We start from the raw sequence: 55800 nt of genomic DNA on the forward strand, positions 1-55800 counted from the left end.
CGCCAGTGCGCGGACACACCCCAGAAGATCAAGAACTTCCTGGCTCTCCTGGCGGCGAAGCTGCACCGGAAACTCGACAACGGTGCCAGGCGCCTGCGCGAGGCGGACCGACACCTCAAGCGCCCGGACTCGAAGTACTCCTCCAAGCACTCCTACCGGGTCAGCACCCATGACCGGCAGCCGACACGACGCGTCGCGCCCAAGGTCATCACCCTGCGACCGGCAATAGTTCACTGACTCAAGCAACGGCATTGCGTGCCCGGCGGGAAGTGGCAGACCGTGATCTCCAGGCCGCTCTCCAGGGCGAAGGCGGCCAGGTGCTTCTTCCAGGTCCAGCGGCGGGGATCGTTGGAACCGCCGGCATCGGCGGTGATCAGCAGCCGGGTGGCGTTCGGATGGTGCATCCGTCCGCGGTTTTGCCACCAGCGGCGTATGGACTCGACCGCGAATTCGGCGGTGTCGTGGTCGGTCCCGACGTTGACCCAGCCGGTGTTGGTGGCGATGTCGTAGATCCCGTAGGGGATGGCGACCGGCTGGTCGCTGGTGGTGAAGGTGTGGCAGTCGACTTTGATCGGGGTTTTGCCCGGCCGCCACGTTCTGCCGGGCCGGTCGCGGCTGCCGAGCCACTCCTTGGCCTTGGTGTCGACGCTGATCACCGGCTGCCGGCCGTCGAGGAAGGCGGCGGCCGTGGCATTCAGGTGGGCGAACTGGGCGTCGCGGTCCGGGTGACCGGCGCCCTCGGTGGTCTTGGCGGTGCCCTGCAGGCTGTAGCCCAGGCCGTGCAGCAGGCGTCCGACGGTTGCGGCACTGACCGGATGGCCCTGCGACGTGAGGGTCGAGGCCAGAGCCCGCAGCGACAAGGTGGTCCATCGCAACGGGGAGACCGGGTCGCCCCGGGTGTGCGGCTCGATCAGCGCCTCGAGGGCCGGCAGCAGGTCGGGGTCGGTGACCGTCAACGGCTTACGTCCGGCTCCCGCAGCCCGGACCCTCCGTGTCGGGAGCGGGTTCCCGGCCAGCTCGGTCACCCCGCGCGCGATGGTGGCGGCACTGGTCCCGGAGGCGGCAGCCACCAGCGCGATCCCGCCGTGGCCGATCGCCGCAGCCTCGCTGGCCAGGTAGAGCCGACGGCGCCGCTCGTCGAGATGCGGCAGGATCCGATCGAACTTGGCCCGTAAGGCGGTGACGGGCGGAAGCACAGGCATGGTCCACCCTCCCACCAACTCCGCCAGAGCAAGCAGTAATTGAAATACAAGCCCCCGGCCGCACCGAGAACTGCCAGGTCGGAGTGTTCCTCGCCTACGCGGGCGAGCGGGGCCGGACGTTGACCGAGCGGGCGCTCTACCTGCCGAAGTCCTGAACGGACGACCGCGAGCGCCGCCGAGCCCCACCGTCTCGGCGAACACGCCCCGCCACATGCTCCGCCACCCCTTTCCCCTCGCCACCCCCGCCGCCGCGGTCGCCCAAGCAGAGTGCCCACGACTGGCGGCATCGCGCCGGCGCCCGGATCAACTGCCGGAAGGCAATGACCTGACGGTCGGTCAGGAGGGTCGACAAAGGGTCAGCATCAATCCGCTCAGACCCTGTCGCGCCAGCCTGATCACGAGAACCCGCACTGCGGAAGCTGCGCGTCGGTGAAGTGGTGGCCACGGCGCCGAGGGATCTTGGTTTCTCGGCGCCGTGGGGCCTCCGCCCTTGTCCGGCCGCCCTTGATCGAAGGTGTAATCGGTGGCTGTTTCCGCAGTTCAGCGCACCCGGCCGCGAGGCTTCAGCGGGGTCGCGGGCAGCTGCGGGGCGTGCAGCCGGGCACCGTCGTAGCCGTGCACCTCGCCGAAGCGGGTGCCGGTCTCCCAGTCGTTTCGGGCCTGTGCGATCTCCTCACCGGACCGGCCGATGAAGTTCCACCACATGACGAGCTCCTCCTCGAAGGGCTCACCACCGAGGAGCAGGACCGAGCCGTCCGTGACGGCGCGCAGCGGGAGTTCGCGGCGGTCGGTCCCCAGGTAGAGCATCGAGCCGGGCTCCAGCCGGACGCCGTCGACCTCGGTGAGGCCGCTCATGGTGAGCACCGCGTACTCGAAGTGGGGCTCGACCGGCAGGCGGACCTCGGTGCCCTCGCGGAGCGACAGGTCGGCGCCGACCAGCGGGGTGTGGATGGTGCCGGGGGAGCGGGCGCCGTCCAGTTCGCCGAGGATCACCGTCGCGTCGAGGCCGCCGCCGAGGTCGGTCACCCTGGGCAGGTCGGCATGGTGTTCGAAGGCGGGTTCGGTGTGGCGGTGGGCGTCGGGCAGGGCGACCCAGAGCTGGGCGCCGTGCAGCAGCCGGGCGTGCTCGCGCGGTGATTCCTCGGAGTGCGAGATCGCCCGGCCCGAGGTCATCAGGCCGAGTTCACGCGGCCGGACGGTCTGCAGGCTGCCGAGGCTGTCGCGGTGCAGCACCTCGCCCTCGTGCAGCCAGCTCACCGTCTGCAGACCGATGTGCGGGTGCGGGGGCACCTGCATGCCGGGCTCGTCGGCGATGTCGTCCGGACCGTAGTGGTCGACGAAGCACCAGGCACCGACCATCCGGCGGCCCATGCTCGGCAGCAGCCGCCGCACCACGGTGGATCCGCCGAGCGCCGTCTCGCGGGCGACCAGCAGGTCCCGCACCGGACCCTCGGCGCGGCTGCCGCCGCAGGTGGTGGGGGTGGGGCGCAGGTCGAGGTCACTCATGGCGGCCGGCCTCCTGCCCGTCGGCATCGGCACCCGCACCCGCACCCGCTGCGTGCTGCCAGCGCACCGCGCCGTGGTGCGCCTGTTCGACGATCGGGGTGCCGCCGCGGACCGCCCGGGTCACCGGGGTGCGATCGGCGATGTCGAGCAGCCGGGCCCGCTGCGCCTCGTCGAGGTCGCCGAGCAGCTCGATCCGCCGGGTGATCCGCACGCTCTTCTCCGGGCCCTTCTCGTAGCCGAGGTGCACCCGGACGGTCTCCAGCGGCCAGTCCTTGCGCTGGGCGTACATCCGCAGAGTGATCGCGGTGCACGAGCCGAGTGCGGAGAGCAGCAGGCCGACCGGGGTGGTGGCGGTGTCGGCGCCGCCGACGGACGGGGGTTCGTCGGCGGCCAGCTTGTGGTGGCCGGAGCGGATCTCGACGCGGTAGTCCTCGCCGGTGCTGGTGGCGACGGCCGCCGCGGAGCGGACGAAGGCGGGGGCCTCGGTGGTGGTGTCCATGGTGTCCTCGGGGGAGTGCCCGGTCCGGGGCGCGGTCACAGGCCGAAGCGGTCGCGCTGGGCGGCCGGCACCAGCTCGGCGTAGTCGGGGTGCTTGGTGATCCAGCCGCGGATGAACGGGCAGTACGGCAGCACGGCGGCGCCCTGCTCGCGGGCGGCGTCCAGCGCGCCCTGCGCGAGCTTGCCGCCCAGGCCGCGGCCGCCGAACTTCGGGTCGACCTCGGTGTGGATGAAGGCGAGCTCGGTGCCGTAGCGGTGGTACTCGGCGAAGCCCGCGAGCTCCTCGTCGTCGAAGATCTCGAATCGGGAGCTTTCCTGATTGTCCGTCACGCGAATCGCCATGGGTCCTGCCTCCTCGATCGGGCCGCGGTCTCGCGGCCTGTGTAGTTTACTATTAAACCAATTGGTGATCAACCGCATTCCCGGACCCCGGTCCCGCCGCACGGGTCGGCAGCCCCCAGCGACCCCTTCCGCGACTCCGGGTGGCCGACGGGCCGTCAGGAGCTACGCTGGCTCGACACGATTCGATCATGGGCCGAGGGGGCGCAGGGGTGCAACGGGTCGCGGTGGTGTCCGGCGGCGGTACGGGGATCGGCAAGGCCGTCGCCCGTGCGCTCGCCGCCGAGGGGTGCCGGGTGGCGGTCGTCGGCCGGCGCGTCGACGTACTGGAACGGGCCTGCGAGGAGATCGCCGAGGCCGTACCGGGAGCGGAGGCCGTCCCAATCGCCGCCGACCTCACCGTGCCCGCCCGGGTGGCCGCGGCAGCCGAGGCGATCGGCGAGCTCGGGCCGGTCGACGTCCTGGTGAACAACGCCGGCGCGATCATCACCCCGCCCGCCGACGACGGCCTCGACGCCCTCGCCGCGGCCTGGCGGCACGACCTGGACACCAACCTGCTCAGCGCCGTCCTGCTCACCACGGCCCTCACCGACCGGCTGCGCCGCCCCGGCGGGCGGCTGATCGTCATCAGTTCGGCGGCGGCCCAGCGCGGCGGCGCCGGCCCGCACTCGGCCGGCTCCTACGCGGCCGCCAAGGCCGCCCTGCACGGCTGGGCCTTCGGCCTGGCCCGACAGCTCGGCCCGGACGGGATCACCGTCAACGTCCTGGCCCCCGGCTACGTCGCCGAGACCGAGATCTTCGGCGCGGGGTGGTCGGAGGATTTCCACGCCCGCAAGATCGCCGACACCCTGGTCGGCCGGGCCGGCACCCCCGAGGACGTGGCGTCCGCCGTGGTGTACCTGGCCTCGCCGGCGGCCGGCTACGTCACGGGCCAGGTGATCGGCGTCAACGGCGGAGCCGTGCTGGGCCGGTAGCCCCCGTCCGTGGCTCGTGGCTGGTGGTTCGCGGCCCGTTGCTTGTGGCTCGTGGTCCGGTTCGTGGCCTGCGGGCCGGGACCGGCGGCCGGGACCGGGCGGCCGTGACCGGTCCTGGCCGGGCGGCGGGCGGCGCCTCCCCGTCACTTCCGGACGGGGCCCGGGGCGGCGGACGCGCGGGTTCGTCGGGGTCGCTACCGTCCCTTGCGGGCGGCCCGGCGGCGGGCGAGGAAGACGCCGATCAGCATGCCGACCAGGATGGTCACGGTCAGGACGACCCAGAGTGGCATGGTGACGTCGGAGACCCAGAGGGTGATGGTCACCGACGCGGTGTTGACCGCGATGAACCACACGGCGAGGACCGCGATGACGCCGACCGCGATGGTGCGCAGTCGCACCTCGCGGCCCTTGACCGTGAGACGCGACGGCTCGTGCTGGGTGTTCTGCGACATGGCTTCAGTATCGTGCGATTTGCCTGATTCGTCCCCGGAGGACGGCCCTGCGGGGCCTCCGGGCTCCGCGCGGGCGGGTGGGGCCCGGCGCGAGGTGCGGCCGCCGTCCGTCCGCGGGAAGCTCGAAGGATGACGGCGCTGGTGGTGATGCTGGAGATCGAGCAACCGGGCACGGTCCACGATCTCGGCGGTGGCGAGCGCGCCTCGGAGGGCCGCGCGGCCCTGGTCGTGCACGCGGCCCCGGTCGCCGCCGACGGCGGCCCCGAACGGCGGACCTTCTGCGGCTCGGACACCTCGGGCCTTGAACGCGACCCCTGGCAGCCCGCCGAGGACGCCGCCGTCTGGTACCCCTCCCGGTGGTCCCAGCGGGTCTGTGAGGAGTGCGCCGCCGCGGTGCGAGGCCGGTGAGCGCCGGCCGGTCGTCGTAGGCCGGCGAGCGAGCGGCTGCCCGGCCCGGTCGGACCGGGCCGGGCAGCCGGAGCGGCCGGGTGTTCAGCGCCAGCTGTCGTGCAGCACGAGGGTGCCGGTCGGCGGGGTGACGGTGGCGTGGTTCGGCCCGTCCTCCCAGGCGACGGTGCCGTCGGCGTTCTTCTTCAGCAGCTTGTAGCGGACGGCGGTGTTCGGGGGCAGTGAGGCGATGCCGGTCCACTCCGGGTAGACGGCGTGGCTGGTGCTGAGCGCGACGGCCTTGGCCGGGTCCCAGGCGCCGAGTTCGGCGAGGTCGCCGGAGACGTACAGGGTCTGCCCCCAGGTGGTGGAGGCGGTGGCGGTGAAGACGGCGGTGAGCGGGTGCTCGCCGGTGACGTTCCAGCGGTCGGAGAGGACGGTCTCGCCGCCGGTGCCGGACAGGAAGACGGAGCGGTTCGGGATCGACTCCCACTCCACCGCGCCCGCGGCGGTCCGCTTCAGGTACTTGTAGGTGAGCTGGCCGCCGGGCGGCAGCAGGAGGTCGACCGACCAGGTCGGATAGCTCTGCGCGTCGGTGGTGAGGGGGACGGCCGTGGCCGGATCCCAGGCGCCGAGTTCGGCGGTGCTGCCGGAGACCAGCACGGTCTCCCCGTACGCGGTGGCGGCCGTGACCTGCAGGTGTACGGGAGTGCCGAGGGTGCCGCCGGTGGCGGCCCGGGCGGCCGTGGCGGGCAGGAGCAGGCTCGCGATCAGGGCCGTGACCAGGGCTGGGAGCAGCAGGAGGGGTCGCAGCCGGGCTGCGGCGGGGTGCGGCTGGGGGAACGTCATGTCCGTTGTCCTCCAGGTCGAATGGCGGCGCGGGGCGCCGCGGAGGGGGACGGCCGGGGTTCGCGTGCGGCGTCGGAGGCGAGCGGCGGTCCGAAGTTCTGCAAAGTCTTGCAGCAACTTTCATGGCGATGGACGATTTCCGGCCAGGTCGGGGGCGCGCCTGCTCGACGGGTGGGCGGCAGGGACCCTGACCTCGCCTGACCTGCACACGACACCAAGGCGGCGGGCCGCCGGGGCACCCCGGCTCCGCCCTCCCGGAACGCGACGGCCACCCGACGGCCACCGGACGCACCTCGCCGAGGGCCCCGCCGTCACCGCGTGTGACACCAGGTCGCGCGACAACGGCGGGAACCCGGCCCCTCGCCGGACGGGCGGCTCAGCCCGTGCGGGCGAAGTCGCCCCAGACCGACGCCCGGCCGCCCGCCGTCGCGGCGTCGATCCGGTACCAGTCGCCGCCCGCGTCCCGGGCGCCGGCGTCGTGCCCGTACTGACCCGCGAAGACGTGCTGGCCGACCGGGACCGTACGGCCCGCCTTCAGCACCCAGCGGTAGACCAGCACGCCGCCCTCCTCCCGGACGGTCATCGTGAAGTCGCCCGCGGGCAGGGTCTGCCAGTGGCCGGTGTCCTTCACCCCGCCGGTCTGCGGCACGTGCAGCTCCACCGTCAGTGCGGTGAGCACCTCACGGGTCTTGAAGGTCACGTTGCTCTGCGCCCAGAAGTCCGTGCTGTGCGGATCGATCGAGCCGTCCGCCCACAGCGGGCCGTCCTCCGTCCGGCTCCCGGTGGGCCTCGCCGACGTCGTCGGCCGGGCGGAGGAGGGCGAGGCGGAGGGGGAGGCCGAGGTGCTCGGCCGGGGCGCGGCGGAGGGCGGCAGGGACCCGGAGGTGGGCGCCGGCAGCGGCTCGGGCGCGGCGGACGGCGGGGCGGTGCTCGCTGCGGAGCTCGGCGAGGGGGACGGCGCGGGCGGCGTCTGCGGCCGCTGGGCGATCGCTGCCACCGCGAGACCGCCGACCGCCAGGGCCGCGGTCGCGGCCAGCCCGGCCAGCGCCATCCGGGGCCAGGAGAGCAGGCCCCGGCGCACCCGGTGGCGGCCGGCCGCCGGGTCGGAGGCGTCGGTGTTCAGGGCATCGGAGGAGGCGATGCCCCGCTCGATGCGGGCGAGCATGCGCTCCCGGTCCGGCCGGTGGGCCTCGGCGGCCTCGCGCAGCTGTCGGCGCAACTCGTCCATCAGCTCCTCCTTCCCGTCAGTTCGCCGGCCCGGTCGCCGAGCAGCCGTTGCAGTTCCGCCATCCCCTTGGAGGTCTGGCTCTTCACCGTGCCCACCGAGATGCCGAGGGCCAGGGCCGTCTCCTTCTCGGAGAGGTCCATGGCATGCCGGAGCACCACGCAGGCCCGCTTGCGGAAGGGTAGCCGGGCCAGCGCCGCCCGGACGTCCAGCACGGAGGCCACGTCCGGCCCGTCCGTCCGCTCGGAGCGGTGCGACCAGAACAGCAGCACCCGGCGCCGCTCGCGGACGGCGGTGCGGACCCGGCCGCGGGCCAGGTTGGCGACCACGCCGCGGGCGTAGGCGACGGGGTGGTCCGCGCCGCGGACCCGGTCCCAGCGGTGCCAGAGGGCCACCATGGCGTCCGCAGCGAGGTCGTCGGCCGCGTCCGCCTCGCCCGTCAGGAGGTGGGCGAGCCGGGCGAGTTCGGCGTGGTGGCGTTCGAAGAAGTCGTGGAACTCCGCGGACGCATCGTCGGCGATCATGTCCGGGGCGTGACCTCTCGATCCGTTGTGAGCGTTCTCAATCAGCAGGGAGGGCGGCAGCCTACCAACCGCTCCCGCCGCCGGATCAGCGGGTACCCCAGTCGTCGCCGCAGGTCGCAGGGGTGCCGGCCGGGCCGTGCGGCCCCGCCGGCCGAGACCGAGCGGGTCGGCGGCGGGTGCCGTGCCCAGCGCCGTCACCCCTCCGTACCCGACCGGGCGGCGCGCACCCCGGCGCGGGCTGACGGCACGGACGGAGGGTACGGGTCGAACGGTCTCTCGGGGGCAGGGCAGGGCACGGGGAGCCTCCTTCGGGTCGGCGTCTTGCTGCCCGCGGGTTGCCGCCGACGCGCGAAAGGTTGCCGCCGGACGGGAAGTCGGTCCTGTCGGGTCGGCACATGCCGCCGTGGGCAGTGAACAGCGCTTGCGGCAGTCAGCGGGCCGACGAGTGGCGAAGGGCAGTCGGAGCGGCGAAGGGTCATCCGAGCCGCGAGGGGCCGTCTGAGCAGCGAGGTGCTGTCGGGGCAGCGAAGAGCCCTTGGAGCGGCGAGTCGCCGTCACATCAGCAAGTGGGCATCCAAAAGCGATTGACCATCACCCAAGAGATTGATCGACACCAAAGTGAATGGGTATCACGGCAACGAGAGACCATCGCGTACGCGAACGGCGATCATGTCAGCGGCAGGGCGATCGCCAGCGCGATGCCCGCGCCGAGCAGCGCGCAGAGCAGCGCCGCCGCGCAGACCGTACGGACGGCGTCACGACGCAACGCGGTGCGCAGCGCACCCGGCAGCGGATCCTGGTCCAACTGCCGGCGGACGCGGCGGGTGGCGCGGCGCAGCAGCCACAGGCCCACCCGGCGGCGCAGCGGGAGACCGCCGGTGTCGGGCGGCTCCGGGGCGAGGGCGGCGCGGACCGGGACGTTGAGCCGGCGCTGCGCCCACCGGGTGGGGCCGGCGGCGTCGGCCTCCGGTTCGGCGAGCAGCAGGGCGCGGGCGGACCGGGCGGTCCGCTGCCGGACGTCCCGGCCGCCGGGGCCGCCGATGGTGCGGTCGAGCAGGGCGGAGTCCGCGCCGAGCAGTTCGTCGAGGTTCTGCTGCATCCGTTCCCGCCCGATCTCGGCGGCGAGCAGCGCGCTGTGCAACTCCCGCTCGGCGTCCTGCCGTTCGCCCGGCTCGGGGACGAGGACGCGGAGCAGGTGGCGGGCGGCGTCCAGGCGGCCCCAGGTGAAGTCGGAGCTGCGCCAGTCCTCGTCGAGGAAGGCGCCGAAGTGGCCGAGCCTGGTGCCGTACAGCTTGCGGTCGCCCATGTCGGCGTAGCGGTCCTGGCGGAAGAGCGGGCCGAGGTCGTCGGGGCCGAGGCGGAGGAAGGTGAAGGCGGGGGTGGGCTGTTCGACGGCGGCCGCGGCTGGGGCGTAGGCGTGGCTGAGGACCTCGACGGCGAGGCAGCAGGCGAGGGCGTCGCGGGTGGTGGCGAAGCGCTGGTCGCCGAGGGTGTGCAGGGCGGTGAGGTAGCTGCCGGCGGCCTGCCGGACGAGGCCGCCGAGGGTGCGGGCGGCGTCGAGGCGGGTGAAGACCTCGCTGACCCGGTCGGCGATCCCGGCGTCGGACGGGCCCGGCGGCGGCCCTTCGCGCAGGGCGGCGCGGACGGCGGCCGCCACCGCCCGGGTCTCGGCGAGCCGGCGGCAGACCAGTCCGGCCGCCGAGGCCAGCTGGCGGCGGACGGCGGGCTGGCAGTCGGGCAGGCGGCGCTGCAGGTCGCAGAGCATCATCCGCAGGACGCGTTCGGTGGGGACGAGCCCCCACCGCCAGTCGCCGGGGTCGGCGGCGTGCACGGGGTCGTCGTGCTCGGTGGCGGCCGGCGGCAGCCACGCGGGGTCGCGGCCGGGCAGCCAGTCGGCCGCGGTGCCGGGCGGGTCGAGCAGGGCGGTGACGCCGTCCGCGGAGGCCTGCCGGCGGACGTCCCAGACGACGGCCGCGGCCCGGCTGCGGCGGTAGTCGTCGAGGAGTTCGGCGGCCCGGTGCAGCAGGCGGGTGGCCCGGACGGGGTTCTCGTACAGCTCGCGGAAGAGGTGCTCCTGGACGCCGGAGACGCGGGTGCGCATCCGTTCGGCGAGGTCCTCGGTGGCGGAGCGGAAGTTGGCCTCGCGGGGGTGGTGCAGTGCGGTGGCGGCGGCCTCCGTCCAGGTAATGTCCTCGGGCCGTTTGCGGCCGACGGCCTCCTGCTGCAGGGTGCCGGCGGACGGCACCACGTACACCAGGACGCGTTCGGGCCGCCGGTCGGCGAGGCGTTCGCCGATCGCGTCGAGCACCGGGCGGAAGGGCTCGTTGTCGAGGACGCCGCCGTCCATGACGGAGCTGCTGGGGATGGCGGAGGGCGGGTCGCGGTGGTCGGCCATCGGTGCCTCCTGCACCGGGGCGAAGGCCACCGGGAACGCGGCCGTGGCGCGGGCGGCGCGCAGCAGGGCCGGCGCCGGGCGTCCGGCCGGGCCGTGGAAGTCGCGCAGCGGGTGCCGGCCGACCTGCCAGGCGCCGGCGCGGGTGCGTTCGTAGACCGGCGCCTCGTCGTCGTGGCGGAACCGGTAGACCCGGCGGTGGTCGGGCACGTCGAAGGCGCCGCCGTAGCCGTCGGCGCACCGGCGGGGGCGGCCGTCGAGGGCGGTGGCGGTGAGGAAGAGGGTGACCGGCTCGGCCAGTTGCGGTTCGCCGCCCATCGCGGCGACGGCCTCGGTGAGGGCCTCCTCGACGGCGGCGCCGCGCAGCAGGCTGCCGGAGCCGTCCTCGGAGAGCAGCCGGCCGAGGTCGGCGGTGCGGTTCCAGGTGGCGCGCAGGTCGGGCAGGGCGGCGCCGCGGGCGACGGCGGTGGCCAGCAGCACGCCGTTCAGCCCGCCGGCGGAGGTGCCGGCGACCACGTCCACCACGACCCGCTTGTGCCGCTCCCGGGTGAGGCGCTGCCAGATCCGGAAGGTGGGACGGTCGCGCTCGGCGACGCCCGACTCGTCGTCGCCCCGGGAGGCCCGGCGCAGCAGGTCGAGTTCGTGGGCCACGCCGCCCATCCAGACCGCGAGGCTGATGCCGCCGTTGAGGACGAGGGCGAGCCGGACCTCCTGCGGCGGGCCGCCGGCCGCGGTGTCCTGGTCGGTCATAGCGGCAGGCTAGGCGGCCGGCGGGCCGTCACCGTCCGGGCCGGGCGGCCGGTTCAGCCGCTCGGCGGAACGGATTGCACCGGGCGGCGCAGGGCCGCGGGCCCGGCCGGCGCGGGGCCGGCCGGTGGGCGAGGCCCGGCCGGCACGAGGCCGGCGGGCCCGCGGTGTCAGGGCGTGGCCCGGGTCAGCCGACGTCCCAGAAGAACCGGTGGGTGTGGATGCCGAAGTAGGGGAAGGACTGGATGTGCTTGACGCCCTGGATCGGCCGGACGGTGTCGTTGACGAAGTCCAGCAGCTCGCGCGGCCCGGGGCAGACCACCTCGGCGAACAGGTCGAAGCCGCCGGCGGTCAGCACCGAGTACACCACTTCGCCGTACCGGGCGAGTTCGTCGGCGACGCCGCGCGGGTCGCCGTCCACGGTGATGCCGAGCATGGCCATCGCCTGCCCGCCCATGGCCATCGGATCGGTCACGCCGACGACCTGGACGGCCTTGGCGTCGATCAGCCGCTGCAGCCGCTGCCGGGCGGCCGAGGCCGACAGGCCCACCTTGGGGCCCAGGTCGGCGTACGCGATCCTGCCGTCCGTCTGCAGCTCGCGCAGGATGGCCCGGTCGATCTCGTCCAAATTCGCAACTCCTCGGTCCGTCGACCTCCGCACCCTACCGTCAGGCCGCCGGCCCGAGGAGGGTGCCGGCGGTCTGCGGGCGGACGGGGGGTCAGCCGATGAGCTGGGCCAGGGCGACGGAGAAGACGTCGGTGTGCGCGTCCACGTCCGCCTCGGTGGTGGCGGGGCACATCAGGGCCATGTTGTGGAAGGGCGTCATCAGGATGCCGCGGTTGGCCAGGTACAGGTGGAGGAAGTCCTCCAGCTCCGGGTCGGCGACCTCGGAGGAGGCGGTGCCGGTGCGGGGGGCGGGGTTGGCGAAGCGGTACTCGGTGCGGGCGCCGAGCCGGCTGACCGACCAGGGCAGGCCGTGTGCGTCGATCGCCTGCTGGACGCCGGCCTCGAAGCGCTCGGCGCGCTTGCCCATCCGTTCGAAGGCGTCGTCGGTGAGCACGTGCTCCAGGGTGGCGCGCATCGCGGCGACGGAGAGCGCGTTGCCGGCCAGGGTGCCGCCGACGCCGCCCATGTCGACCAGGTCGAGGTCGGAGCGGCCGAGCAGCCGGTCCGCCAGCTCGGCGGAGAGCCCGTACGCGCCGGCCGGGATGCCGCCGCCGATGGCCTTGCCGATGGTCAGCATGTCGGGTTCGAGGTGCCAGGCGGCGGTGCAGCCGCCGGGGCCGGCGGAGAAGGTGTGCGTCTCGTCGTTGATCAGCAGCACGCCGTGCCGGCGGGTCAGGTCGCGGACACCGGCCAGGTAGCCGGGCTCCGGCAGCACGATGCCGATGTTGGTGAGGGCGGGCTCCATGAGGACGGCGGCGACGTCGCCGTGGGCGAGCTCGCGCTCCAGCTGGTCGAGGTCGTTGAACTCGGCGACCCGGCTGGTGAGGGTGACGTCGCAGGGCGCGCCGACGTTGCCGGGGCGGGAGGCGCCGCGGCCGTCCGGGCCGACGACGATCAGCGACTCGTCGACGCTGCCGTGGTAGCTGTAGCTGTTCACCAGGATCTTGCTGCGGCCGGTGACGGCGCGGGCGAGGCGGATCGCCCAGCGGTTGGCGTCGGTGGCGGTCAGCGAGAAGCTCCAGTGCGAGAGCCCGAACCGGCGGGTCAGCTCGGCGCCCACCCACTCGGCGTCCTCGGTGGGCAGCATCGCGGTCGCGCCGCCCTGCTCGGCGAAGCGGCGCTGCACGGCGACGGCGACCGCCTCGGGGGAGTGGCCGGCCATCGCGCCGGTGTCGCCGAGGCAGAAGTCGATGTACTCGTGGCCGTCGATGTCGGTGATCCGGGCGCCGTTCGCGGTGCCGAGGTAGCGGGGGAAGGCGCCGGCGGTCTTGTTCATCCAGGTCATCGGAACCCGGCCGAAGAGGTGGTCGGCGCGTGCGTAGGCGGCCTTCGACCGCGGATTGCGGCGCTCGGCCTCGGCGCTCTCGCGGGCGAGCAGGTGCTGCAGTCGGGTGCGGTCCATGGCGGTACCTCAGCGTCGGGGGTCCGGGGGAGATGCCCTGACTGTAGGCAGGTATGGAGCGCGCGAGCAAGGAATCACACTCGATTCAATTGTTTAAGCAATCGATTCGAGCGTCCATGGGGTCTTATGCGGCAGCGTGCACTCAGTGCCTTTACCGATTGGCACTCAGTGCCATACGCTCCCGGTGTCGTGTCGATCGGGCATCGGCGGCCGCTTGCGCGCGCCCTGGCCCGGACCGGGAGGAGCCGCCATGAATCCTGTCGCCACCGCGCCCTCCGGGGTACCCGCCGTCGAGCAGCCCGGCCCCGAGCTGGTCTTCCGCCGCTGCCGCTGGTGCCGTGCCGCCACCGCGCCCGTCCGCATGCTCTGCCCGGTGTGCGGCAGCGCCGACCTGGACGACGAGGTCAGCCGCGGCACCGGCACCGTCCGGCGGCTGCTGCCCGCGGCCCGCCGCGGCGCCGGCGAGCCGATGCCCTACGTGGTCGCCCTCGACGAAGGGTTCACCGTGCAGGCCGCGGTCACCGGCACCATGCCCGGCGCCGTGCCGGCCGGTGCCCGGGTGGAACTCGCCGTCTCCAGCGGCCCGTTGGTGGCCTTCCGGCTGGCACCCGGCCAGCTCGGCCCGGTCGAGCCGGAGAGCCTCTTCGCCACCCGCGCGGTCGGCTGCGTCCGCCCGGCCGTGCTCCCCGCCGCCCGCCGCGCGGGCTGACGACCCCCGGCCCCGTGCCGCGGGGCACCGGAGCGGCCTCCGGGGTGGCCCGGCCGTCACTGCCCCTCGGTACGGTCTGCGCATGATCGATCAGACGCCGCCCCTGCCGTCGCTGCACTCCTTCGCAACCTGGGAGCCCGTACTGCGGCTCCTGCTGGCCCACGACACCGAGCGCAGTGCCGACGGCTCCGCCCGCCCGGCGGGACGGATCAGTCGGTACGGGCAGAGCCTCGCACTGCCGTGGGGCATGTCCTCGGTGGCGCGGACGGCGGTGAAGGACATCCAGCGGGCACTCGCACGCGGCCGGGTCGAGGAGGTCGCCTTCCGGGCGGAGGTCCGGCCGGACGGCAGCACCACCCTCGGCCTGGTCCGGCCCGGCCCGGCCGTGGAATCCGGCCTCGGCTACCCCGACCTCGGTGTGCTCGTCCTGGACGGGGACGCCCTCCCCGAGCCCTGGCGCCGCCTCCCCGAGCCCGTCCCCGGCGCGCGGCCCGCCCCGACGGCGGACCCGGAACTGCTGGAGCGGACGCTCCGCGAGCGCCTGCCCGACGCCGTCGGCGCGACGGAGGAGGAGATCGCCGCCGCCGAGACGCGCCTCGGCGTCACGCTCTCCGACGAGCTGAAGGCGCTCTACCGGGTCACCCGGGCGCGGTGGGAGGACTGGGGCGACGACTGGGAGGCGGCGGTCGAGGTGAACAACGCGGTCTGCTGCGAGATCCACGACCCGGACAGCCTCTACGCGGTCGACGCGGCGGCCCGCCACTCCCGCTGGCGGTTCTCGGCGACGGACGCGCTCTCGACCCCGCCCGACGCCCCGGTGCAGGGCCTGGCCGGCTCGCCCGGCTGGATCGTCTTCGGGAGCAACGGCGGCGACGAGCTGGCAGTGGACCTGACGCCCGGCCCGGGCGGACACCTCGGGCAGGTGATCCTGGTCAGCCACGAGCTGAGCCTCGGTGCCGAACTTCTCGCAGACTCCCTCACCGACTTCGTGCTGGAGCGGACGAAGGACGGACGCGGCGGCAGTCCCGAGCGCGGCCTCCCGGTCGTGGCCGGTGTCAGGAAGGGGGGCCTCGACTCCGTCCGGGCCGCCGCCCACCCCGACCTGGAGGTCCTGTCGATCGACAGGTCGGACGGCTCGCCGTTCAGCCTCGCGCCCGTCATCGGACTGCCCCGGCTGCGCACCCTCACCGCCTGGCCCGGCGCGCTGGCCGATCCGCTGGAGATCGCCGGGCTCACCGGCCTGGAGTTCCTCGAACTCGGCCCCCGGGAGTGGCGCGTCCTGCTGGACGCCGGAGCCGTCCCCCGCAGCCTGTCGGCCGCGGCCGTCAAGGTGGGCGACGGCGACCACCTGCCCGTCGTGGACCTCGCCAACGAGATCCTGGCGCTGTGGGGCCGTCCCCCTATCGACCAGACCCTCCTGGAGGGCGACCTCGGGCCCGTGGCATGAGCGGCGCGAGTCGCCCGCGAGCTCAGGCGGAGGTGAACGGCGGCTGCGCCGGAGCGGGGCCGAGGGTGGTCGTGCCGGGCGCCGCGGCGTGCCCGAGGCCCGTCCGGTAGGTGTCCAGCGCGGCCTCGGTGCGGCCCAGCCGGCGCTGCAGGTCGCCGAGCAGACGGCACAGGTCGGCCAGGTCGCCGGCCGCGCCGGTGGGCTCCAGCAGCGCGAGGGCCCGGCCGTAGTGCTCCTCGGCCGCCGCGCTGTCGTCCCCGTCCTCCGCGAGCAGGCCCAGCAGTCGGTGGGCGGCGGCGCGGTGCACCGGCCCGCGGTCGGGCTGCAGCCGGTCGAGGAGCCGCACGAGCAGCTGCCCCGCCTCCTCGCGGCGGCCCAGTCGGCGCAGCACGTCGGCGAGCTCCACCTCCACCTGGGCGGTGTACAGCTCCGCCCGTCCGGCCGCCAGCATGTCGCGGGCGGTGGTGAGTTCGCGGGCGGCCGCGTCGAGGGCGCCGTCCTGGGCGTGCACGTAGCCGCGCATCCAGTGGCAGTGCGCCAGCTCGGTGCGGATCTGCAGCTGTTCGTACAGTGCCGCGGCCCTGGCCAGTGAGGCGTCGGCCTCCGCGGTGCGGCCCTCGGCGAGCAGGGTGCGGGCGACGGTGCGGTGCATGCCCGCGACCAGCGCCGGGTCGGTCACCTGCGGGGCCAGGCCGAGCGCGATCTCGGCGGCCTGCGCGGCCCGGGCGTGCGCGCCCATGTCCAGGTAGGGCGCGATCGCGGCGGTGTACAGCAGGACGAGGGCGTCCGGGTCCTGCAGCCCGGCGGCGTTCAGCCCGTCGATCGCGCTCTCCAGCAGGTAGCAGGAGTAGCGCAGTTCACCCGCGAGCAGGTGGGCGACGGCACGGCCGCGGACGGCCCGGGCGCGCTGCACCGGCGGCGCCCCGGCGAGCAGCGGCTCCGCGGCCTCGAAGTGCCCGCGGGCGGCGGCCAGGTCGCCGGCGAACAGCGCGCACTGGCCGAGGCCGAGCAGCGCCGCGGCCCGTTCGTCCTCCAGGCCGTGCCGCTCCGCCTCGGCGAGCAGCCGCCGGTACGCGGCGGCCGCCGGCTCGCCCTCGCCGAGGGCCAGCAGCCGCTGGGCGTCGACGAGTTCGGCCCGCAGGCCGGTCGCGATGTGCGGCGGCCGCCCGGTGGCGAGCTCCTCGTACGTCACGCCGAGCCGTTCGGCGAGGTGCCGCAGGGCGGCCTCCGAGGGCCGCACCCGGTCCGACTCCAGTATCGAGATGTAGGCGGCCGTGTAGGCGGGCTCGGCGAGTTGGCGCTGGGTGAGGCCGCGCTCGACCCGCAGCCGGTGCACCCGCCGGCCGACGGTGCCGGAGGCGTCCGGCTCCGCCGGGGTCGTCGTGTCCGTCACTGCTGTCCCACCTGTCCGCTCGGGCCCCGACGTGCGAGGGCCACCCTATGCGCTGCCCGGCCCGCGCGGCGCGGATGCCGCCCCGGCTCCGGCGGCCCGGGCGCGGGCCGCCGCGTCCGGGCGGCCGACGGGCCGTCGGACAACGGAGCGAAATGCCGCCGCCCGCACGGGAATCGGTGCGCCGCCCCTTGCAGGGCCGCGCCGGCGGGCCTATGTTCAGCGGCGAGTTAAACACACTTAACTCGCCTCTTAACAAGCCCTCAACCGAGAGGAGGGCATGTGCGCACCCGCATGCCCCGCTACGCCGCGCTCGCCGCCGGCCTCACCCTCGCCGCCGCGCTGACCGCCCCCGCCGCGGCCGCCCCCACCCCGCCCGCGGGCCCGGCCGCCGCAACTGCCGCACCGGACGGGCGGACGGTCACGGCCGAGGCCTTCACCGGCCCGGACGCGGAGGGCCGCAGAGTGCGCGTCCCGGTCGCGGCGCCGGGACACCGCAAGGGCGTATCCGGGCGCACCGCACCCGGCGACGTCACCGGGGACGGCGCCGTCGGCCGGCTCGCGGTCACCGGCCCCACCGCCGACCGCCTCGACGTGGTGATCGTCGGCGACGGCTACACCGCCGACCAGCAGGACGCCTTCCACACGGCCGCCGCCGCCAAGTGGGCCGCCATCAGCGCGATCGAGCCGTACCGCAGCTACCGCGGACTGTTCAACGTCTGGACGGTCGACGCCGTCTCGCACGACTCCGGCATCAGCGGCGACCCCGACACCGGCACCGTGCGGGACACCGCCCTCGGCAGCTACTTCTGGTGCGCCGACACCGAACGACTGGTCTGCACCGACCTCGACAAGGTCGCCGCCTACGCCGCCAAGGCACCCGCCGCCGACCTGGTCGTGGTCGTCGCCAACTCGGCCAAGTACGGCGGCGCCGGCTACTACGGGCTGGAGGCCGAGGGCTACCCCTTCGACGGCGTGTCCACCCTCTCCTCCGACAACGCCGCCTCCAGCCTGATCGCCGCCCACGAGATAGGCCACTCCGTCGGGCAGCTCCACGACGAGTACGCCTACGACTCCTACGGCACCTGGACGGGCGGCGAGACGGACGGCCCCAACTCCACCGTGCGCACCGCCGACCAACTGCTCGCCGACCGCGCCAAGTGGTACCGCTGGCTCGGCGCGGACGACCCCGCCGGCGGCACCGTCGGCACCTACGAGGGCAGCGACTACTACCCGCACGGCCTCTACCGGCCGACCGCCACCTCGATCATGCGCACGCTCTCCAGCACCGAGTTCAACCTGCCCGGCCGCGAGGCGATGATCGCCGGCTTCTACCGCAAGGCCAACGGGCTGAGCAGCGACCTGCCCACCGGCAGCACCGTCCGCCGGAGCACCCGGATCACCGTCGCCCCGGCCGCGCTCTCCGGCCTTGCCGCGCCCGAGCTGCGCTGGTACCTCGACGGCGGTGAAGTCCGCTCCGTCCGCGGCCGCACCTCGGTCGTGCCGGCTGCGCTCGGCGTCCGCCCGGACGGCAGGACGCACCGGCTCACCGCGGTCTCGGTGGACCGCACCGCCGCCGTCCGCGACCCGCAGATCCGGGACCTCGCCACCGACACCCTCACCTGGCGGGTCACCGGCACCCCCTGACCCGGAGGCCGGATCCCGCGGGCCCCGGGCGGCGGGATCCGGCCGACCTCGGCCGACCTCGGCCGACATGCGTGGCGGATCCACCCGGGGGCGCCCGGCGGCCGTACACTCCCCGCGACGACGCCCCGCGCCGCCGCCCCGCCCAGTGCCGTACCGCACCGCCGAACTGCCGTGCCGCAGCACCGCCGTACCCGCAGCACAGCAGCACCGCCGAACTGCAAGACGCCGCCAACGACCGCCGCCGAGGGAGCCGCGATGCGTGTCGCACTGTTCGCCACCTGCGTCAACGACGCCGTGCGCCCGCGCACCGCCCGGGCCGTGGTGGAGCTGCTGGAGCGGCTCGGGGTGACGGTCGACTTCCCGGCCGCGCAGACCTGTTGCGGGCAGCCGCAGTACAACACCGGCTACCGGCGCGAGGCCGAGCCGCTGGTGCGCCGCACCGCCGCCGCCTTCGCCGGCTACGACCACGTGGTCACCCCGTCCGGGTCGTGCGCGGCGATGGTCCGGGAGGCCTACCCGCGGATCGGCGCCCGGGCCCAGGCCGAGGGCCGCGGCACCGAACTCGCCGACGCCGCCGCCTCGCTGGCCCCCCGGATGCTGGAACTCACCGAGTTCCTGGTGGACGTGCTCGGCGTGGTGGACGTGGGCGCGTACTTCCCGCACACCGTCACCTACCACCCGTCCTGCCACGGGCTGCGGATGCTCGGCCTCGGCGACCGCCCGCGCCGGCTGCTGGCCGCGGTGAAGGGGCTGGACCTGGTCGAACTGCCCGGCGCGGAGGAGTGCTGCGGCTTCGGCGGCACCTTCGCGGTGAAGAACCCGGACGTGTCCGCCGCGATGGGCGCCGACAAGGTCCGCAACGCCCTCGGCACCGGCGCCGAGGTGCTGTGCGGCGCCGACAACTCCTGCCTGCTGCACCTCGACGGCACCCTCCGTCGCCGAGGCGCCCCGATGCAGGCCGTGCACCTCGCCGAGATCCTCGCCGCCACCGAGGCCGCCCCGTACCGACCGCCCGCACCCCGCCGGGCCCACACCGCACCCACGGCCGTCGCCTCCGCCACTGCCGCCACCGCCGGTGCGGGAGGGCGCGCCGAATGAGCTCCGCGTACCTGGGCATGCCCGCCTTCCCCGAAGCCGCGAAGGACTCCACCAAGGACGCCACCCTGCGGGCCAACCTCGGCCACGCCACCCGCACCATCCGCGAGAAGCGCGCCCGGGCGGTCGCCGAACTCGACGACTGGGCCGAACTGCGGGCCGCCGGCAAGGAGATCAAGGAGCGCACGCTGCGCCGGCTCGACCACTACCTGCTGCAGGCCGAGGCGGCCGTGACCGCCGCCGGGGGAGTGGTGCACTGGGCCGCGGACGCCGCCGAGGCGAACCGGATCGTCGCCGACCTGGTCAGGGCCACCGGCGAGAGCGAGGTGGTCAAGGTCAAGTCGATGGCGACGCAGGAGATCGGGCTGAACGAGGCGCTGGCCGCCGAGGGCATCACCGCCTACGAGACCGACCTCGCCGAGCTCATCGTGCAGCTCGGCGACGACCTGCCCTCGCACATCCTCGTCCCCGCGATCCACCGCAACCGCGGCGAGATCCGCGACATCTTCGCCGAGGCGATGGGCCGTTGGGGCCGCCCCGCGCCCGAGGGCCTCACCGACGCGCCGGGCGAACTCGCCGAGGCGGCACGGCTGCACCTGCGGGAGAAGTTCCTGCGGGCCGAGGTGGCCGTCTCCGGCGCCAACTTCCTGGTCGCCGAGACCGGCACCCTGGTCGTCGTCGAGTCCGAGGGCAACGGCCGGATGTGCCTCACCCTGCCGGAGACGCTGATCTCCGTCGTCGGCATCGAGAAGGTCATCCCCAGCTGGCAGGACCTGGAGGTCTTCCTCCAACTGCTGCCCCGCTCCTCCACCGCCGAGCGGATGAACCCCTACACCTCCACCTGGACCGGTACCACGGACGGCGACGGCCCCAAGGCCTTCCACCTCGTCCTGCTCGACAACGGCCGCACCGCCACCCTCGCCGACCGGGTCGGCCGCCAGGCGCTGCGCTGCATCCGCTGCTCCGCGTGCCTCAACGTCTGTCCGGTGTACGAGCGGGCCGGCGGCCACGCCTACGGCTCCCCGTACCCCGGCCCGATCGGTGCCATCCTCACCCCGCAGCTGCGCGGGCTCGGCACCGAACTCGACGCCTCGCTGCCGTTCGCCTCCACGCTGTGCGGGGCCTGCTACGAGGTCTGCCCGGTCGCCATCGACATCCCCGAGGTCCTCGTCCACCTGCGCGAACAGGCCGTCGAGCAGGGCCCCGGCCACCGCGTCGAGAAGGCCGCGATGAAGGCCGCCACCTGGCTGCTCGACCATCCGGCCGCGCTGGCCGCCGCCGAACGCGCCGCCTCCGCCACCCGCGCCCTGCACCCCCGCAAGCTCCCGCTGCCCGGCCCCGCCAAGGCCTGGACCGATACCCGCGACCTCCCCGACCTGCCCGCCGAATCCTTCCGCGCCTGGTGGGCCGAGCACCGCGACCGCAAGGACGGCCCTGCATGAGCACCTCCCGCGACACCGTCCTCGCCCGCATCCGAAGCGCCCTCACCGACGTCCCCGCCGGTGAGGAGGCCACCCGCCCGCCCGTCCACCGCGACTACCGCTTCGCGCACGTCCTCGACGACCCCGAGGCCGTCCTCGACCTGCTCGCCGAGAACCTGGCCGACTACCGCGCCCGGGTGCACCGCTGCACCGAGGAGACGCTGCCCGGCCTGCTCGCCCGGCTGCTCGCCGACCACGGATCCCGGTCCGTCGCCGTCCCCCCGGGCCTGCCCGCCGCCTGGCTCGCCGCGGCGGAGGCCGAACGGCGCCCCGACGACGGCACCCTGACGGCCCACCGGCTCGACACCACCGACAGCGTCGTCACGGGCTGCGCCCTCGCCGTCGCCGAGACGGGCACGATCATCCTCGACGGCGGCCCCGGCCAGGGCCGCCGGGTGCTCACCCTCGTCCCCGACCACCACGTCTGCGTGGTCCGCGCCGACCAGGTGGTCGCCTCCGTCCCGCAGGCCCTGCCCCGCCTGGACCCGGCCCGCCCGCACACCTGGATCTCCGGCCCGTCCGCCACCAGCGACATCGAACTGACCCGGGTCGAGGGCGTGCACGGCCCCCGCACCCTGGACGTCGTCCTGGTCGAGGACCACGACCCCCGGAACTGACCCACGGCCCTGCCCGGCAGGGACGGCCCCTGCCGGGCTTGACCCCGCCGACCCCGTCCCCGCCGACCCCGCCCCCACCGGGCCCGACCCCGCCGGTGCCGGGATGTCCGGTGCTCAGCCGCGGGCCCGCAGGTACGCCTCCAGCGCGGCCGCACCGGCCAGCATCGCCCGTCCGCGGGCGGCCAGCCGGGCGTGCCAGTCCTGCAGCGTCGCCTCCAGCGGCTCCAGCCCGCCGGCCGCCCGCACCTGGGCGATCAGCGGGGCGATCCGCTCCAGCAGGTGGCCGCCGCGCCGGAGCTGGTGGACGAGGCGGACGTCCCGCACGTCCGCCTCGTCGTACACCCGGTACCCGGTCAGCGGGTCGCGGCGCGGACGCACCAGCCCGGCCCGCTCCCAGGCGCGCAGCGTCGCGGGCCGGAGGCCGAGCTCCTCCGCGAGCGGCCCGATGAACCTGCCGCGCGCGCGGGCATCCCCGCCCGGTCCGTCCGACGGCCCGGCACGCCCCTCCGCGGCCGCCGGAGCCAGGCCGCGGAGCGCGTCCTCCACCGCGCGGAGGGTCTGCCGGTCGCCGAGGAGCTGGGCGTGGCTCTCGTCGATCAGCCGGAAGGCCTCCTCGTCCGCGCCCGCGTTCACGGCCTGCATGACCGCCGTCGCCGTCCGGTGGCCGTGCCCGGGCAGCAGGGCGAGGAAGGCGCGCAGCGCCGCCGCGTGCAGCGGGGTGTAGCTGCGGTAGCCGTGCTCGCTGCGCTCGGCGGCCGGCAGGATCCCGGCCTCCTCGTAGTTCCGGACCGCCTGCGTGGACAGCCCGTGCCCGCGCGCCAGGTCGACCGGTCGGAGCCGCTCACCGCTTTGAAGGTTTCGTGCCATGACCCTGGTGGTGTCGGGGAAAAGTTTCAACCGAAGCTTCAACGATACCGTTGAATGCATGGCGACTGACATCAAGGAATCCGTCCGCCCGGTCGACGCTGCCGCGCTGCTGGCGCTGCTGCCGTCCCGGCCGCGGATGCTCGCCCTGGGCGAGCCGACGCACGGCGAGGACGACCTGCTCGACCTGCGCAACCGGCTCTTCCGGCAGCTCGTGGAACAGGAGGGCTACCGGACGATCGCGATCGAGAGCGACTGCCTCGCCGGCCTGCGCGTCGACGCGTACGTCACCACCGGCGCCGGCACCCTCGACGAGGCCGTGGCGCACGGCTTCAGCCACGGGTTCGGGGCCTCCGCGGCCAACCGAGAGCTCGTCCGCTGGATGCGCGCCCACAACGAGGGCCGGCCCGCCGCCGAGCAGGTGCGCTTCGCCGGCTTCGACGGCCCGCTGGAGATCACCGGCGCCGAGAGCCCCCGCGCGGCCCTCACCGCGCTCCACCGCCACCTCGCGGACCACGCGGACCCGGACCTGCTCCCGTGCACCGCGGCGACGCTCGACCGGCTGCTCGGCGCCGACGACCGGTGGACGGAGCCCGCCGCGATGACGGACCCGACCCGCTCGGCGGGTCAGTCCGCCGAGGCGGCGCAGCTACGGCTGATCGCCGACGACCTGGTGGCACTGCTCGACACCCTCACCCCGCAGCTGACCGCCGCCGACCCGAGCGCGCAGCCGGACCCGGGCGACGAGCGGGACCCGAGCGAGGAGTGGGACCGCGCCCGCCTGTACGCGCGCACCGCCGTCGGCCTGCTGCGCTACCACCACTGGACGGCCGACACCTCGCCCGGCCGGATGGCCCGCCTGATCGGCCTGCGCGGCGCGATGATGGCCGACAACCTGCTCGCCCTCGCCGAACGCGGCCCGGTGCTGGTCTTCGCCCACAACAGCCATCTGCAGCGGGAGAGGAGCAGCATGCGGATGGGCGGCGTACGGCTGGAGTGGTGGAGCGCCGGAGCGCTGGTCGCCGCCCGCCCCGGCGCCGACTACGCCTTCGTCCACACCGCCCTCGGCACGATCCGGCACCGCGGCGTGGACACCCCACCGCCGGACACCGTCGAAGGACTCCTGCACGCACTCCCGGACGACCACGTCCTCGTCGATGCCCGCAGGCTGGCCGCCGCCCTCACCGGGACGCCGCCCGCACCCCGGGAATCCCCCTGGTTCGGCTACGCCCCGCTCGACCCGGCCCACCTGGCCGCCGTGGACGGGCTGCTGTACGTCAGGGACGTCGGCCCGCAGGGCTGAGACCGCCGGAGCGGACGGCGGCGGGCCGGACGTCGGCGGACCGCGTGGCGGCGGGCCGGGCGGCGGCTGACCGGGCCCGTGGCGGACCGGACGGTGCCGCGGCGGGCCCGGTGCCAGACTGGGGAGGCGGGGGGCTGCCCGAGACGGGAGTGGCCATGGACACGGTGACCGGCACAGGCACGACCGACCGCGCGGCGCCGCGACCCGACCCGGAGACCGACGGCCTCGCCGCCGCCCTCCGCGGCGACCTGGTGACGCCGGCGGACCCCGGCTACGACCTGGCCCGGCAGATCTGGAACGGCTCCGTCGACCGCAGACCCGCGGCGATCGCCTACTGCGCCGGGGTCGCCGACGTCATCGCCGCCGTCCGCCACGCCGCCGCCACCGGGGTGCCGTTCGCCGTCCGCAGCGGCGGCCACAGCTTCCCCGGCCAGTCGCTCTGCGACGGCGGGCTGGTCGCCGACCTGTCCCGGCTCAAGGGCATCCGGATCGACCCGCAGGCCCGCACCGCCCGCGTCCAGGCCGGCGTGCTGCTCGGCGAACTCGACCACGAGACCCAGCAGTTCGGCCAGGCCGTGCCCGCCGGGATCGTCACCCACACCGGGCTCGCCGGCCTCACCCTCGGCGGCGGCATCGGTTGGCTGATGCGCCGCCACGGCCTGACGATCGACCAACTGCTCTCGGTCGACCTGGTCACCGCCGAAGGCGGCTACGTCCGGGCGAGCGAGAACGAGAACCCCGACCTGTTCTGGGGGGTCCGCGGCGGCGGCGGGAACTTCGGCATCGTCACCTTGTTCGAGTTCCGGCTCAACCCGGTCGGCCCGGCCGTCCTCGCCGGCCCGATCATCTGGGACGCCGCGGACTCCGCCCGGCTGCTGCGTTTCTACCGCGAGTGGATCGCCGACGTGCCCGACGGGCTCACCACCGCGGTCGTGCACCGCAAGGCCCTGCCGCTGCCCGAGATCCCCTCCGAGTGGCACGGCCGGCCGATCGCCGTCGTCATCTGCTGCTGGACGGGCGACCTCGACGAGGGTGAGCGGGTGCTGCGCCCGCTGCGCCGCTTCGGCCCGCCGGTCGCCGACCTGTGCCGGGCGAAGCCCTTCACCGAGCACCAGGCGATGCTCGACCCGTCCTACCCGCGGCGCCGCTGGTACTACTTCAAGTCCTTCGACACCGCCGAACTCACCGACGAGATCATCGAGATCACCGCCGACCGGGTCCGCGGGATCCGCTCGCCGCTGACCAGCTTCCCGATCTTCCACCTCGGCGGTGCGATCTCCCGCACCGGCGAGGACGACACCGCCTTCAGCGGCCGTTCGGCCGGGCACACCTTCAACATCAACGGCAGCTGCGCGGGCCCCGAGGGCTTCGAGGAGGAACAGGAGTGGGTCCGCGGCTTCTGGTCGGCGCTGACCCGGCACCACACCGGTGTGTACGTCAACTTCCTGATGGACGAAGGTGATTCGCGGATCGAGCAGGCGTACGGCGCCGCCAAGTACCGACGGTTGCGCGCACTGAAGCGGCGATGGGACCCGGGCAACCTGTTCCGCCTCAACCAGAACATCCCGCCCGCGGAGGACTGAGGCCCGTACGCGGGCGAGCGGCCCGCCGTGCCGCGGCCGTGGAAGGCGGCGGCACGGCGGGCGGCGGGCTCAGCGCAGCGCGGGTGCGTGCACCGGGTCGACCCCGAACTCGTTGTGCCGGCCCGCCCAGTCCTGCAGCGCCGTGCGGCAGGCGTGGTCGAGGTGGCGCAGCGCGCTCAGGTCGAGTTCGATCGCGCGGTCGCGGGGCAGCGCCTCCAGGGTGTCCAGGATGCGCGGCAGCCGCAGGAAGGTGGCGTTGCCGAGGATCGCGACCCGGATCGGGCCGTCGGCGGTGTCCGTGACCTCCAGGTGCACCGAGGAGGTCTCCCACGCCGTCTTCAGCACCGCGAGGACGAGGCCGAGCAGCACGCCCTCGAACATGTTGGTGGCGACGATCGCGACGGCCGTGGCCACCAGCACCACGGCCTCGCCGCGGTGCGAGCGCCACAGCGGCCGGATCGCGGAGACGGGCAGCAGCTTGCACCCTGCGTGCACCAGGACGCCGGCCAGTGCGGAGAGCGGGATCACCCCGAGTGCGGTGGGCAGCAGTGCGGCGAACAGCAGCAGCCAGGCGCCGTGCATGACGCGGGAGGCCTTCGTCCGGGCGCCGGCCTGGACGTTGGCGGCGCTGCGGACGATGACGGCGGTCATCGGCAGGGCGCCGAGCAGACCGCACAGGGTGTTGCCGGCGCCCTGGGCGATCAGCTCCTTGTCGTAGTCGGTGCGCGGGCCGTCGTGCAGCCGGTCCACCGCGGCGGCGCTGAACAGGCTCTCCGCCGAGGCGATCAGGGTGAACGCCAGGACGGTGGCGATCGCCCCGGCGTCGGCGAGCACCGCGAGGCCGGAGGCGGACGGCGGCTCGATCACCCCGAGCAGGCCCTTCACCTCCACCTTGGCCACCGGCAGGCCGAGCACCGCGACGACCGCGGTGGCCAGGCCGACCGCGGCGAGCTGCGCCGGCAGCGCCCGGGCCTTGGCGGGCAGCTTCTTCCACAGCACCAGCACCGCCACGGTGCCGGCGCCGACGGCGAGCGAGGCGAGGCCGGTGGAGGAGCGGGCGGTGTCGGCGACCAGGCCCGGCAGTCCGGCGATGTTCGCCGGACCGCTGCCCCGGGCCTTGGCGCCGGCCAGTGCGTAGAGCTGTCCGGCGATCAGCACCAGGCCGATGCCGGCCAGCATGCCGTGCACCACGGACACCGAGATGGCGCGGAACAGGCGGCCCAGTCTCAGCACGCCCATCAGCAGCTGCAGCAGGCCGGCGGCCAGCACGATGACGCCGAGCGCGGCCACGCCGAACTCGGCGACCGCCTCGTACACGAGCACGGTCAGGCCGGCGGCCGGCCCGGACACCTGGAGGCTGCTGCCCGGCAGCAGACCGGTCAGCAGGCCGCCGACGATGCCGGTGACCAGGCCGAGTTCGGCGGGCACGCCGGAGGCGACGGCGACGCCGACGCAGAGCGGCAGGGCCACCAGGAAGACGACGAGGGAGGCGGCGAAGTCCGCCCGGAGGGCGGGCGGGTCGAATGCGGTTGTACGCAACATGAGGTCCTCTGTGGGTCGGTCGTGGAACGGCCGGCTCAAGGGCCGCTCAGAGTGGGAGGAAGGCGTCGGCGTCCGGCCGGTGGGCCAGGACGAGGCCGGTGTGCACCTCGTAGAACCAGGCGTGCAGCCGCAGTTCGCGGGCGGCCGTGCGCCGGGCGACGCCCGGGTAGGCGTGCAGCCGGTCGAGCTGCGCGAGGACGTGCCGCTGCACCGGTCCGGCCACCGTGGGGTCGAAGACCTCGGTGGGCCCGGCGAGTGCGGTGCGGTCGGTGGTCGCCAGCCAGCCGCGGACGGCCGGCACGGCACTGAGGTCCTCGCCGCGGACGACCGCGCCGACCGCGCCGCAGTGCGAGTGGCCGCAGACGACGATGTCGCGGACGGCGAGCACCTCCACGGCGTACTCGACGGTCGCGGCCTCCCCGGAGGGGCGGTCGGTGCGGTACGGCGGGACGATGTTGCCCGCGGTGCGCAGCTCGAACAGGTCGCCGGGGTCGGCGCCGGTGATCAGCGACGGGACGACCCGTGAGTCGGAGCAGGTGATGAACAGGGCCTGCGGGGACTGCCCGGCCGCCAGGCCGAGGAACTGCCGGCCGTCCTGGGCGGCACGGTCGCGGAACGAACGGGCACGGTCGATCAAGGGGTCCATCGGGGCATACCTCCATGGCCCCGGCGCGCCTCGGCGCGGGGGCGTGGTGTCGACGAGGTCTTCACACCGCAACGGCGACGGTCGCCGTGGGCGTGCGGCGGCGCGGCCGGGCGCGGATCGGCGAGGATCAGCGCGGTACGGCAGCGGGCCGGGCGGCGGGGCCCGGAGGACGGGCCGCGGGCCCGCTCAGCAGCGGAAGACCTGGTACACGGAGGCGGTGGACCCACCGGTGGGTCTGGACGGGTAGGGGAGGGGAACCCCCGGCGCCCTCGGACGGGCGTCGTGGCCGGACGCCGCAGTGGACGCCACGGGCTGGCCGACCGGCCGCAGGGCGGCGCCGCCGCCCGGTGCGGGCCGGCCGACGGCGTGCGGGCCGTGCCGCAACGGCACGCCCGCGGGCAGCTCCTTCTCCGTCTCCTTGTGCTCGGCGACGGTGGCGGAGGCCGCGACCGGGACGGACTGGCGGGGCTTCAGCGTCCCCGCGGCACCCCCGCCCAGCAGCAGGGCGAGACCGAGCAGGGCCGCCAACAGGCCCGTGACCGAGCTGCGCGTACGCATCGGTGCTCCCCCTTCCGTCGCCGTTCAGCTGGGCATGTTCACGGTGATAAACGCATCTGATGACAGATCAGTTTCCTCGAGATGTGGAGATCGTGACAGGAAGGCGGCCGGTATCGGTACGTGTCCGAGCGATCCGCCCGGGAGCCACGGTGACGGAGAGTGAGGGGGAGCAGGAAGGGCGCACGGGGGTGACGTCACTCGTGCGTGTGATCGTCCGGGGATTACCCGTCCGCCGGAGCAGAGCCGTCCCACCCCCCCGGCCACCCCCTCCGCAAGCCCTAGTGCCGCGTCAGGCAACCTTCGCCCCGTCGCGACGCCCGGCACGCACTCTCGCCGCACCGGACGGAAGTCCGAGTACGTTCAGTACGAGGACTTCCGGCCGGCACGCCGACAGCACGCACCGGACGCCGCTCCTTGAGGGGCGAAGGTTGCCTGACGCGGCACTAGTTGTCCGCCCGGGTCCAGAACCGGCGGGGCGCGAATCCCTCGCGCCGGAGCCGGTGTTCGGTGGAGACGATCCGGTCGGCCTCGATCACCACGATCGGCCCGGTCGGTGGCTCGTCGAGGGAGCGGGAGCGCTCGACGTGGTCGGACTGCCGGCGGAAGGCCGGCCAGTAGCGGTCGAAGCCGGGATCGCCCTCGGACAGCACCCGGCCCGGCCGAAGAGCCGTGCGCCCCGGCTCCCCGTCCTGCCGGGCCCGAGCGGCGGCGGCCACCGGAAGCGTCCTCAGGACGGCTGCCGCGCAGGCCCGGTGCTCAGCTCCAGGGCGGTCGGCCGGTGCCCTCGGCCCACAGGGCGAGTGCGCGGCGGTCGACCATGCGGATGCCGACCTGGGCGCAGAACGCCGCCGCGGGCTTGGTGAAGGTGCTGGTCGTCACCACGGCGGCCACGTCGCAGCGGTGGACGTCGCGGTAGGTGCCGTTGACCTTCTGCACGTCCTGGGAGCCCACGAACGTCCGGGGCCCGTACCGCTTGGCCTGGATCAGGATCCGCTGGCCGCCCGGTGTGGTCGCCAGGACGTCCGCGGCCAGGTCGCCGGTCCCGCCGACCACCGTCACCCCGGTGCAGCCGTCCCGCCGGCACAGGTCCGCGAGCGCCTGCTCGAACCCCTTCGGGCTCATCCCGAGGAACGCGCCGATGTGCCGCAGCTGCGCCGCGCGGGCCTCGAACGCGCGGCGGTCGGCGGCGGCCCGGCGGCGCAGGACGACCACGGCCGTGACCAGGCCGACGGCCAGCAGGCCGAGCACCAGGAACAGGTGGTGGGCCAGCCAGGTCACGAAGGCCGCCACCAGTGCGAGTGCGGCCAGCGCGCTGCCGAAGAGCACCACGGCGTTGTCGCGGGCCTGCCGGGCCCGGCGCGCGGCGCTCCGGCGTCGTCGTACCGGTCTGCGGGCCACGGCGTCCTCCCCCCTCGGACAATCTCGGACCACCTCGGGCAACGGCGTGCCCGTGATCGTAGGAGCGGCCGCCGACCGTTCGCCGGGGAACGGGCGAACCCCTGCTCCGTGCGGCGCGAGTTGACCGGATCGCGTTGGTCGGTGGCCGAACCACCTGCCCCGACCGGCCCGGTTTCCGGGTCTCCGCCCCCGCCGGCACGGGCTCCGGCATGCTCACCCGGAGTTGTCGGTGCACGACCAGGGGTGGGGCATGCAGTACAGCGTCAGCGCGAGCGTCTTCCTCGCGATCGTCATCCTCGTCCGGCTCCGCCGGCAGACGCAGGCCCGCTCGCGCGTCGACGAGACGGTCACCGTGCTCAGCGCGGCCACCCTGGGCATCCTGATCGCCGCCACCCCGCTCGGCCAGGCCGTCCTCCACCTCGTCGGCGAGGCCACCGCCGCCGCCCGATGACGCCCTCCGCGCACCGCCGGGCGGCGCGACGCGTCCGACCGGGTCGGTTGTCGAATGCGGGCCGGTGGCCGGGGTAGGTCTGAAGGCGTACGCGCTGCGGCCGCCGACGGAGGCGGCGCACACGCCCCGCCCCGCCGGTCCGGACGGCGGGCGGTGACCAGGAGGTAGAGACGATGGTGCACGCTCGTGCCGGTGAGCCCGCAGGCCCCGAGGACCTGGTGGACGTGGCCCGGCTGGTGACCGCGTACTGGACGCTGCACCCCGACCCGGCGCAGCCCGGCCAGCGGGTGGCGTTCGGCACCTCGGGGCACCGCGGTTCCTCGCTGGACACCGCGTTCAACGAGGACCACATCGCCGCGACCACCCAGGCGATCTGCGAGTACCGGGCGGCGCAGGGCACCACCGGTCCGCTGTTCCTCGGCATCGACACCCACGCGCTCTCCGAGCCGGCCCGGGCCACCGCCCTGGAGGTGCTCGCCGCGAACGGCGTCACCGTGCTGCTCGACAGCGAGGACGGCTACACCCCGACCCCCGCGGTGTCGCACGCGATCCTCGCCCACAACCGGGCCCACCCGGCCGGCCCGCTCGCCGACGGCATCGTGGTCACCCCCTCGCACAACCCGCCGCGCGACGGCGGCTTCAAGTACAACCCGCCGAGCGGCGGCCCGGCCGGCTCCGCCGCCACCGGCTGGATCCAGGACCGCGCCAACGCCCTGATCGAGGCGGGCCTCGCGGGCGTGCGCCGGATCCCGTACGCGCGGGCGCTGGCCGCCGACACCACCGGCCGCCACGACTACGTCGGCGCCTACACCGAGGACCTCCCGCAGGTGCTGGACCTGGACGCGGTGCGGGCCGCCGGCGTGCGGATCGGCGCCGACCCGCTCGGCGGCGCCTCGGTCGCCTACTGGGGCCGGATCGCCGAGACCCACCGCCTCGACCTCACCGTGGTCAACCCGCTCACCGACCCGACCTGGCGGTTCATGACGCTGGACTGGGACGGAAAGATCCGGATGGACTGCTCCTCGCCGTCCGCGATGGCCTCGCTGATCGGCCGCAAGGACGAGTACGCCGTCGCCACCGGCAACGACGCGGACGCCGACCGGCACGGCATCGTCACCCCCGACGGCGGCCTGATGAACCCCAACCACTACCTCGCCGTCGCGATCGACTACCTCTACCGGCACCGCGGCGGCTGGGCGGAGACCGCGGCCGTCGGCAAGACCCTGGTGTCCTCCTCGATGATCGATCGGGTGGCCGCCGAGCTGAAGCGCGAGCTGGTCGAGGTGCCGGTCGGCTTCAAGTGGTTCGTCGACGGGCTGCTCGACGGCAGCGTCGCCTTCGGTGGCGAGGAGTCCGCCGGCGCCTCCTTCCTGCGCCGCGACGGCTCGGTGTGGACGACCGACAAGGACGGCATCCTGCTCGCCCTGCTCGCCTCCGAGATCACCGCCGTCACCGGCCGCAGCCCCTCCGAGCTGTACGGCGACCTCACCGCCCGGTTCGGCGACCCCGCCTACGCCCGGGTCGACGCGCCCGCGACCCGCGAGCAGAAGGCCGTCCTGGCGAAGCTCTCGCCCGCCCAGGTCCGCGCCGACCGGCTGGCCGGTGAGCCGGTGACCGCGGTGCTGACCGAGGCGCCCGGCAACGGCGCGGCCATCGGCGGCCTCAAGGTCTGCACCGAGAACGCCTGGTTCGCCGCCCGCCCCTCCGGCACCGAGGACGTCTACAAGATCTACGCCGAGAGCTTCCACGGCCCCGAGCACCTCGCCCAGGTCCAGGCCGAGGCCCGCGCGGTCGTCGCCGAGGCCCTCGGCGGCACGGACTGACCGCACGGGCCGGTCCTGCACCGCCGGTGCCCCGACGATCTAGGATCGGTCCATGTCGCTGCCGCACGCCATCCTCACCGCCCTGCTGGAGAAGCCGTCCTCGGGGCTGGAGTTGACGCGCCGCTTCGACAAGTCGATCCGCTACTTCTGGTCCGCCACGCACCAGCAGATCTACCGCGAGCTCGGGCGGCTGGAGAAGGACGGCCTGATCCGCGCCGTCCCCCAGCCGCCCAGCCGCGGCCAGCGCAAGGAGTACGAGGTGCTCCCGGAGGGCCGGGCCGCCCTCACCGACTGGATCGGGCAGCCCCAGGACCCGCGGCCCAACCGCGACCCGCTGCTGCTGCGCCTGCGTGCAGCCGCCGCGGTCGGCACCGGTGCCTCGCTGAAGGACGAGCTGCGCCGCCACCTGGAGCTGCACCAGCAGCAGTTGGCCGAGTACCGGGAGATCGAGCAGCGGGACTTCCCGGCCGAGCGCGCGGACGCCGAGAACCGCCTGCAGCACCTGGTGCTGCAGGCCGGGGTCGGCCTGGAGACCCACTGGGTGGAGTGGCTGGAGGCCGCGCTCGCCGAGTTCGGGTGATCCGGCCGTCAGTGCCCGGTGCGCCGCCACTGGCGGAACCGCCACACCAGGCAGGAGCCGATCGACACCCCGACCACCCCGGCGGCGACCGCCAGCCACCGTTGGTTCGCGATGTGGGCGCCGGTGAAGACCATCAGCACCGAGACGGCGAACGGCACCACCAGCACCGCGATCGTCCGCAGGGCGACCAGCATCGCGAGCGGCCGCACCCTGCCCCGGCCGCGGGTCTTCGTCGCCTCGTCCCGCTCGTCCTCGACCAGCCCGAACAGGATCGACGCCCGGGTCGCCAGCCGCAGCGTCGCCGAGCGGTACGCCACGCCCAGCACCGGCACCCAGACGAACGGCAGCATCAGGCCGACGGCGACCAGCAGCGCCACCGCCGCCCAGCGAAGGTACCGCAGCCGCCCGGCCGCCGCCGCGCTGCTCCCGCCCGGCGAGATCACCCCGAGCACGTACGCCATCCGCTCGACCACGTGCAGCCACTCGCGCAGCGACAGCTTGGGCGCCGGCTCGCCCTCCGCCGGGCCTTCGGGCACGTGCGCCGCCGGTTCGGGCTCCGGCAGCTCGGCGATCGCCCGCCGGGCCTCGTCACGGGTGGGGTAGGCGCCCTGCAGCACCAGCATGTCGACGGCCCGCTCGGGATCGGTGGCCGACCGCCCCGACAGCTCGGCGAGCTCCAGCACCATCCGGCCCTGGGCGAGCAGCGCGGCGCAGAACATCACCGGGATCAGGCCGATGAAGGGCCCGCCGACGAAGGCGCCCTCGGCGATCGCGGTGTGCACGCCCCGCTCGACCACGGTGTCCTTGAGCCGATCCGGCGGCACCTTCGCGCGCATCTTCGCCAGCCGCTCGACCGACTCCCGGCCGAGCCGCTCGACACCGAACAGGGCGGCCCGCTCGGCCATGTGCGTGGGGTCGTGCCGGATCCGTCCGAGCAGGTCGATCGGCGGCCACGGGGCGCGCCCGCGCTCGGCTGCACGGGGCTCGGCACCACCCATCCGAGCTGCCTCCGTCCCGTGCCGCGGCAGGCCTTTCGAGGCTTGCGCGAATCGTCGGACAAGCCCTGGGGCCCTCGCCCCCAGTGTGGCCCGCCGCGGCGACGGAGGCGCGCCGTGGCCCGGAGCCGCGGCCGGGGACGGGTCAGCGACGGCTCACAGGTGCCGCTCGATGTCCGGGATCACGTCCTGGAAGGTCCGGCCCTGGGTGGGCGCGCCGATCGCGGTCATCTGCCAGCCGCCGTTCGAGCGGTGCACCTTCGCCATGATCTGCGCGGTGTGGCTGCCGCCGCCGGTCAGCGTGTAGCGGGCCAGCTCGCGGCCGGTGGCGTCGTCGACCAGCCGGCAGAACGCGTTCTGCACGTCCTGGAAGGTCTGGCCGGTGAACGAGTTGACCGTGAAGACGATCTGGTCGACCTTCTCCGGCACCCGGGTGAGGTCCACCGTGATGACCTCGTCGTCCGCGCCCTGCCCCGCGCCGCCGGTCAGGTTGTCGCCGCCGTGCCGCACCGAGCCGTCGGAGCTGGTCAGGTGCTGGAAGTAGACGACGTCCACCGGCGTGCGGCCCGCGAACAGCACCGCCGAGGCGTCCAGGTCGATGTCACGGGCCATCAGCTTGGCGAAGAACCCCTTGCGGGGAGCGGCCTGCCAACCGAGGCCCATCCGTACGACCTCCAGCGCACCGCCGTCCGGCTTGCCGAGGTCGACCTTCTGGCCCTTGCCCAGGTTCACGCTCATCCGGTCCGCCACCCTTTCGCAGCATCGACGCCGTGCCGCCGGCCGGCCCGTGCGGCGCCCGCCGACGGGGAGGATCTTCCCACCGGAGGACCGGTCGACTCCCGCCGGGCCCGCTCAGATGCCGCCGGCGGGCAGGAGCAGCAGCTGCTCCGGGTCGAAGGGCATCCAGCGCTCCGCGCCGCCGCGGCGCAGCACCCGCACCCGGCACCACGGGCTGCCGTCCGCCGGACGCCACCAGGCGTTGATCCGGCCGACCGCCCAGCTGCCGTCCTCGAACCGGACCTCGACCGGCTGGTACGCCTGCTCGACCTGCGCCTGCGGCGGCTCCCACACCTTCGCCCGCCCGTCGTCCACCGTCGACCGCCTCCCGTGTCGTTCGCACCCGGCCGTTGGACTCTACAGCCCTGTAGAGCCCCGGTGCGGGCGAACGCGCCGGGTGGCGGGTCGGAAACCGGCCGTCATCGTCACAGCCCCGGGCCCTTGCGCCGGACCGGCGGGCCGGCTCAGAGCTCGACCACCGTCACCGTGCTCGCGAAGCCGTTCGCCACGTAGAGCTTGGCGCCGTCCGGGCTCACCGCGACCCCGCGCGGCCCGTCCGGCACCGCGACGGTGCCCGCCACCGCCCGCTCGTCGGTGTCCACCACCGACACCAGGTCGAACGGGAAGTGCGCCACGTACAACCGCCCGCCGTCCGGCCCCACCGCCAGGTCGTACGGGCCGCGGGCCACCGGGATCCGGGCCACCACGACGGCCGCCGCACCGCCCTCCAGCGACCCGAGCGCCGATACGTCCAGCACGCTCACCGTGCCCGCGAAGCGGTTCGCCGCGTACAGCAGCCCGCCGTCCGGGCTCAGCGCCAGCCCCACCGCGAAGTCCACCCCGGTGATCCGGCCCAGCGGTGCACCCAGGCCGTCCGTCACCAGGACGGCGTTCTCGCGCGGCGCAGACACCAGCAGCCGCGCCCCGCTCGGCGCCACCACCAGCCCGAACGGACGCTCCTCGAACACCGTCTCGGCCGTCACCGCGCCGCTCTCCGCCGCCACCACCGACACCGCGGAACGGGCCGGGTCCGCGGTGTACAGCCGCTCCCCGTCCGGGCTCACCGCCACCCCGTACAGCGACGTCCCCACCCGGTGCACCGCCGCGACCTGCCGCCGGGTCGGCTCCAGCGCCGTGAGCGAACCCGTCCGCGCACAGGTCACCCAGACCCGGCTGCCGTCCCGGCTCACCGTCACACCGTGCGGCCCCTCGCCGACCGGGACCGTCTCGAAGCCCCGGCCGTCGGCCGGAGCGGCCGGGACGGGACGGGGAACTGCCATGATCTGCTCCGTTGACGAGCCGCGGACACCGGCACCCCCAGGGTCGCCCGCCCCACCGGCCCGGGCAAACCAGCCCCGCCGCCGTCACGGCCCGCGCTGCGCGTCGTGCGCCAGCAGCGCCACGTACAGCGAGGTCAGCTGCTCCAGGTCGTCCAGGTCGATCCCCAGCAGCGCCTCGATGCTCTGCAGCCGCCGGTACATCGCCGGGCGGCTGACGTGCTGCTCCTGCGCCGCCAGCGACTTGTTCCGGCCCGTCCGCAGGTAGGTGCGCAGCACGTCCAGCAGCTCCCGGTGCCCCAGCAGCGGGCCCAGCTCGCGCCCGATGAACGCCTGCAGCTCCGGCTCGTCCCGCAGCAGCCGGACCAGCCCGCGCAGCCGCACGTCCCGCAGCCGCGCCACCGGGCCGGACGGCGGACCGGCCAGCGCCGCGTCCGCCACGTGCACCGCCTCCAGGAAGGAACGCCGCACCTCGTCCAGCACCCGGCAGCCGAAACCCGCACCCAGCACCGACCCCGCGGCGCCCTCCTGCAGCCGCGCCGCCAGCCGGTCCACCTCCGCGTCCGCGTCGCGCTCCGGCGGCACGCTCAGCAGCACCGCGATCGCCCCGTCCGGCCCGACCCGGGCCACCAGCCCCGCCATCGCCTCCTCGGCGAGCGTGCGGCGCACCGCCTCGCACACCACCCGCGACCCGGACGGCGGCCGCAGCACCACCGGCACGAAGGTCCGCCGCTCGGTCGGCAGCCCCGCCGCCCGGAACCGCGGAAGCAACTGCTCGGGCCGGGCCGTGCCCGAGGCCAGGTCCGCGAGCAGCGCCTCCGCCGCCTGGTCCTCCCAGCCGCGCTGCCGGCCGCTCACCGGGTCCGCCAGCAGCCGGTGCACCGCCAGCGCCTCCGCCGCCAGCCGGCCCACGACCCGCCCGGTCTCCTCGCCGCCCAGGTGCCCGAACAGCACCAGGTGCCCCCACTGCCGGCCGCGCGCCTCCAGCCGCGCCACCACCCAGCCGTCCGGCCCCGGCGTCACCGGACCGTTCCCCAGCAGCTCCGCGACCTGACGCGACACCCGATCCCAGTCCCGCAGCAGATCGCCCAGCGCACCCGGCTCCCCGGCCGAGGCCAGCACCCGGTGCGCCAGGTTCACCACCACCGCCGGACAGCCCGCGAACCCCGCGACCTCGTCCAGCAGCCGCTGCAGCGGCACCCCCGACAGGTTCAGCGCCGTCAGCGCACCGCCCATCCGGTCCGACAGGTCCAGCGCCGCGTACCGGCCGTGCAGCAGCCGCGCGTGCACCTCCTCCGTCAGCCGCGCGAACGGCGCCGGCCGGTGCAGCACCACCAACGGCACCCCGTACCGCTGCGCCGCCCGCCGCATCGCCTCCGGCGTCGTCGAGAACGCCCGCCCCAGCCCCAGCACCACCGCGGCCGCCCCGGCCCGCCCCATCGACTCCATGTACGCGGCCTGCGCCCGCTCGTCACCGGCCAGCAGCAGACCGGTCGTCAGCACCACCTCACCGCCGGTCAGCATCACCGCGACGTCCGCCGCCTCCGCCACGTGCAGCCAGCGCACCGCCCGGTCCAGCCCCTCCGGGCAGGCGACCACCTCCGCGTCCCACGGCGCGACCAGCTCCAGCGCCAGCACGTCCCGCACGGTCAGGCGGCCGTTCTCCACCAGCTCTCCCCTCGCCAGGACTCCAGCCGGTCGGGGGAGTCTACGCGCAGCACCCCCCGCCGGGGGCCGGGCCGACACACCCCGTCACTGTGGGACGGCGCACGTTGCCGCCCGTAGCGCCGCCGTGCCAGAGTGCGGCCATGGTCCACCCCACCGCGCCGCAACCGACCCTCGCACCCTCCGCCGTCTTCGACTGGCTGGACGAGGCCGCCGACCTCCGCGCCCGCGCCGGTCTCACCCGCACCCTGCGCAGCCGGCCCGCCGACGACCCGGTGCTGGACCTCGCGAGCAACGACTACCTGGGCCTCGTCCACCACCCCGCGGTCACGGAGGCCGCCGCCGAGGCCGCCCGCCGCTGGGGCGGCGGCGCCACCGGCTCCCGCCTGGTCACCGGCACCACCGCGCTGCACACCGAACTCGAGGACGAACTCGCCGAGTTCTGCGGCTTCGAGGCCGCCCTGGTGTTCTCCACCGGGTACGCCGCCAACCTCGCCGCCCTCACCGCGCTCACCGACCCCGACACGCTGATCGTCTCCGACGCGTACAACCACGCCTCGCTGATCGACGGCTGTCGGCTCGCCCGCAGCGACGTCCACCGCGCCCCGCACGCCGACCCGGACGCCGTCCGCGAGGTGCTCGCCACCCGCAGCCACCGCCGGGCTCTGGTCGTCACCGACTCCGTCTTCTCCGTCGACGGCAACGCCGCCCCGCTCGCCGGGCACTGCGCCGCCGCCCGCGCCCACGGTGCCGCGCTGCTCGTCGACGACGCCCACGGACTCGGCGTCCTCGGCGACGGCGGCCGCGGCGCCCTCGCCGCCGCCGGCCTCGCCGGGGCGCCCGACACCGTCGCCACCGTCACCCTCTCCAAGTCGCTGGGCTCCCAGGGCGGCGCCGTCCTCGGCCCCCGCCGCGTCATCCGGCACCTCACCGAGACCGCCCGCACCTTCATCTTCGACACCGGCCTCGCGCCCGCCGCCGTCGGCGCCGCGCTCGGCGCCCTGCGCCTGCTGCGCGCCGAACCGCACCGCGCCGACCGCGCCCGCGAGGTCGCCCACACCCTCGCCGCCCGCCTCACCGCCGCCGGCCTGCACGCCTCCACCCCGGACGCCGCGGTGGTCTCCGTCCGCGCCCCCGGCCCGGAGGCCGCCGTCCAGTGGGCCGCCGACTGCCGCACCGCCGGACTCGCCGTCGGCTGCTTCCGCCCGCCGTCCGTCCCCGACGGCATCTCCCGCCTGCGCCTCACCGCCCGCGGCGACCTGACGGACGCCCAGATCACCGAGGCCGTCCGCATCATCGCCGCCACCGGCCCCGCCTGACGGCCGTTCCGGGGCGCCGGGGCGGACCTGCCGCGCCCCCGGAACGGCCGTGCCGACACACCCCCGCGCGAGTCCGCCGCGGGCCCCCGGTTGGCCATGATGGTGCCTTGCAACCGTCGCCAGCGAGGAGTCCCCGACGTGCCCGAACCCCGCGTCCTCCTGGACGGACTCGTCCTCGGGGAGTCACCCCGCTGGCACGACGACCGGCTCTGGTTCTGCGACTGGGGGGCCCACGAGCTGATCACCGTCGACGCGACCGGCACCCGCGGGAGCGCCGGCCGCGTCGACGCCTTCCCGTTCTGCATCGACCCGCTGCCCGACGGCAGGCTGCTCGTCCTCGCCGGCAGCGACCGCCGGCTGCTGCGCCGCGAGGCCGACGGCACCCTCGTGCCGTACGCCGACCTGCGCCCGCTCTGCGACCGGCCCTGGAACGAGGTCGCCGCCGACGGCCGCGGCAACGCCTACGCCAACTGCATCGGCTTCGACCTGATGTCCGGCGAACCGCCCGCCCCCGGACTGGTCGCCCTCGTCACCCCGGACGGCACCGCCCGCACCGTCGCCGGCGACCTCGGCTTCCCCAACGGCATGGCCGTCACCCCCGACGGCACCACCCTCCTCGTCGCCGAGTCGTACGCCGCCCGGATCACCGCCTTCGACATCACCCCCGACGGCAGCCTCACCGACCGCCGCACCTGGGCCGAGATCGAGGGCTCCGCCCCGGACGGCATCAGCCTCGACGCCGAGGGCGCCCTCTGGTACGCCGACGTGCCGAACCGGCGCTGCGTCAGGGTCCGCGAGGGCGGGGACGTCCTGCAGACCGTCGAGACCGACCGCGGCTGCTTCTCCTGCGCCCTCGGCACCCCCGGCGGCACCCCCACCCTCTACATCACCGCCGCCGAATGGACCGGCGCCGCCGTAGCCACCGCCGCCCGCACCGGCCTCCTCCTCACCGTCCCCGCCCCCGCCCCGCCGGCCCCGAGGCCCTGACCGCACACGTCGACCCTCGGTGACCCGGTGCCCTTCGGATCACCGCACACCGGCGGGCCGGTCCGGATCCGCCGCCGAGGCCGGCCCCGGCACGAACCCGCAGATCTCCATCCCCGCGAACGACGTTCCTTCAGGTCGAGTTGAAGCCTCACGCGAGGTACGTCCCCGTCGTCGAGGTGGATCCAGGCGTTGGCGGCCCGTCCGACCACCCCGGCGCCACGGTCCGGGCCGCGGTCGGTGTCAGGCCCGTGGCGGCGCGGTGCGGACGGCCTCGGCGAGCCAGTCGGCGGTGGCGGGCAGCCAGTCGGGGAGGGCGGTGCCGAGCAGGTGGTTGCCGTGGGGGACGAGCAGGAGTTCGGCGTTCTCGAGCTGACGGGCCAGCAGGTCGGCGTTGGTGACGCCCGGGATGCGGTCGCCGCCGCCCTCGACGACCAGCAGCGGGAGGTCGAGCTCCGCGGTGATCGTGCCGAGGTCGACCCGGTCGGCGAACTCCCGGGCCGCCGCCGGGCCGCCGCAGCGCTGGGTCAGGGTGGCGACGACGAAGGGCACGAGTCCGTCCCAGTCCAGCCGGTACGGGCCGCTGACCAGGGCGGCCGCCCGGACCCGCCGTTCCCGGGCGGCGGCGGCCGCGGCGAACCAGCCGCCCAGGCTCAGCCCGATCACCGCGACGCCGTCCTCGGTGTCGAGGCCCTCCCGGCCGGCCAGGTGGTCGACGGCACGGCCGATCACCTTCCCGTAGTCCGGCTCGAAGGTGCTGGTCGTCGCCAGGACGCCCTGGCCCGGTCCGTCGATCGCGAGGACGGCCGTGCCGCGGGCGAGCAGCGCCTCCGCCACGGCGTGGAACTCCTCCTTGCCGGAGTCCAGTCCGGGCACGACCACCACCACCGGCGCCGGCCGCCCGCCTGCCGGGCGCCGGAGCCACCCGGCGAAGCCCTCGCCCTCGACCCGTTCGGCGTCCGGTTCGAGCAGGGCCAGGGCCGAGCGCATCGCCTCGTCCGCCGCACCGGCCGTCCGGGCGGCCGCCGCCCGGTCCGGGTCGGGGACGAGCCCGCCGACGTGGAACCAGCGGGCCGCCGTCCGGTAGGCCTCGCCGGCCGTCCGGGTCCGGCCCGCGGCCGCGGCGGCCTCCGCGACCGCCAGGTGCCGCCGCGCGGCCGCCCGGCAGGCGGCGGGCCACTCGCGCAACGAGGCCACACCGGCCGCGACCCGCCCGTACTCCCAGACGTCGAGGCCGGCACCGTGCGCCCGCGGGCGGGTCTCCTCGGCGTAGCCGGCCATCACGCCGGGAGCGTCGAGGAAGGAGAGGTCGGGGCTGTCGGTCATCGGAGTCCTCGCTTGCGGGGTGCACGGGCGGCGGCGGGAGCCGTCCCGCCGGAGGACCCAGCAGACCAAGCCGTCCCCGCCCGCGTCCAACAACCGTCCGTTCCCTCCGACAACCGCCCCTTCCGCGTGCACCACCGAGGGCGGCTCAGGCGCGCAGGTGCACCAGGACGGAGCGCATCGCCCGCTCCACCGCCCGCCGCGACGACTCGGTGGGCTCGGCGGTGTCGAAGCCGTGGTGCCCGTCGGGCAGGTCGACCACCTCGACGGCGGCCCCGCCCTTCTCGGCCGCGGCCAGGAACTCCGCGACGCCGGCCGCGATCCCGGGGTTCTCCCGGCCGACCCGGGTCAGCACGACCGGCAGCCGTCCGGCCGCGCCGACCGCCTCCACCGGACGGAAGCGGGGATCGACCGGGCCCCAGGCGGGCAGCGGCGCGAGCACCGGGTAGCTCGCCGCCGTGCACCGCAGCCACGGCTCGGGCTCGCGGAGCGCGTCCGCGAGCAGCAGCCCGCCGCCGGAGAAGAACCACAGGGCGATCCGGTCCGGGTCGACCCGCGGCTCGGCGCGCAGCAGGTCGACGGCCGCGGCGAGGTCCCCGGCGGCCTGCGGGTAGTCGGCGAAGCCGTGCAGCCGGTGGTCGACCACCGCGCCGACCGCGCCGAGCTCCGCGGCGTACCGGGCGTGGCCGACCAGCCCCGGCCAGTCCCGGGGGGTGGGCCGCACCTCCGCCGGGAGCGGGCCGCCGTGGACGAACAGCACCGCCGGGCGGCGGCCTTGGGGGCCGGCGCCGTCGGGGAGGTACAGGTCGACCCGGCCGGTCCGCTCGCGCGGCCGCCCCGGCACCTCCAGCACGAAGGGCCGCAGGTGCGGGGGCGCTTCGGCGGTCGGGGTGAGCCGGTGGCCCTCCCCGGCGGCGGACCGCCGCAGCACCTCGGCCAGCTCACCGGGGCAGGAGAGCATCGGCCAGTGCCCGGTGGCGAGTTCGAAGAATCGCACCGCGGGGTCGGTGAGCTTCCGGGAGACCGGGTCGTCGCCGGAGGCCACCACCCGGAGCATGGCGATCGTCATGCCGCTGCCGGTGCACAGGATCCCGGTGGAGGGCAGTGCGGCCGCGGCGCCCGAGAGCCTCAGCGGACGGGTGAGCGTCCCGGCGGGCTGCGGCACGGCGTGCGCGGTCAGCCGGGCCAGTGCCCCGTCCGTCAGCCCCGTGGTGCTGCCCCAGCGCCGCCACGCGTCGGCGGTCGGCGCGGGCACCTCGGCGAGCACCGGCCCGGCGCCGAGCAGCCGCGCACGGACCTCCTGGTCCGGCACCGACTGCGCCGCCGTGTCGCCGTCCCCGGGCATGCCGGCGTCCAGGTGCACGACCCGCGCGATCCGCTCCGGACGCAGGTCGGCGGCGCCCAGGACCGGATGGATGCCGTAGCCGTGGCCGACGAGCACCACCTGTGGCGCGGCCACGCCGTCGACCACCCGCAGCACGTCCCCGACGTGCGTCTCCAGGTCGGTGCCGGCCGGCGCCGACCCGGCCGGCCCGTCCATGCCCGTCAGCACCACCGGATGCACCTCCGCCCCGGACTCCCGCAGCCGGTCCGCCACCTCCTCCCAGATCCAGCTCCCGGTGAACCAGCCGGACACCAGCACGAACACCGCCATCGTCGCCTCCTCGCCCGCTCCGGCGGCCGGTCGGCCGCCCGCGTGTGCCGGTACGGTAGGAACTCCCCCTGAGGGAGGTTCAAGTCGTGGTCATGGCCGATCTGTGGAGCATCGGGGAACTCGCCGAACGGGCGGGCGTCACCGTGAAGACCGTCCGCTTCTACTCCGACCGCGGCCTGCTGCCCGAGGCCGCCCGCAGCACCGGCGGCCACCGCAGGTACGGGCCCGGGGCGCTCGACCGGCTGCGGCTGATCCGCTCGCTGCGCGCCCTCGACCTGCCCGTCCCCGAGATCGACCGCGTCCTGCGCCGCGAGGACACCGACACCGGGGCCGACGCGCTGGAGGACGCCGTCGCCCGGCAGTTGAAGGAGCTGGGCACCCAACTCGTCGCGCTGCGCTGGCGGGAGGCCGCCCTGCAGCTGCTGCGCGACTGCACCACCGAGGAACGCGCCGACCGGCTCCGGCTGATCGGCGTGGTCGCCACCCCGCCCGACACCACCGCTCTGGCCCGCTACTGGCGGCGGGTCCTGCCCGGCGGCCTGTCCACCCGGCAGATCCGGTGGATCGTCGACGCGGCGGTGCCGCAGCCGCCCGCCGAGCCGCGGCCGGCCCAGGTGCTGGCCTTCGCCCGGATGCACGCCCTCGCCACCATGCCCTGCCCCGCCGGCGGCAGCGACGCGCCGCCCCCGCCCCCGGCGGACGCCCGCGACTACCGCCCGGCCGTGCTCTACGACGGCCTCGGCGAGGCGTACGAGCTGGCCGCCCCGGCGCTGCGCAGCGGAGGGGCGCCGCAGCCGGGCGAGGCGCTCGACTGCTTCGTCGCCGCGTACGCCGGGGCCCACGGCGACCGGGACACCCCGCTGTTCCGCCGCCGGCTCGTCCACCGCCTCGACGCCCTCGCCCACCCGGTGATGGACCGCTACTGGCAGCTCGCCGGCGAACTCGCCGACCCGGCCGCCCCCACCCTCGGCGCCGCCCACGACTGGCTCCGCGCCGCCCTGACGGCCGACCCGGCCTGACCGGTCGGGCCTGCCCGGCCCGACACGGGGGTACGCTGACACCCACCCCGTGGCCGCCACGCGGGCGATCCGCTCCCTCGACGTTCCGTCAGGTCTCCGAGCGCCGCCCGACGTCCCGCCCGGGGCCCACTCCCTCCCGAGCGAAATGCGGTGCCGCCGTGCGCGCCTCCCTGTTCACCGTCGACCTGCCCGGCCCCGGCCGGCTCAGCACCATGGCCCGCCCGCGCGGCCACGACTGGCTGCCGGACGAGATGGCCGCGCTGGCCGCCGCCGGCACGGACGTGCTCGTCTGCGCGCTCACCGCGGACGAACGCGAGGAGCTCGGCCTCACCGCAGAGCCCGAGCTCGCGGCCGCCGCCGGACTGGAGTACGTGGCCCTCCCGATCCCCGACCGGACGGTTCCCGACCCGGCCGCCGTGCTGCCCGCCCCCCACCACCTGTCCGCCCGACTGCGGCACGGCGCCCACGTGGTGACGCACTGCCGGGCGGGCATCGGCCGCTCCTCCCTGCTCGCGGTCTCCCTCCTCGTCCTCGGCGGCACCCCACCCGGGACCGCCTGGGCCGCGGTCGAACGGGCCCGCGGCCTCGCCGTCCCCGACACCCCCGACCAGCGCGCCTGGCCCACCGCCCTGCTGCGGCACACGGCCTGATCGGGGCCGGTCCCGGTCGGTCCGGACCCGCGGGCGGGCCCGACATGCCACGTTCGGCGCAGGGTGGGCGGTCGGTGGCCGGGGGCGCGGGAGACTGGGGGTGGTCGAGCGAGACGGAGGGCCGAGCCGTGAGCGGTGCCGCGCAGTTCCATGCCTGGGACGTACGGGAGTCGGGGCCGGCCGACGCGCCGCACCGGGTGCTGCTGCTGCCGGGCGGGCTGTGCAGCACGGCCTTCTACGACGACCTGATGGCCGCCGAGCCGCTCGCCGGGGCGCCGATCCGGCTGGTGGCGGCGACCGTCCCGGGCCACGCGGGGACGGTCGCGCCGCGTGACGTCTCGATGGAGAACTACGCGGCGATCACCGCGGCCTTCGCCGCCGAGCAGGGCTGCACGGCGGTGGTCGGGCACAGCATCGGTGCCAACATCGCGCTGGAGATGGTCGGCGGCGGGCACTTCGCCGGACCGGTGGTGCTGCTCTCGCCGACCTTCTCGCGGTCGGACGAGTCCACGGCGCTGGCGGTCGCGACGAAGCTCGGCCGGGTGCCGGGCCTCGGCGCGGGGGTCTGGCCGGCGATGCTGTGGCTGGCGCCGAAGGCCCTGGCGGACAGCATCCCGGAGCCCCGGCGGGCGCCGCTGCTGGCCGACCTGAAGCGGAACTCGGCGGCCTTCTGCCGCCGGGCGATGACCGAGTACTTCGCCTACCTCGACCGGCACGGCTCCCTCGTCCCGCGGCTGTGCGGGGCGGGCGTCCGGGCCCGGGTGGTGCGCGGCGACCGGGACGAGGTCGGGCTGACCGGCGAGGAGCGCGCCGCGCTGGAGGCCTGCCCGTCGGTCACCCTGGAGACCGTCGCGGACAGCGGCCACCTGGTGATGGTGGAACAGCCCGCGGCGGTGGCCCGTCTGATCGCCGACGCCGTCCTCCGCCCGGACCGCTGACGGCCGCCGTCACACGGTGAGCACCACCTTGCCGCGGGCGTGCCCGGCGTGGACGTGCCGCACCGCGTCCGCCGCCCGGTCCAGCGGGTAGCCGCGGTCGAGGACGGGCACCAGCCGGCCCTGCTCGGCGGCCTCGGCCAGGTGACGCAGGTCCGCCGTCCGGGCCTGCGCGACCAGCGTGCGCAGCCGCTGTCCGACGAAGGGCGAGAGCGCGACCGCCCGCAGTTGCCGGTCGAGGCCGCCCAGCCATCCGCTGCCGCCCTCGCCGCCGACGATGACCAGGGTGCCGCGTGGGGTGAGGACCTGCCGCAGCAGCGACAGCGGCCGGTTCCCGGCGGTGTCGAGGACGAGGTCGTAGCGGTATCCGCCCTCGGTGATCTCCTCGCGGGTGTAGTCGAGCACCCGGTCGGCGCCGAGCGAGCGGACGAGTTCGGTCTTCCCGGTGCTGCACACCCCGGTGACCTCCGCACCGAGGAGCTTGGCGACCTGCACCGCGTACGAGCCGACGCCGCCGGCCGCGCCGATCACCAGGACGTGCTGCCCGGCCCGGAGGCCGCCGGTGTCGCGCAGGGCCTGCAGCGCGGTGCAGCCGGAGATCGGCAGGGCCGCGGCCTGTTCGAAGGTCAGCCCGGTGGGCTTGGGGGCGAGCCGTCCGGGCCTGGCGAGGGCGTACTCGGCGAAGGATCCCTCGCAGACGCCGAACACCTCGTCCCCGGGCCGGAAGGCGGTGACGTTCGGGCCGACCTCCTCGACGACCCCGGCGGCGTCCAGGCCGCGGACGGGGTTGCGCGGGGTGCGCAGCCCGGACGCCAGCCGCACGGGGTGGGGGAGGCCCGCCATGAGGTGCCACACGCCGGGATCGACTCCGGCCGCGCGGACCCGGACGAGGACCTCGTCCGCCCCCGGCCGCGGCCGCTCGACCTCCCTGAGCTGCAGCACCTCGGCCTCGCCGTACCTGTCCTGCACAACGGCCCTCACTGTGCCTCCCCCTCGGTCTGCGGGTACTGGAAGACGTCGTCGAGTGCGACGCCGAACACCCGGGCGATCTGGAACGCCATCTCCAGCGAGGGCGAGTACCGGCCCTGCTCGATGGCGATGACGGTCTGTCGGGTGACGCCGATCCGCTCGGCCAGTGCCGCCTGGGTCATCTCCCCGTGGGCGAACCGGAGCGCGCGGATGCTGTTGGTGACCCTGGTCGGCTTCACCACGGGCCGAACCCCCGCCGGTAGGCGGCGATCTTCGCGGCCGAGCCGAGCAGGGCCGAGAGGACGAAGGCCAGGTACGTCGCATTGGCGATCCAGAAGTGGTCGGCGCGGAGCATGGCCAGGACGAGCACGGCCACTCCGCCGATCCCCAGGAAGGACTGGCCGACGTGGTCGCCGAACCGGTGGATCTCGCGGTCCCGCTGGTCCTTCTGCCGGTCGCCCTCCGGCGAGGCGAGCGAGACCGCGATGTGCAGCACGATCGAGACCGCGATCGCGAGGCCGACGCTCCAGAGCAGGGCCGCCCGGTACGGCGCGGCGGTGAGCGGACCGGAGCCGGCGCCGCCGAGGACGACTGCCGCGTACGCGGCGTAGCTGCAGAGCGTGACCAGGAGCATGATCCAGGCCCGCTTCTCTTCGACTGCCATACCGGCAAGGTAAAGCAGACCGGACATCGTGTCAAAGATTCTTTACCTCGCGGGCTGCGTCGGAGTCGACGCACGCGCTCCCGCCGGACGGGTGAAGCCCACGGCCCGGCCGGCGGGCCGACGCCGGGCGCACCGCGGGCCCGCGCATCATCGGGCATGGCCACCCCCGCGCCGCGCCGGCCCCGCCCGCACCGCCTGCGGCCACCCGAACTCCTCGACCCCGCAGGGCTGGTGGACCCGGCCGACCCGGTCGACCTGGCCCGCCCGGTCTGGTACGCCGCGTACGGCTCCAACATGCGCCGGACCCGGCTGCACGCCTACCTCGCGGGCGGCAGCCCGCCCGGCGCCACCCGCCGCTACCCGGGCTGCCGCGACCCCCGCCCGCCCGCCGCCGACCTGCCGCTGCTGCTGCCGGGCCGGCTCTACTTCGCCCGGGAGTCCCTGGTCTGGGGCGGCGGCATGGCCTTCCTCGACGCCGAGGACGACGGCGAACTGCCCGTCCGCGGCTACCTGCTGACCCTGGACCAACTGCTCGACATCGCCGCCCAGGAGATGCACCGCACCCCGCGGGCGTCCGCCGCCCCGGGCCTGGCCGCCGCCCTGCGCGACGGCCGCGCCACCCTCGGTCCGGGCCGCTACGAGACCCTGCTCTGCCCGGGCACCCTGGACGGCCACCCGGTGGTCACCTTCACCGCCGCCGGACGCAGCAGCGAGGCACCGCTGACGCGCCCCTCCGCCGGCTACCTGCGGCACCTCGCCACCGGCCTCGCCGAGTCCCACGGCTGGCCCGCCCCGCGCGCCGCCGCCTACCTCAGCACCCGGCCGGGTGCCGCCGGCCGCTGGACCCCGGACTCCCTCCTCACCGCCCTCCGGTCCCGGTCGGAGCAGTGACGCCCCGTCGGGGCAACGAGGAAACCGGTTGCGCGGCACGGGACACTGGAGCGGTGATCACCGAGGAGCGCGCCGTCGAACTGGTCGAGACCGAACTGGCCCGCGACCGGCTGGCCGACAGCCGGAAGGCGTACCTGCCCGAGTTCGCCGCCCACCGGGTGGACGAACTCGCCGTCGGCTGGCTCGTCTTCTGCCAGTCGTCGGTGTGGCTGCGCACCCGGGACGAACGCGACAGCTTCCGGAGCGGCCCGTACCTGGTGGACCGGCAGGACGGAAGCGTCCACTTCGTCCGCGAGACCTGCCTGCACGAGGACTGGCAGACGTTCTACCGCCGCGAGGTCCGGGGCGGGACGGACGACGACCCGCTGGTGATCGAGATCCGCGGTCTGGCGCGGTCCGCCGGGCCGGTCGCGGCGATGCACCGGCTGCGCCGGCTCCACCCCCGGCTGGGCATCGCCCAGGCCAAGGCCTACGTGACGGCCGTCGCGCAGGGCGCCCAGCCGCCGGAGGAACTGGTGCGGCTCACCCGGCCCGACGACCCGTGGCTGCGTGCGGACATCCAACGCCTCACCGGCCCCGCCGGGCAGCCGCTCACCTGACGGGACCGGCCCGCGGCCGTCAGCCCGGCCCCGCCGCTCGGCGCCCCCGGACGGCCCCCAGCGCGGTGCCGGCCGCCACGCAGGCCCCGGCCGCCGCGAGGCCGGCCGGCCGCGCGCCCCCACCCCACAGCGCGGTGCAGGCCAGCGTGGCCGCGGTCGCGCAGACGCAGCCGCCGGCGAGGCCGAGCAGCATGCCGGTGACCGCACCGGCCCGCCGACGCCCGGCCGCCGGGACGGCGGCGACCGGTTCCGGCCCGGGCCGCCGGGCCCAGGACGGCAGCACCGGAGCGGGCGGCGGGGGTGCGGCCACCGGCTGCGGCCGGACGGCGGGCCGGTGCGGCACGGCCGTCCACGGCAACTGCTCCAGCAGCACCGTCACCTGGTCGAAGGGCCGGCCCGGTCCGAGCGCGACCAGCGTCCGCGCGCTGGCCGGCGACAGCTCCAGCCGACGGGTGACCACCGTCCGGCCGCCGGCGGGCATCCGCAGCGAGCTGTCCCGGTAGCGGTGGAACCGCCCGTCCACGTCCAGGACGAGCGCACAGCTGCTGCGCACCTCCGTGCGGCGCGTCCGCACCGCCGCCCCGCCGCGGTCCCAGGCGGGCAGCCGGTCGACCACCCAGCCGTCCACCGCGGCGCCCTCGTCGTCCCGGAACGACAGCGGCGCGACACCCTGCGCCAGCAGCGTCCGGGCGGTGCCGCGGGCCAGCACCAGCAGCTCCTCGTAGGCGTCCACCGGGCCCGGTCAGCCCTCGTCGCCGCAGCCGGGGCACGGCCGCCGCGGCACCTCGGTGGCCGCGCACCCGCCGTACGTCGTGGTCTCGCCCATCTCGCCGTCCCCTCCCGAAGCGGTGTCAGGTGCGCGAGCGTAGCCACGCACCGGGGCGGCGGAGGGCCGGCGTTCGGAACCGGTGCGGATCGACCGGATCCGACGGTTCCGGACCGCGAACGAGAGGTTCCTGCCCGGCCCGGGCCCCGCGCTCAGCCCTTCTTCGCCCGGCTCGGCTGCACCCGCATCGGCTCGCCCGGCATCTTCGGATGGTCCGGCGGGTAGGGCAGGTCCACGGCGTCCTGCTGCGCGAACAGCTCCAGCACCGGGTCCAGGCCGAACGCGAAGTCGTCCATCTCGGCGTGCAGGTCGCCGAGTTCGGCGAACCGCGCGGGCACCGTCCGCAGGTCGAAGTCCTGCGGGACGACGTCGTCGATCTCCTCCCAGCGCAGCGGGGTGGAGGCGGTCGCCCCGGGCCGGGCCCGCAGCGAGTACGGCGAGGCGATCGTCCGGTCGCGGGCCATCTGGTTGTAGTCCACGAAGATCCGATCGCCGCGCTCCTCCTTCCACCAGGCGGTGGTCACCCGTCCGGGCATCCGGCGCTCCAGCTCCCGGCCGAGCGCGATCACGGCGTGCCGGCAGTCGGTGAAGGTCCAGCGCGGCTCCACCGGCACGTAGACGTGCAGCCCGCGCCCGCCGGAGGTCTTCGGCCAGCCGCGCAGCCCCAGCTCCTCCAGCAGCACGCGCAGCTCGTGCGCGGCGGTCACCGCGTCGTGGAAGTCGGTGCCCGGCTGCGGGTCGAGGTCGATCCGCAGCTCGTCCGGGTGCTCGGTGTCGGCACGGCGCACCGGCCAGGGGTGGAAGGTCAGGCAGCCGAGGTTGGCGGCCCACAGCACCGCGGCCGGCTCGTTCGGGCAGACCTCGTCGGCGCTGCGGCCGCTCGGGAAGACGATCCGGGAGGTCGGCAGCCACTCCGGCAGGCCCCTGGGCGCCCGCTTCTGGTAGAAGAACTCGCCCTCGACGCCGTCCGGGAACCGCTGCAGCGTGGTCGGCCGGTCCCGCAGCCCGCGCAGCACGCCCGGCGCGACCGCCAGGTAGTACTCGGCGACGTCCCGCTTGGTGAAGCCGCGCGCCGGGTAGTAGACCTTGTCGGGGTTGGAGAGCCGGACCGACCGGCCGTCCACCTCCAGTTCAACCGCTGTCGAGGCCATGCCTCCCACGCTAGGCGGGCCCCCCGCATCCGGCGCGCGGGCCGTACGACGTGCGGCGACGATCGGAGCATGGACCTTCCCGTGATGCCGCCCGTGCAGCCGATGCTCGCCAAGTCGGTGGCCGAGATCCCGTCCGGCATGCAGTACGAGGCCAAGTGGGACGGCTTCCGCGCGATCGTCTTCCGCGACGGCGACGAGGTCGAGATCGGCAGCCGCACCACCAAGACGCTCACCCGGTACTTCCCCGAACTGGTGGAGGCCTTCCGCCGCGAGCTGCCCGCCCGCTGCGTGGTCGACGGCGAGATCGTGATCGCCCGGGAGGGCCGGCTGCGCTTCGAGGAACTGCTGGAGCGCATCCACCCGGCGGCCTCCCGGGTCCGCACCCTCGCCGAGCGCACCCCCGCCTCGTTCGTCGCCTTCGACCTGCTGGCGCTGGGCGACACCGCCCTCGCCGACCGCCCGCTCGCCGAGCGCCGCAGCGCCCTGGAGTCCGCCCTGGCCGGCGCCCGTGCCCCCGTCCACCTGGCGCCCGCCGTGACCGACATCGAACTCGCCCGGACCTGGTTCGCCCGGTACGAGGGCGCCGGACTCGACGGGGTGGTCGCCAAACCGCTGGACGGCCCGTACGCGGCAGGCGAGCGCACCCTCTTCAAGATCAAGCACCAGCGGACGGCCGACTGCGTCCTCGCCGGCTACCGCGAGCACAAGAGCGGACCGGTCGTCGGCTCGCTGCTGCTCGGCCTCTACGACGGCGACGGGCAGCTGCAGCACGTCGGGGTCTGCGCCTCCTTCCCGATGGCCCGGCGCCGCGAACTGGTCGAGGAGCTGGCCCCGCTGCGGCTCGACGACCTCACCGGCCACCCGTGGGCGGCCTGGGCCGACGAGAGCGCCCAGGCCGCCTCCCGGCTGCCCGGCGCCGTCAGCCGCTGGACGGGCACCAAGGACCTCTCCTGGGTGCCGCTGCGCCCCGACCGGGTCCTCGAGGTGGCGTACGACCACATGGAGAGCACCCGCTTCCGGCACACCACCCAGTTCCGCCGCTGGCGCCCCGACCGGGAGCCGGTCAGCTGCACCTACGAGCAGCTGGAGGAGCCGGTCTCCTACGACCTGTCGGACGTCCTCCGCTGAACCCGGCCCGGCTCCGGGTCGCTCGCATCGCCAACTCCGCTGCCCGAGTGCCGCGTTGTGCATTGACACGGACGCGGCGGCACGGACACCATGGACGCCGCCCGCTGCCTGCCGACACCACCCCGGTCGGCTGCAATGGGAGCGCTCCCATGACATTGCAGCAGGTCACGGGTGTTCCCCGAGGCTGCCCGCACTCCGCCCCGGTCCCACCCACCCCCACCGCCACCCGCTGTTCCGCCCCCGCGCACCTGCCCCCGGCGCCGCCAGCCGCGTCCCCTCCGCCGGGCCCACCCCGCCGTCCCGGAAGGACGCCCGTGCCCTACTCCGCCGCACCCCCACCCGGCCCGGCCGCCCCCGCGCCCACCCGTCCGGCCGCCCGCCGCCACCGGCAGGGCCCGGCCCGCCGCACCGCCTTCGGGGCGGCCGCCGCCCTCGCGCTCGCCGCCGGCGCCCTGCTGCCGCTGCACGCCGCGCCCGCCCGCGCCGCCGCCCCGGCGTTCAACTACGGTGAGGCGCTGCAGAAGTCGCTGCTCTTCTACGAGGCCCAGCAGTCCGGCAAGCTGCCCGCCACCAACCGGGTGGGCTGGCGCGGCGACTCCGCCCTCGACGACGGCAAGGACGTCGGGCTCGACCTCACCGGCGGCTGGTACGACGCCGGAGACCACGTCAAGTTCGGCCTGCCGATGGCCGCTTCCACCACCATGCTGGCCTGGGGCGGCATCGCCGCGAAGCAGGGCTACACCGCCTCCGGCCAGATGCCGTACCTCAAGAACAACCTGCGCTTCGTCGACGACTACCTGCTCAAGGCGCACGCCGCCCCGAACGTGCTCTACGGCCAGGTCGGCAACGGCTCGGCCGACCACGCCTGGTGGGGCCCGGCCGAGGTGCTGCCGATGGCCCGGCCCGCGTACAGGATCGACGCCACCTGCCCCGGCTCCGACCTCGCCGGCGAGACCGCCGCCGCCCTCGCCTCCTCCTCGATCGTCTTCGCCGACAGCGACCCGGCGTACGCCGCCACGCTGGTCACCCACGCCAAGCAGCTGTACTCCTTCGCCGACACCCACCGCGGCAAGTACAGCGACTGCATCAAGGACGCCCAGGGCTACTACAACTCCTGGAGCGGCTACAACGACGAACTGGTCTGGGGTGCGATCTGGCTGTACAAGGCCACCGGCGACAGCAGCTACCTCGCCAAGGCCGAGACCTACTACGCCGACCTCTCCACCGAGCCGCAGAGCAGCACCAAGTCCTACCGCCGGACGATCGCCTGGGACGACAAGTCCTACGGCGCGTACGTGCTGCTCGCCCAACTCACCGGCAAGCAGCAGTACGTCGACGACGCCAACCGCTGGCTGGACTGGTGGACGGTCGGCGTCAACGGCAGCCAGGTGAAGTACTCGCCCGGCGGCGAGGCCGTGCTCGACTCCTGGGGATCGCTGCGCTACGCCGCCAACACCTCGTTCGCGGCGCTGGTCTACTCCGACTGGCTCACCGGCGACGCCACCCGCAAGGCCCGCTACCACGACTTCGCCGTCCGCCAGATCGACTACGCGCTCGGCGACAACCCCCGCAGGTCCAGCTACCTCATCGGCTTCGGTGCCAACCCGCCGAAGAACCCGCACCACCGCACCGCCCACGGCTCCTGGACGGACCAGCTCACCAACCCGGTCAACAGCCGCCACACCCTGATCGGCGCCCTGGTCGGCGGACCGAGCTCGCCCGACGACTCCTACACCGACGACCGCTCCAACTACGTCAACAACGAGGTCGCCACCGACTACAACGCCGCCTTCACCGGCGCCCTCGCCCGGCTCTACGGGGAGTACGGCGGCAGCCCGCTCGCGGCCTTCCCGCCCACGGAGACCCCGGACGGGCCGGAGACGACCGTCCAGGCCTCGGTGAACGCCTCCGGCACCAACTTCACCGAGATCAAGGCGTACCTCGTCAACACCTCCGCATGGCCCGCCCGCGCGCTGAGGAACGCCTCGCTGCGGTACTGGTTCACCCTGGAGCCGGGGGTGAGCCCGAGTCAGATCACCCTCACCACCAACTACAACCAATGCGGGGCGATCAGCGGCCCGACCCTGTACTCCGGCTCCACCTACTACGTCACCGTCGACTGCTCGAACACCGTGATCGCGCCGGCCGGACAGTCCGCGTACCGCAAGGAGGTCCAGTTCCGGATCGCCTCCTCCGGCGCATGGGACCCGACCGACGACTGGTCGTACCAGGGAATTTCGCCGGTACCCGGCTCGACGCCGGTGAACGCGCCGAACATCCGGCTGCTGGACGGGGGAGTACCGCAGTGGGGCGCCGAACCGGACGGCACCACGCCGTCGCCGTCCCCCTCGCCGAGCCCCAGCTCCTCGCCGTCGCCGTCGCCGTCTCCTTCACCCTCGCCGTCTCCTTCGCCTTCACCCTCGCCCTCGCCGAGCGGCAGCCCCACCCAGCCGATCGCCGGCTGCACGGTCGCCTACACGGTGGGCAGCAACTGGGGCACCGGGTTCACCGCCGACGTGACCGTCCGCAACACCGGGAGCACGACCGTCTCCGGCTGGACGCTCGCCTGGACCTACCTGGGCGGTGAGAAGATCACCAACGCCTGGAACGCCCGCGTCACCCAGTCCGGCGCGGCCGTGACCGCCGGCGACGCCGGCTGGAACGGCACCCTCGCCCCGGGCGGCACCGCCTCCTTCGGCTTCCAGGCCACCGGAAGCCCGGCCGCCCTGCCCGCCTTCAGCCTCAACGGCCGGGCCTGCACCACCTGAACCACCCCTCCCACCGCGGTCCGGCCCACCGAGGGGGCGGGCCGGACCGCGGACCCCTCCGGGCGCCGAGGCACACCTGCCCCGGCCGCCCCGCCGCGCGATACCCGGCAGCCTCCGGACGGCCCTGCTGACACCGCCGCCCCACCTGCTCTCCCGGGCGATCGACCAGGGCCTGCCGGGCGGCGACACCCGTGCCCTGCAGGCCCGGCCACCGCCCGGCACACCGAACGGGCACTCGCCGCCGTACTGGCCGGGCGCACCGTGAGCGCCGTCGCGCACCGCCTGCACACCGCCCACGACGCCGACCAGGCCGCGGTCCTGGAGGACCTGGGACGGGTCTTCAGAGGCGTACGGATGCCACACAAGGGCGCGTGGGGGCACCTGGATCGACCACCCGGGCACCCTTGAAGACGACTTCCCGGCCGCCGAGTGCGGCACGTGCCGCGGACAGGTCGGCCTCCCGGGCGCCGTGGGCCAGCAGGTAGTCGGTGACCGAGCCGTGCCGGCTGCGGATCCACTGCATCGCCCGGTCCAGGTGGACGGCGGCGACCGGACGGGAGTTGTGGCCCGGTCCGGCCGTCGCCGCCGACAGGCCCAGGGCGGCGTTGGACAGCAGGAAGTCGGCGGTGGTCTCCGCCGCGGAGGCGCCCAGCAGGGTCTGCAGGACGGCGACGACCACCCCGGTGCGGTCCTTGCCGGAGGCGCAGTGGACGAGGACGGGCAGCGCCCCGGGTTCGGCCAGCCGTCGGACGAGCGCGGCCGCGGCCGGTCCCGCGTGCTCCGCCATGGCGGGGTACAGCTCGGCCTGCTCGGCCGGCCACCGCCGCTCGGTGAAGACCGGCAGGCGCCGGTGGTCGACGGTGAGGCCGCGGCAGTCGTCCGGCAGCTCCGCCACCTCGGGGACGCTCCGCAGGTCGACGACCGTCCGCACGCCCAGCTCGGCGAGCCGGCGCGCCCCCTCGGGCCGCAGCCCGTGCAGCGCCCCCGACCGGTACAGCACGCCGCGCCGCAGCGCGCCGACCCCGCCCGCGTCCCGGACGTTCCGCACCCCCGCGACCTCGACGGTCGGTGCCGCCGGGCCGAGGACGGTCTCCTCCGCGATCTCCACGCCGTGCCCCTCCCGTGCCGCCGCTCCGCGGGCAGACGATACCCGGGGTCCCGCACCGACCCGCGGTAGCCCGGACGGGTGGTGCTCGGCATGCCGTGGGGGTGGTCGGGATGCCCGGCGGCCGGTGCTCGGGGACGATCGTTCAGCCCAGCTACGACCGCCCTTAAGAATTCCTCGATGGACCGGACCTGCTCCGGCACGGCAGATTTCACCGTGCCCGGCGCGGCAGGGGTTGCAGCGCCGGGCTTCCGTTCCACCCTCCCTCAGGAGCGCTCGCCGTGAAGGCACTCGTCAAGCACCAGGCCGAGCCAGGTCTCTGGCTGATGGACGTCCCCATGCCGGAGATCGGCCCCGCGGACGTGCTGATCAAGGTGCTGCGCACCGGCATCTGCGGTACCGACCTGCACATCCGCTCCTGGGACGGCTGGGCGCAGCAGACCATCAAGACCCCGCTGACCATCGGTCACGAGTTCGTCGGCGAGGTCGCCGCGATCGGCGCGGCCGTCGCCGACATCGAGGTGGGCGACCTGGTCAGCGGCGAGGGCCACCTGGTCTGCGGCAAGTGCCGCAACTGCCTGGCGGGCCGCCGCCACCTCTGCCGCAACACGGTGGGCCTGGGGGTGGGCCGCGACGGCGCGTTCGCCGAGTACGTGGCGCTGCCCGCGTCCAACGTGTGGGTGCACCGGGTGCCGGTGGACCTGGACGTCGCGGCGATCTTCGACCCGTTCGGCAACGCGGTGCACACCGCGCTGTCCTTCCCGCTGGTCGGCGAGGACGTGCTGATCACCGGCGCCGGCCCG

General features: G+C 75.2%; 53 protein-coding genes and 2 pseudogenes (1 of these 55 only partly in view). 24 read left to right on the forward strand and 31 right to left on the reverse strand.

Annotated elements, in window-relative coordinates:
- Nucleotides 1-237: hypothetical protein (locus AB0442_RS02580; protein ID WP_366160123.1), on the forward strand; the 237-nt coding region annotated here is incomplete at its 5' end.
- 17 nt (nt 238-254) lie between these two features.
- On the opposite strand, the pseudogene AB0442_RS02585 reads toward AB0442_RS02580, so the two are convergent.
- The 4 genes and pseudogenes from AB0442_RS02585 to AB0442_RS02600 form a co-directional block, all read right to left on the reverse strand.
- Nucleotides 255-1202, reverse strand: a pseudogene (locus AB0442_RS02585) (ISAzo13 family transposase); the annotation flags it as partial.
- 540 nt (nt 1203-1742) lie between these two features.
- Complete coding sequence (locus AB0442_RS02590; RefSeq protein ID WP_366160124.1) at nt 1743-2708, reverse strand: pirin family protein; 966 nt, start codon at nt 2706-2708, stop codon at nt 1743-1745.
- A complete protein-coding gene (locus AB0442_RS02595; RefSeq protein WP_366160125.1) occupies nt 2701-3207 on the reverse strand; it encodes an OsmC family protein in 507 nt (168 codons plus the stop codon). The genes AB0442_RS02590 and AB0442_RS02595 overlap by 8 nt, the downstream gene beginning before the upstream one ends.
- A 35-nt stretch (nt 3208-3242) precedes the next feature.
- The gene (locus tag AB0442_RS02600) at nt 3243-3626 is read right to left on the reverse strand and encodes a GNAT family N-acetyltransferase (protein WP_366160126.1); all 384 of its coding nucleotides are present in this window, start codon (nt 3624-3626) and stop codon (nt 3243-3245) included.
- Nucleotides 3627-3736: 110 nt separating this feature from the next.
- On the opposite strand from AB0442_RS02600, the gene AB0442_RS02605 reads away from it, so the two are divergent.
- On the forward strand, nt 3737-4519 hold the full coding sequence (locus tag AB0442_RS02605) for an SDR family oxidoreductase (protein ID WP_366160127.1): 783 nt from the start codon (nt 3737-3739) through the stop codon (nt 4517-4519).
- 194 nt (nt 4520-4713) lie between these two features.
- Here AB0442_RS02605 and AB0442_RS02610 read toward each other — a convergent pair whose 3' ends face one another.
- Nucleotides 4714-4971: a LapA family protein gene (locus tag AB0442_RS02610; RefSeq protein WP_363540742.1), complete on the reverse strand. Its 258-nt coding sequence runs from the start codon at nt 4969-4971 to the stop codon at nt 4714-4716.
- A 129-nt stretch (nt 4972-5100) separates the two neighbouring features.
- Between AB0442_RS02610 and AB0442_RS02615 the strand changes: the two genes are divergently transcribed.
- The gene (locus AB0442_RS02615; RefSeq protein ID WP_366160129.1) at nt 5101-5379 is read left to right on the forward strand and encodes a hypothetical protein; all 279 of its coding nucleotides are present in this window, start codon (nt 5101-5103) and stop codon (nt 5377-5379) included.
- An 84-nt stretch (nt 5380-5463) separates the two neighbouring features.
- Here AB0442_RS02615 and AB0442_RS02620 read toward each other — a convergent pair whose 3' ends face one another.
- The 6 genes from AB0442_RS02620 to AB0442_RS02645 form a co-directional block, all read right to left on the reverse strand.
- On the reverse strand, nt 5464-6207 hold the full coding sequence (locus AB0442_RS02620; protein WP_366160130.1) for a CBM20 domain-containing protein: 744 nt from the start codon (nt 6205-6207) through the stop codon (nt 5464-5466).
- A 376-nt stretch (nt 6208-6583) separates the two neighbouring features.
- Entirely contained in the window at nt 6584-7435 is an 852-nt protein-coding gene (locus AB0442_RS02625) for a hypothetical protein (protein ID WP_366160131.1), read from the reverse strand.
- Nucleotides 7435-7956: a SigE family RNA polymerase sigma factor gene (locus AB0442_RS02630; protein ID WP_366160132.1), complete on the reverse strand. Its 522-nt coding sequence runs from the start codon at nt 7954-7956 to the stop codon at nt 7435-7437. Before AB0442_RS02630 ends, AB0442_RS02625 begins: the two co-directional genes overlap by 1 nt.
- A gap of 667 nt (nt 7957-8623) precedes the next feature.
- A complete protein-coding gene (locus tag AB0442_RS02635) occupies nt 8624-11098 on the reverse strand; it encodes a DUF3376 domain-containing protein (RefSeq protein ID WP_366160134.1) in 2475 nt (824 codons plus the stop codon).
- Between the two features lie 184 nt (nt 11099-11282).
- Nucleotides 11283-11723 (reverse strand): Lrp/AsnC family transcriptional regulator, encoded by a 441-nt coding sequence (locus AB0442_RS02640; protein WP_344622952.1) that lies wholly within the window; start codon nt 11721-11723, stop codon nt 11283-11285.
- 91 nt (nt 11724-11814) lie between these two features.
- Nucleotides 11815-13164 (reverse strand): transaminase, encoded by a 1350-nt coding sequence (locus AB0442_RS02645; protein ID WP_366160135.1) that lies wholly within the window; start codon nt 13162-13164, stop codon nt 11815-11817.
- 250 nt (nt 13165-13414) lie between these two features.
- On the opposite strand from AB0442_RS02645, the gene AB0442_RS02650 reads away from it, so the two are divergent.
- Entirely contained in the window at nt 13415-13873 is a 459-nt protein-coding gene (locus AB0442_RS02650) for a zinc ribbon domain-containing protein (protein WP_366160137.1), read from the forward strand.
- Between the two features lie 82 nt (nt 13874-13955).
- Nucleotides 13956-15320, forward strand: coding sequence for an SMI1/KNR4 family protein (locus tag AB0442_RS02655; protein WP_366160138.1), 1365 nt, complete (start codon nt 13956-13958; stop codon nt 15318-15320).
- Nucleotides 15321-15342: 22 nt separating this feature from the next.
- On the opposite strand, the gene AB0442_RS02660 is transcribed toward AB0442_RS02655, so the two are convergent.
- Complete coding sequence (locus AB0442_RS02660) at nt 15343-16713, reverse strand: transcriptional regulator (protein WP_366160139.1); 1371 nt, start codon at nt 16711-16713, stop codon at nt 15343-15345.
- 279 nt (nt 16714-16992) lie between these two features.
- Here AB0442_RS02660 and AB0442_RS02665 point away from each other — a divergent pair, with 279 nt between their 5' ends.
- From AB0442_RS02665 to AB0442_RS02680, 4 genes are all read left to right on the forward strand, one after another.
- The gene (locus tag AB0442_RS02665; RefSeq protein WP_366160140.1) at nt 16993-18357 is read left to right on the forward strand and encodes a M64 family metallopeptidase; all 1365 of its coding nucleotides are present in this window, start codon (nt 16993-16995) and stop codon (nt 18355-18357) included.
- A 255-nt stretch (nt 18358-18612) separates the two neighbouring features.
- Complete coding sequence (locus AB0442_RS02670) at nt 18613-19455, forward strand: (Fe-S)-binding protein (RefSeq protein ID WP_366160141.1); 843 nt, start codon at nt 18613-18615, stop codon at nt 19453-19455.
- Nucleotides 19452-20894: a lactate utilization protein B gene (locus AB0442_RS02675; RefSeq protein ID WP_366160143.1), complete on the forward strand. Its 1443-nt coding sequence runs from the start codon at nt 19452-19454 to the stop codon at nt 20892-20894. The genes AB0442_RS02670 and AB0442_RS02675 overlap by 4 nt, the downstream gene beginning before the upstream one ends.
- Nucleotides 20891-21550, forward strand: coding sequence for a lactate utilization protein C (locus AB0442_RS02680; RefSeq protein WP_366160144.1), 660 nt, complete (start codon nt 20891-20893; stop codon nt 21548-21550). Before AB0442_RS02675 ends, AB0442_RS02680 begins: the two co-directional genes overlap by 4 nt.
- Nucleotides 21551-21664: 114 nt before the next feature.
- Here the strand turns inward: AB0442_RS02680 and AB0442_RS02685 are convergent, their stop codons facing one another.
- On the reverse strand, nt 21665-22417 hold the full coding sequence (locus AB0442_RS02685) for a TioE family transcriptional regulator (RefSeq protein ID WP_366160145.1): 753 nt from the start codon (nt 22415-22417) through the stop codon (nt 21665-21667).
- A 58-nt stretch (nt 22418-22475) separates the two neighbouring features.
- On the opposite strand from AB0442_RS02685, the gene AB0442_RS02690 reads away from it, so the two are divergent.
- The gene (locus AB0442_RS02690) at nt 22476-23717 is read left to right on the forward strand and encodes an erythromycin esterase family protein (protein ID WP_366160146.1); all 1242 of its coding nucleotides are present in this window, start codon (nt 22476-22478) and stop codon (nt 23715-23717) included.
- A 155-nt stretch (nt 23718-23872) separates the two neighbouring features.
- Entirely contained in the window at nt 23873-25300 is a 1428-nt protein-coding gene (locus AB0442_RS02695; RefSeq protein ID WP_366160147.1) for an FAD-binding oxidoreductase, read from the forward strand.
- A 69-nt stretch (nt 25301-25369) separates the two neighbouring features.
- Here the strand turns inward: AB0442_RS02695 and AB0442_RS02700 are convergent, their stop codons facing one another.
- From AB0442_RS02700 to AB0442_RS02720, 5 genes and pseudogenes are all read right to left on the reverse strand, one after another.
- Nucleotides 25370-26839 carry a SulP family inorganic anion transporter gene (locus AB0442_RS02700; protein ID WP_366160149.1) on the reverse strand — a complete coding sequence of 490 codons (1470 nt, stop codon included), beginning with the start codon at nt 26837-26839 and terminating at the stop codon, nt 25370-25372.
- Nucleotides 26840-26888: 49 nt separating this feature from the next.
- Complete coding sequence (locus AB0442_RS02705) at nt 26889-27488, reverse strand: carbonic anhydrase (protein ID WP_366160150.1); 600 nt, start codon at nt 27486-27488, stop codon at nt 26889-26891.
- A 186-nt stretch (nt 27489-27674) separates the two neighbouring features.
- Entirely contained in the window at nt 27675-28046 is a 372-nt protein-coding gene (locus AB0442_RS02710; RefSeq protein WP_366160151.1) for a hypothetical protein, read from the reverse strand.
- Nucleotides 28047-28489: 443 nt separating this feature from the next.
- Nucleotides 28490-28752 (reverse strand): annotated as a pseudogene (locus AB0442_RS02715) (pyridoxamine 5'-phosphate oxidase family protein); the annotation flags it as partial.
- 50 nt (nt 28753-28802) lie between these two features.
- Nucleotides 28803-29444 carry a restriction endonuclease gene (locus AB0442_RS02720; protein ID WP_366160153.1) on the reverse strand — a complete coding sequence of 214 codons (642 nt, stop codon included), beginning with the start codon at nt 29442-29444 and terminating at the stop codon, nt 28803-28805.
- 250 nt (nt 29445-29694) lie between these two features.
- Between AB0442_RS02720 and AB0442_RS02725 the strand changes: the two genes are divergently transcribed.
- The 3 genes from AB0442_RS02725 to AB0442_RS02735 all read left to right on the forward strand — a co-directional run bounded on the left by AB0442_RS02725 (nt 29695) and on the right by AB0442_RS02735 (nt 32298).
- Entirely contained in the window at nt 29695-29895 is a 201-nt protein-coding gene (locus AB0442_RS02725; protein WP_366160154.1) for a hypothetical protein, read from the forward strand.
- Between the two features lie 173 nt (nt 29896-30068).
- Nucleotides 30069-31718, forward strand: coding sequence for a phosphoglucomutase (alpha-D-glucose-1,6-bisphosphate-dependent) (gene pgm, locus AB0442_RS02730; protein ID WP_366160156.1), 1650 nt, complete (start codon nt 30069-30071; stop codon nt 31716-31718).
- A gap of 52 nt (nt 31719-31770) precedes the next feature.
- Nucleotides 31771-32298, forward strand: coding sequence for a PadR family transcriptional regulator (locus AB0442_RS02735; RefSeq protein WP_366160157.1), 528 nt, complete (start codon nt 31771-31773; stop codon nt 32296-32298).
- An 8-nt stretch (nt 32299-32306) separates the two neighbouring features.
- On the opposite strand, the gene AB0442_RS02740 is transcribed toward AB0442_RS02735, so the two are convergent.
- The 5 genes from AB0442_RS02740 to AB0442_RS02760 form a co-directional block, all read right to left on the reverse strand.
- Nucleotides 32307-33296, reverse strand: a complete 990-nt coding sequence (locus tag AB0442_RS02740; protein ID WP_366160159.1) for a hypothetical protein — start codon at nt 33294-33296, stop codon at nt 32307-32309.
- Nucleotides 33297-33449: 153 nt separating this feature from the next.
- Nucleotides 33450-34031, reverse strand: a complete 582-nt coding sequence (locus AB0442_RS02745) for a TerD family protein (protein WP_366160161.1) — start codon at nt 34029-34031, stop codon at nt 33450-33452.
- A gap of 114 nt (nt 34032-34145) precedes the next feature.
- Nucleotides 34146-34385 carry a hypothetical protein gene (locus tag AB0442_RS02750; protein WP_363540717.1) on the reverse strand — a complete coding sequence of 80 codons (240 nt, stop codon included), beginning with the start codon at nt 34383-34385 and terminating at the stop codon, nt 34146-34148.
- 149 nt (nt 34386-34534) lie between these two features.
- Nucleotides 34535-35350: a YncE family protein gene (locus tag AB0442_RS02755; RefSeq protein WP_366160163.1), complete on the reverse strand. Its 816-nt coding sequence runs from the start codon at nt 35348-35350 to the stop codon at nt 34535-34537.
- A gap of 84 nt (nt 35351-35434) precedes the next feature.
- Nucleotides 35435-37015: a PucR family transcriptional regulator ligand-binding domain-containing protein gene (locus tag AB0442_RS02760; protein WP_366160164.1), complete on the reverse strand. Its 1581-nt coding sequence runs from the start codon at nt 37013-37015 to the stop codon at nt 35435-35437.
- Between the two features lie 140 nt (nt 37016-37155).
- Here AB0442_RS02760 and AB0442_RS02765 point away from each other — a divergent pair, with 140 nt between their 5' ends.
- Together AB0442_RS02765 and AB0442_RS02770 are read left to right on the forward strand one after the other, a co-directional pair.
- Nucleotides 37156-38331, forward strand: coding sequence for an 8-amino-7-oxononanoate synthase (locus AB0442_RS02765; protein WP_366160165.1), 1176 nt, complete (start codon nt 37156-37158; stop codon nt 38329-38331).
- Between the two features lie 138 nt (nt 38332-38469).
- A complete protein-coding gene (locus tag AB0442_RS02770; RefSeq protein WP_366160166.1) occupies nt 38470-39318 on the forward strand; it encodes an SMP-30/gluconolactonase/LRE family protein in 849 nt (282 codons plus the stop codon).
- Between the two features lie 240 nt (nt 39319-39558).
- Here the strand turns inward: AB0442_RS02770 and AB0442_RS02775 are convergent, their stop codons facing one another.
- Together AB0442_RS02775 and AB0442_RS02780 are read right to left on the reverse strand one after the other, a co-directional pair.
- Complete coding sequence (locus AB0442_RS02775; RefSeq protein ID WP_366160167.1) at nt 39559-40641, reverse strand: alpha/beta fold hydrolase; 1083 nt, start codon at nt 40639-40641, stop codon at nt 39559-39561.
- 145 nt (nt 40642-40786) lie between these two features.
- On the reverse strand, nt 40787-42292 hold the full coding sequence (locus AB0442_RS02780; protein ID WP_366160169.1) for an alpha/beta fold hydrolase: 1506 nt from the start codon (nt 42290-42292) through the stop codon (nt 40787-40789).
- 92 nt (nt 42293-42384) lie between these two features.
- On the opposite strand from AB0442_RS02780, the gene AB0442_RS02785 reads away from it, so the two are divergent.
- From AB0442_RS02785 to AB0442_RS02795, 3 genes are all read left to right on the forward strand, one after another.
- Nucleotides 42385-43311 (forward strand): MerR family transcriptional regulator, encoded by a 927-nt coding sequence (locus tag AB0442_RS02785; protein ID WP_366160170.1) that lies wholly within the window; start codon nt 42385-42387, stop codon nt 43309-43311.
- A gap of 158 nt (nt 43312-43469) precedes the next feature.
- Nucleotides 43470-43961: a tyrosine protein phosphatase gene (locus tag AB0442_RS02790; protein WP_366160172.1), complete on the forward strand. Its 492-nt coding sequence runs from the start codon at nt 43470-43472 to the stop codon at nt 43959-43961.
- A 128-nt stretch (nt 43962-44089) separates the two neighbouring features.
- Entirely contained in the window at nt 44090-44899 is an 810-nt protein-coding gene (locus AB0442_RS02795; RefSeq protein WP_366160174.1) for an alpha/beta hydrolase, read from the forward strand.
- A 9-nt stretch (nt 44900-44908) separates the two neighbouring features.
- Here the strand turns inward: AB0442_RS02795 and AB0442_RS02800 are convergent, their stop codons facing one another.
- Genes AB0442_RS02800 through AB0442_RS02810 form a run of 3 tightly spaced genes read right to left on the reverse strand, consistent with a single transcriptional unit; the run spans nt 44909 to nt 46529 of the window.
- Nucleotides 44909-45877: an NAD(P)-dependent alcohol dehydrogenase gene (locus AB0442_RS02800; protein ID WP_366160175.1), complete on the reverse strand. Its 969-nt coding sequence runs from the start codon at nt 45875-45877 to the stop codon at nt 44909-44911.
- Nucleotides 45874-46077 carry a helix-turn-helix transcriptional regulator gene (locus tag AB0442_RS02805; RefSeq protein ID WP_363540755.1) on the reverse strand — a complete coding sequence of 68 codons (204 nt, stop codon included), beginning with the start codon at nt 46075-46077 and terminating at the stop codon, nt 45874-45876. Before AB0442_RS02805 ends, AB0442_RS02800 begins: the two co-directional genes overlap by 4 nt.
- Nucleotides 46078-46100: 23 nt before the next feature.
- Nucleotides 46101-46529: a hypothetical protein gene (locus tag AB0442_RS02810; protein WP_366160177.1), complete on the reverse strand. Its 429-nt coding sequence runs from the start codon at nt 46527-46529 to the stop codon at nt 46101-46103.
- Between the two features lie 156 nt (nt 46530-46685).
- Between AB0442_RS02810 and AB0442_RS02815 the strand changes: the two genes are divergently transcribed.
- Entirely contained in the window at nt 46686-47420 is a 735-nt protein-coding gene (locus AB0442_RS02815; protein ID WP_366160179.1) for a histone deacetylase, read from the forward strand.
- 53 nt (nt 47421-47473) lie between these two features.
- Nucleotides 47474-48019 carry a YrhB domain-containing protein gene (locus AB0442_RS02820; RefSeq protein ID WP_366160181.1) on the forward strand — a complete coding sequence of 182 codons (546 nt, stop codon included), beginning with the start codon at nt 47474-47476 and terminating at the stop codon, nt 48017-48019.
- Nucleotides 48020-48038: 19 nt separating this feature from the next.
- On the opposite strand, the gene AB0442_RS02825 is transcribed toward AB0442_RS02820, so the two are convergent.
- Nucleotides 48039-48752 carry a hypothetical protein gene (locus tag AB0442_RS02825; RefSeq protein WP_366160183.1) on the reverse strand — a complete coding sequence of 238 codons (714 nt, stop codon included), beginning with the start codon at nt 48750-48752 and terminating at the stop codon, nt 48039-48041.
- A 245-nt stretch (nt 48753-48997) separates the two neighbouring features.
- Complete coding sequence (gene ligD, locus AB0442_RS02830) at nt 48998-49996, reverse strand: non-homologous end-joining DNA ligase (RefSeq protein ID WP_366160184.1); 999 nt, start codon at nt 49994-49996, stop codon at nt 48998-49000.
- Between the two features lie 69 nt (nt 49997-50065).
- Between ligD and AB0442_RS02835 the strand changes: the two genes are divergently transcribed.
- Complete coding sequence (locus AB0442_RS02835) at nt 50066-51124, forward strand: ATP-dependent DNA ligase (protein WP_366160186.1); 1059 nt, start codon at nt 50066-50068, stop codon at nt 51122-51124.
- A 314-nt stretch (nt 51125-51438) separates the two neighbouring features.
- Nucleotides 51439-53892, forward strand: a complete 2454-nt coding sequence (locus AB0442_RS02840; RefSeq protein WP_366160188.1) for a glycoside hydrolase family 9 protein — start codon at nt 51439-51441, stop codon at nt 53890-53892.
- 340 nt (nt 53893-54232) lie between these two features.
- Here AB0442_RS02840 and AB0442_RS02845 read toward each other — a convergent pair whose 3' ends face one another.
- Complete coding sequence (locus tag AB0442_RS02845) at nt 54233-55000, reverse strand: tyrosine-protein phosphatase (RefSeq protein WP_366160189.1); 768 nt, start codon at nt 54998-55000, stop codon at nt 54233-54235.
- 278 nt (nt 55001-55278) lie between these two features.
- Between AB0442_RS02845 and tdh the strand changes: the two genes are divergently transcribed.
- On the forward strand, nt 55279-55800 hold the 5' portion of the coding sequence (tdh, locus tag AB0442_RS02850) for an L-threonine 3-dehydrogenase (protein ID WP_344625870.1). It continues 507 nt past the right edge of the window; 522 of the gene's 1029 nt are visible here — the first part of the coding sequence; it begins with the start codon at nt 55279-55281; its stop codon lies off the right edge, out of view.

It is taken from the genome of Kitasatospora sp. NPDC085895 (genome assembly GCF_040702125.1).
Lineage (GTDB): Bacteria > Actinomycetota > Actinomycetes > Streptomycetales > Streptomycetaceae > Kitasatospora > Kitasatospora arboriphila.

Excerpts from the sequence above, each read along its gene's own strand:
- AB0442_RS02780 (WP_366160169.1), bottom strand. The coding sequence starts at position 42,292 with ATGGCGGTGTTCGTGCTGGTGTCCGGCTGGTTCACCGGGAGCTGGATC.
- AB0442_RS02695 (WP_366160147.1), top strand. The coding sequence starts at position 23,873 with ATGGACACGGTGACCGGCACAGGCACGACCGACCGCGCGGCGCCGCGA.
- AB0442_RS02680 (WP_366160144.1), top strand. The coding sequence starts at position 20,891 with ATGAGCACCTCCCGCGACACCGTCCTCGCCCGCATCCGAAGCGCCCTC.
- AB0442_RS02600 (WP_366160126.1), bottom strand. The coding sequence starts at position 3,626 with ATGCGGTTGATCACCAATTGGTTTAATAGTAAACTACACAGGCCGCGA.
- AB0442_RS02745 (WP_366160161.1), bottom strand. The coding sequence starts at position 34,031 with ATGAGCGTGAACCTGGGCAAGGGCCAGAAGGTCGACCTCGGCAAGCCG.
- AB0442_RS02630 (WP_366160132.1), bottom strand. The coding sequence starts at position 7,956 with ATGATCGCCGACGATGCGTCCGCGGAGTTCCACGACTTCTTCGAACGC.
- AB0442_RS02815 (WP_366160179.1), top strand. The coding sequence starts at position 46,686 with ATGGCCACCCCCGCGCCGCGCCGGCCCCGCCCGCACCGCCTGCGGCCA.
- AB0442_RS02615 (WP_366160129.1), top strand. The coding sequence starts at position 5,101 with ATGACGGCGCTGGTGGTGATGCTGGAGATCGAGCAACCGGGCACGGTC.
- AB0442_RS02645 (WP_366160135.1), bottom strand. The coding sequence starts at position 13,164 with ATGGACCGCACCCGACTGCAGCACCTGCTCGCCCGCGAGAGCGCCGAG.
- AB0442_RS02835 (WP_366160186.1), top strand. The coding sequence starts at position 50,066 with ATGGACCTTCCCGTGATGCCGCCCGTGCAGCCGATGCTCGCCAAGTCG.
- AB0442_RS02690 (WP_366160146.1), top strand. The coding sequence starts at position 22,476 with ATGGCGACTGACATCAAGGAATCCGTCCGCCCGGTCGACGCTGCCGCG.
- AB0442_RS02590 (WP_366160124.1), bottom strand. The coding sequence starts at position 2,708 with ATGAGTGACCTCGACCTGCGCCCCACCCCCACCACCTGCGGCGGCAGC.
- AB0442_RS02655 (WP_366160138.1), top strand. The coding sequence starts at position 13,956 with ATGATCGATCAGACGCCGCCCCTGCCGTCGCTGCACTCCTTCGCAACC.
- AB0442_RS02705 (WP_366160150.1), bottom strand. The coding sequence starts at position 27,488 with ATGGACCCCTTGATCGACCGTGCCCGTTCGTTCCGCGACCGTGCCGCC.
- ligD (WP_366160184.1), bottom strand. The coding sequence starts at position 49,996 with ATGGCCTCGACAGCGGTTGAACTGGAGGTGGACGGCCGGTCGGTCCGG.
- AB0442_RS02710 (WP_366160151.1), bottom strand. The coding sequence starts at position 28,046 with ATGCGTACGCGCAGCTCGGTCACGGGCCTGTTGGCGGCCCTGCTCGGT.
- pgm (WP_366160156.1), top strand. The coding sequence starts at position 30,069 with ATGGTGCACGCTCGTGCCGGTGAGCCCGCAGGCCCCGAGGACCTGGTG.
- AB0442_RS02685 (WP_366160145.1), bottom strand. The coding sequence starts at position 22,417 with ATGGCACGAAACCTTCAAAGCGGTGAGCGGCTCCGACCGGTCGACCTG.
- AB0442_RS02675 (WP_366160143.1), top strand. The coding sequence starts at position 19,452 with ATGAGCTCCGCGTACCTGGGCATGCCCGCCTTCCCCGAAGCCGCGAAG.
- AB0442_RS02595 (WP_366160125.1), bottom strand. The coding sequence starts at position 3,207 with ATGGACACCACCACCGAGGCCCCCGCCTTCGTCCGCTCCGCGGCGGCC.
- AB0442_RS02755 (WP_366160163.1), bottom strand. The coding sequence starts at position 35,350 with ATGGCAGTTCCCCGTCCCGTCCCGGCCGCTCCGGCCGACGGCCGGGGC.
- AB0442_RS02670 (WP_366160141.1), top strand. The coding sequence starts at position 18,613 with ATGCGTGTCGCACTGTTCGCCACCTGCGTCAACGACGCCGTGCGCCCG.
- AB0442_RS02725 (WP_366160154.1), top strand. The coding sequence starts at position 29,695 with ATGCAGTACAGCGTCAGCGCGAGCGTCTTCCTCGCGATCGTCATCCTC.
- AB0442_RS02765 (WP_366160165.1), top strand. The coding sequence starts at position 37,156 with ATGGTCCACCCCACCGCGCCGCAACCGACCCTCGCACCCTCCGCCGTC.
- AB0442_RS02635 (WP_366160134.1), bottom strand. The coding sequence starts at position 11,098 with ATGACCGACCAGGACACCGCGGCCGGCGGCCCGCCGCAGGAGGTCCGG.
- AB0442_RS02605 (WP_366160127.1), top strand. The coding sequence starts at position 3,737 with ATGGGCCGAGGGGGCGCAGGGGTGCAACGGGTCGCGGTGGTGTCCGGC.
- AB0442_RS02610 (WP_363540742.1), bottom strand. The coding sequence starts at position 4,971 with ATGTCGCAGAACACCCAGCACGAGCCGTCGCGTCTCACGGTCAAGGGC.
- AB0442_RS02775 (WP_366160167.1), bottom strand. The coding sequence starts at position 40,641 with ATGACCGACAGCCCCGACCTCTCCTTCCTCGACGCTCCCGGCGTGATG.
- AB0442_RS02740 (WP_366160159.1), bottom strand. The coding sequence starts at position 33,296 with ATGGGTGGTGCCGAGCCCCGTGCAGCCGAGCGCGGGCGCGCCCCGTGG.
- AB0442_RS02625 (WP_366160131.1), bottom strand. The coding sequence starts at position 7,435 with ATGGACGAGTTGCGCCGACAGCTGCGCGAGGCCGCCGAGGCCCACCGG.
- AB0442_RS02735 (WP_366160157.1), top strand. The coding sequence starts at position 31,771 with ATGTCGCTGCCGCACGCCATCCTCACCGCCCTGCTGGAGAAGCCGTCC.
- AB0442_RS02810 (WP_366160177.1), bottom strand. The coding sequence starts at position 46,529 with ATGGCAGTCGAAGAGAAGCGGGCCTGGATCATGCTCCTGGTCACGCTC.
- AB0442_RS02650 (WP_366160137.1), top strand. The coding sequence starts at position 13,415 with ATGAATCCTGTCGCCACCGCGCCCTCCGGGGTACCCGCCGTCGAGCAG.
- AB0442_RS02785 (WP_366160170.1), top strand. The coding sequence starts at position 42,385 with ATGGCCGATCTGTGGAGCATCGGGGAACTCGCCGAACGGGCGGGCGTC.
- AB0442_RS02620 (WP_366160130.1), bottom strand. The coding sequence starts at position 6,207 with ATGACGTTCCCCCAGCCGCACCCCGCCGCAGCCCGGCTGCGACCCCTC.